61 protein-coding genes and 8 pseudogenes (2 of these 69 cut by a window edge) are annotated in these 56,775 nt (G+C 34.7%); 43 read left to right on the top strand and 26 right to left on the bottom strand.

The features are described from left to right. A protein-coding gene (locus ACYVEC_RS18440) for a DinB family protein (protein ID WP_063222745.1) crosses the window boundary here: on the bottom strand, positions 1-267 show its 5' portion. It extends 195 nt beyond the left edge of the window; the window shows 267 of its 462 coding nt (coding positions 1-267); it begins with the start codon at positions 265-267; its stop codon lies beyond the left edge, outside the window. A gap of 171 nt (positions 268-438) precedes the next feature. Here ACYVEC_RS18440 and alr point away from each other — a divergent pair, with 171 nt between their 5' ends. Further along, positions 439-1,614 carry an alanine racemase gene (alr, locus tag ACYVEC_RS18435; protein WP_063222811.1) on the top strand — a complete coding sequence of 392 codons (1,176 nt, stop codon included), beginning with the start codon at positions 439-441 and terminating at the stop codon, positions 1,612-1,614. A gap of 20 nt (positions 1,615-1,634) precedes the next feature. Here alr and ACYVEC_RS18430 read toward each other — a convergent pair whose 3' ends face one another. From ACYVEC_RS18430 to ACYVEC_RS18420, 3 genes and pseudogenes are all read right to left on the bottom strand, one after another. Next, positions 1,635-2,348, bottom strand: a complete 714-nt coding sequence (locus ACYVEC_RS18430; RefSeq protein ID WP_063222744.1) for a class I SAM-dependent methyltransferase — start codon at positions 2,346-2,348, stop codon at positions 1,635-1,637. Then, positions 2,341-3,228, bottom strand: coding sequence for a GNAT family N-acetyltransferase (locus ACYVEC_RS18425; protein WP_063222810.1), 888 nt, complete (start codon positions 3,226-3,228; stop codon positions 2,341-2,343). The genes ACYVEC_RS18430 and ACYVEC_RS18425 overlap by 8 nt, the downstream gene beginning before the upstream one ends. Positions 3,229-3,251: 23 nt before the next feature. Further along, positions 3,252-4,131, bottom strand: a pseudogene (locus ACYVEC_RS18420) (phosphotransferase). 386 nt (positions 4,132-4,517) lie between these two features. Here ACYVEC_RS18420 and ACYVEC_RS18415 point away from each other — a divergent pair. Next, on the top strand, positions 4,518-5,726 hold the full coding sequence (locus ACYVEC_RS18415; RefSeq protein WP_063222742.1) for a macrolide family glycosyltransferase: 1,209 nt from the start codon (positions 4,518-4,520) through the stop codon (positions 5,724-5,726). A gap of 169 nt (positions 5,727-5,895) precedes the next feature. Next, positions 5,896-6,741: a YitT family protein gene (locus ACYVEC_RS18410; protein ID WP_098555912.1), complete on the top strand. Its 846-nt coding sequence runs from the start codon at positions 5,896-5,898 to the stop codon at positions 6,739-6,741. Between the two features lie 46 nt (positions 6,742-6,787). Here ACYVEC_RS18410 and pdxR read toward each other — a convergent pair whose 3' ends face one another. After that, a complete protein-coding gene (pdxR, locus tag ACYVEC_RS18405; RefSeq protein WP_063222740.1) occupies positions 6,788-8,188 on the bottom strand; it encodes a MocR-like pyridoxine biosynthesis transcription factor PdxR in 1,401 nt (466 codons plus the stop codon). A 130-nt stretch (positions 8,189-8,318) separates the two neighbouring features. Here pdxR and ACYVEC_RS18400 point away from each other — a divergent pair, with 130 nt between their 5' ends. The 11 genes and pseudogenes from ACYVEC_RS18400 to ACYVEC_RS18350 all read left to right on the top strand — a co-directional run bounded on the left by ACYVEC_RS18400 (position 8,319) and on the right by ACYVEC_RS18350 (position 14,083). Then, positions 8,319-8,741, top strand: a complete 423-nt coding sequence (locus ACYVEC_RS18400) for a GNAT family N-acetyltransferase (protein ID WP_063222739.1) — start codon at positions 8,319-8,321, stop codon at positions 8,739-8,741. 147 nt (positions 8,742-8,888) lie between these two features. After that, on the top strand, positions 8,889-10,016 hold the full coding sequence (locus ACYVEC_RS18395; RefSeq protein WP_063222738.1) for a metallophosphoesterase: 1,128 nt from the start codon (positions 8,889-8,891) through the stop codon (positions 10,014-10,016). A 167-nt stretch (positions 10,017-10,183) separates the two neighbouring features. Next, positions 10,184-10,741, top strand: coding sequence for a GNAT family N-acetyltransferase (locus ACYVEC_RS18390; RefSeq protein WP_063222737.1), 558 nt, complete (start codon positions 10,184-10,186; stop codon positions 10,739-10,741). Further along, positions 10,735-10,833 (top strand): annotated as a pseudogene (locus tag ACYVEC_RS18385) (2'-5' RNA ligase family protein); the annotation flags it as partial. The gene ACYVEC_RS18390 and the pseudogene ACYVEC_RS18385, both read left to right, overlap by 7 nt. Next, positions 10,830-11,315, top strand: a complete 486-nt coding sequence (locus ACYVEC_RS18380; RefSeq protein WP_063222736.1) for a GNAT family N-acetyltransferase — start codon at positions 10,830-10,832, stop codon at positions 11,313-11,315. The pseudogene ACYVEC_RS18385 and the gene ACYVEC_RS18380, both read left to right, overlap by 4 nt. Before the next feature lie 12 nt (positions 11,316-11,327). Beyond that, positions 11,328-11,699 (top strand): cupin domain-containing protein, encoded by a 372-nt coding sequence (locus ACYVEC_RS18375; RefSeq protein ID WP_063222735.1) that lies wholly within the window; start codon positions 11,328-11,330, stop codon positions 11,697-11,699. Beyond that, positions 11,696-12,124, top strand: a pseudogene (locus ACYVEC_RS18370) (GNAT family N-acetyltransferase). The gene ACYVEC_RS18375 and the pseudogene ACYVEC_RS18370 overlap by 4 nt, the downstream one beginning before the upstream one ends. 31 nt (positions 12,125-12,155) lie before the next feature. Further along, the gene (locus ACYVEC_RS18365) at positions 12,156-13,037 is read left to right on the top strand and encodes a phosphotransferase family protein (protein ID WP_275718724.1); all 882 of its coding nucleotides are present in this window, start codon (positions 12,156-12,158) and stop codon (positions 13,035-13,037) included. A 306-nt stretch (positions 13,038-13,343) separates the two neighbouring features. Continuing rightward, positions 13,344-13,535: a hypothetical protein gene (locus tag ACYVEC_RS18360; protein ID WP_063222733.1), complete on the top strand. Its 192-nt coding sequence runs from the start codon at positions 13,344-13,346 to the stop codon at positions 13,533-13,535. 150 nt (positions 13,536-13,685) lie between these two features. Next, positions 13,686-13,865 carry a hypothetical protein gene (locus tag ACYVEC_RS18355; protein ID WP_063222732.1) on the top strand — a complete coding sequence of 60 codons (180 nt, stop codon included), beginning with the start codon at positions 13,686-13,688 and terminating at the stop codon, positions 13,863-13,865. Between the two features lie 2 nt (positions 13,866-13,867). After that, a complete protein-coding gene (locus ACYVEC_RS18350; protein WP_275718725.1) occupies positions 13,868-14,083 on the top strand; it encodes a DUF4176 domain-containing protein in 216 nt (71 codons plus the stop codon). Between the two features lie 57 nt (positions 14,084-14,140). Here ACYVEC_RS18350 and ACYVEC_RS18345 read toward each other — a convergent pair whose 3' ends face one another. Together ACYVEC_RS18345 and ACYVEC_RS18340 are read right to left on the bottom strand one after the other, a co-directional pair. Then, on the bottom strand, positions 14,141-14,482 hold the full coding sequence (locus ACYVEC_RS18345) for a hypothetical protein (RefSeq protein ID WP_063222730.1): 342 nt from the start codon (positions 14,480-14,482) through the stop codon (positions 14,141-14,143). A gap of 207 nt (positions 14,483-14,689) precedes the next feature. Next, positions 14,690-14,923: pseudogene (locus ACYVEC_RS18340) on the bottom strand (GNAT family N-acetyltransferase); the annotation flags it as partial. Between the two features lie 494 nt (positions 14,924-15,417). On the opposite strand from ACYVEC_RS18340, the pseudogene ACYVEC_RS18335 reads away from it, so the two are divergent. Together ACYVEC_RS18335 and ACYVEC_RS18330 are read left to right on the top strand one after the other, a co-directional pair. Further along, a pseudogene (locus ACYVEC_RS18335) lies at positions 15,418-15,516 on the top strand (DUF4176 domain-containing protein); the annotation flags it as partial. Positions 15,517-15,537: 21 nt separating this feature from the next. Beyond that, positions 15,538-15,819 carry a hypothetical protein gene (locus tag ACYVEC_RS18330; protein ID WP_000600374.1) on the top strand — a complete coding sequence of 94 codons (282 nt, stop codon included), beginning with the start codon at positions 15,538-15,540 and terminating at the stop codon, positions 15,817-15,819. A gap of 337 nt (positions 15,820-16,156) precedes the next feature. On the opposite strand, the pseudogene ACYVEC_RS18325 reads toward ACYVEC_RS18330, so the two are convergent. Continuing rightward, a pseudogene (locus ACYVEC_RS18325) lies at positions 16,157-16,547 on the bottom strand (GCN5 family acetyltransferase); the annotation flags it as partial. A gap of 205 nt (positions 16,548-16,752) precedes the next feature. On the opposite strand from ACYVEC_RS18325, the gene ytfJ reads away from it, so the two are divergent. The 4 genes from ytfJ (at position 16,753) to ACYVEC_RS18305 (ending at position 18,769) form a co-directional block, all read left to right on the top strand. Further along, positions 16,753-17,178 (top strand): GerW family sporulation protein, encoded by a 426-nt coding sequence (gene ytfJ, locus ACYVEC_RS18320; RefSeq protein WP_000349987.1) that lies wholly within the window; start codon positions 16,753-16,755, stop codon positions 17,176-17,178. 160 nt (positions 17,179-17,338) lie between these two features. Next, positions 17,339-18,115, top strand: a complete 777-nt coding sequence (locus ACYVEC_RS18315; RefSeq protein WP_060630606.1) for a hypothetical protein — start codon at positions 17,339-17,341, stop codon at positions 18,113-18,115. A gap of 51 nt (positions 18,116-18,166) precedes the next feature. Next, entirely contained in the window at positions 18,167-18,487 is a 321-nt protein-coding gene (locus ACYVEC_RS18310) for a hypothetical protein (RefSeq protein ID WP_060630607.1), read from the top strand. Positions 18,488-18,556: 69 nt separating this feature from the next. Further along, the gene (locus tag ACYVEC_RS18305) at positions 18,557-18,769 is read left to right on the top strand and encodes a hypothetical protein (protein ID WP_000711202.1); all 213 of its coding nucleotides are present in this window, start codon (positions 18,557-18,559) and stop codon (positions 18,767-18,769) included. A 29-nt stretch (positions 18,770-18,798) separates the two neighbouring features. Here ACYVEC_RS18305 and ACYVEC_RS18300 read toward each other — a convergent pair whose 3' ends face one another. After that, positions 18,799-19,137 carry a hypothetical protein gene (locus ACYVEC_RS18300; protein WP_063222728.1) on the bottom strand — a complete coding sequence of 113 codons (339 nt, stop codon included), beginning with the start codon at positions 19,135-19,137 and terminating at the stop codon, positions 18,799-18,801. Positions 19,138-19,324: 187 nt separating this feature from the next. Between ACYVEC_RS18300 and ACYVEC_RS18295 the strand changes: the two genes are divergently transcribed. The 6 genes from ACYVEC_RS18295 to ACYVEC_RS18270 all read left to right on the top strand — a co-directional run bounded on the left by ACYVEC_RS18295 (position 19,325) and on the right by ACYVEC_RS18270 (position 25,052). Beyond that, complete coding sequence (locus tag ACYVEC_RS18295) at positions 19,325-20,023, top strand: class I SAM-dependent methyltransferase (RefSeq protein WP_460507642.1); 699 nt, start codon at positions 19,325-19,327, stop codon at positions 20,021-20,023. A gap of 94 nt (positions 20,024-20,117) precedes the next feature. Next, positions 20,118-21,806 carry a formate--tetrahydrofolate ligase gene (locus ACYVEC_RS18290; RefSeq protein WP_033667355.1) on the top strand — a complete coding sequence of 563 codons (1,689 nt, stop codon included), beginning with the start codon at positions 20,118-20,120 and terminating at the stop codon, positions 21,804-21,806. Between the two features lie 90 nt (positions 21,807-21,896). After that, positions 21,897-22,424, top strand: coding sequence for a hypothetical protein (locus tag ACYVEC_RS18285; protein WP_063222726.1), 528 nt, complete (start codon positions 21,897-21,899; stop codon positions 22,422-22,424). A gap of 19 nt (positions 22,425-22,443) precedes the next feature. After that, positions 22,444-23,613: a DEAD/DEAH box helicase gene (locus ACYVEC_RS18280; protein WP_063222725.1), complete on the top strand. Its 1,170-nt coding sequence runs from the start codon at positions 22,444-22,446 to the stop codon at positions 23,611-23,613. A gap of 189 nt (positions 23,614-23,802) precedes the next feature. Beyond that, the gene (locus tag ACYVEC_RS18275) at positions 23,803-24,603 is read left to right on the top strand and encodes a sugar phosphate isomerase/epimerase family protein (RefSeq protein WP_063222724.1); all 801 of its coding nucleotides are present in this window, start codon (positions 23,803-23,805) and stop codon (positions 24,601-24,603) included. A gap of 65 nt (positions 24,604-24,668) precedes the next feature. Then, positions 24,669-25,052 (top strand): VOC family protein, encoded by a 384-nt coding sequence (locus ACYVEC_RS18270; protein WP_063222723.1) that lies wholly within the window; start codon positions 24,669-24,671, stop codon positions 25,050-25,052. A 44-nt stretch (positions 25,053-25,096) separates the two neighbouring features. Here the strand turns inward: ACYVEC_RS18270 and ACYVEC_RS18265 are convergent, their stop codons facing one another. Together ACYVEC_RS18265 and ACYVEC_RS18260 are read right to left on the bottom strand one after the other, a co-directional pair. Next, positions 25,097-25,735 (bottom strand): hydrolase, encoded by a 639-nt coding sequence (locus ACYVEC_RS18265; protein ID WP_063222722.1) that lies wholly within the window; start codon positions 25,733-25,735, stop codon positions 25,097-25,099. Between the two features lie 29 nt (positions 25,736-25,764). After that, entirely contained in the window at positions 25,765-26,751 is a 987-nt protein-coding gene (locus tag ACYVEC_RS18260; RefSeq protein WP_063222721.1) for a quinone oxidoreductase family protein, read from the bottom strand. A 204-nt stretch (positions 26,752-26,955) separates the two neighbouring features. Between ACYVEC_RS18260 and ACYVEC_RS18255 the strand changes: the two genes are divergently transcribed. Then, positions 26,956-27,534 carry a sigma-70 family RNA polymerase sigma factor gene (locus ACYVEC_RS18255; RefSeq protein WP_063222720.1) on the top strand — a complete coding sequence of 193 codons (579 nt, stop codon included), beginning with the start codon at positions 26,956-26,958 and terminating at the stop codon, positions 27,532-27,534. Continuing rightward, positions 27,531-28,211 carry a DUF3600 domain-containing protein gene (locus ACYVEC_RS18250; protein ID WP_098555915.1) on the top strand — a complete coding sequence of 227 codons (681 nt, stop codon included), beginning with the start codon at positions 27,531-27,533 and terminating at the stop codon, positions 28,209-28,211. Before ACYVEC_RS18255 ends, ACYVEC_RS18250 begins: the two co-directional genes overlap by 4 nt. A gap of 54 nt (positions 28,212-28,265) precedes the next feature. On the opposite strand, the gene ACYVEC_RS18245 is transcribed toward ACYVEC_RS18250, so the two are convergent. The 4 genes from ACYVEC_RS18245 to ACYVEC_RS18230 all read right to left on the bottom strand — a co-directional run bounded on the left by ACYVEC_RS18245 (position 28,266) and on the right by ACYVEC_RS18230 (position 30,463). Continuing rightward, complete coding sequence (locus ACYVEC_RS18245; RefSeq protein ID WP_063222718.1) at positions 28,266-28,511, bottom strand: hypothetical protein; 246 nt, start codon at positions 28,509-28,511, stop codon at positions 28,266-28,268. A 153-nt stretch (positions 28,512-28,664) separates the two neighbouring features. Continuing rightward, entirely contained in the window at positions 28,665-29,099 is a 435-nt protein-coding gene (locus ACYVEC_RS18240) for a hypothetical protein (protein WP_098555917.1), read from the bottom strand. A gap of 85 nt (positions 29,100-29,184) precedes the next feature. Then, positions 29,185-30,156 carry an MBL fold metallo-hydrolase gene (locus ACYVEC_RS18235; protein WP_098555918.1) on the bottom strand — a complete coding sequence of 324 codons (972 nt, stop codon included), beginning with the start codon at positions 30,154-30,156 and terminating at the stop codon, positions 29,185-29,187. A 97-nt stretch (positions 30,157-30,253) separates the two neighbouring features. Continuing rightward, a complete protein-coding gene (locus ACYVEC_RS18230; RefSeq protein WP_063222715.1) occupies positions 30,254-30,463 on the bottom strand; it encodes a DUF3925 family protein in 210 nt (69 codons plus the stop codon). A gap of 224 nt (positions 30,464-30,687) precedes the next feature. Between ACYVEC_RS18230 and bsaA the strand changes: the two genes are divergently transcribed. Continuing rightward, positions 30,688-31,170, top strand: a complete 483-nt coding sequence (gene bsaA / locus ACYVEC_RS18225) for a glutathione peroxidase (protein ID WP_063222714.1) — start codon at positions 30,688-30,690, stop codon at positions 31,168-31,170. Positions 31,171-31,254: 84 nt separating this feature from the next. Here the strand turns inward: bsaA and ACYVEC_RS18220 are convergent, their stop codons facing one another. The 5 genes from ACYVEC_RS18220 to ACYVEC_RS18200 form a co-directional block, all read right to left on the bottom strand. Next, on the bottom strand, positions 31,255-33,483 hold the full coding sequence (locus tag ACYVEC_RS18220) for a transglutaminase TgpA family protein (protein WP_063222713.1): 2,229 nt from the start codon (positions 33,481-33,483) through the stop codon (positions 31,255-31,257). Beyond that, positions 33,480-34,694, bottom strand: coding sequence for a DUF58 domain-containing protein (locus tag ACYVEC_RS18215; RefSeq protein ID WP_098555921.1), 1,215 nt, complete (start codon positions 34,692-34,694; stop codon positions 33,480-33,482). Before ACYVEC_RS18215 ends, ACYVEC_RS18220 begins: the two co-directional genes overlap by 4 nt. Continuing rightward, positions 34,694-35,656: an AAA family ATPase gene (locus ACYVEC_RS18210; RefSeq protein WP_098555923.1), complete on the bottom strand. Its 963-nt coding sequence runs from the start codon at positions 35,654-35,656 to the stop codon at positions 34,694-34,696. Before ACYVEC_RS18210 ends, ACYVEC_RS18215 begins: the two co-directional genes overlap by 1 nt. Positions 35,657-36,068: 412 nt before the next feature. Then, on the bottom strand, positions 36,069-36,395 hold the full coding sequence (locus ACYVEC_RS18205; RefSeq protein WP_063222711.1) for a hypothetical protein: 327 nt from the start codon (positions 36,393-36,395) through the stop codon (positions 36,069-36,071). 116 nt (positions 36,396-36,511) lie between these two features. Beyond that, a complete protein-coding gene (locus tag ACYVEC_RS18200) occupies positions 36,512-37,012 on the bottom strand; it encodes a hypothetical protein (protein ID WP_063222710.1) in 501 nt (166 codons plus the stop codon). Between the two features lie 466 nt (positions 37,013-37,478). Here ACYVEC_RS18200 and ACYVEC_RS18195 point away from each other — a divergent pair, with 466 nt between their 5' ends. Genes ACYVEC_RS18195 through narI form a run of 4 tightly spaced genes read left to right on the top strand, consistent with a single transcriptional unit; the run spans position 37,479 to position 43,884 of the window. After that, positions 37,479-41,162, top strand: coding sequence for a nitrate reductase subunit alpha (locus tag ACYVEC_RS18195; protein WP_098555924.1), 3,684 nt, complete (start codon positions 37,479-37,481; stop codon positions 41,160-41,162). After that, the gene (gene narH / locus ACYVEC_RS18190; RefSeq protein ID WP_275718728.1) at positions 41,152-42,627 is read left to right on the top strand and encodes a nitrate reductase subunit beta; all 1,476 of its coding nucleotides are present in this window, start codon (positions 41,152-41,154) and stop codon (positions 42,625-42,627) included. The genes ACYVEC_RS18195 and narH overlap by 11 nt, the downstream gene beginning before the upstream one ends. A 19-nt stretch (positions 42,628-42,646) precedes the next feature. Beyond that, on the top strand, positions 42,647-43,177 hold the full coding sequence (gene narJ, locus ACYVEC_RS18185; RefSeq protein ID WP_098555926.1) for a nitrate reductase molybdenum cofactor assembly chaperone: 531 nt from the start codon (positions 42,647-42,649) through the stop codon (positions 43,175-43,177). A 17-nt stretch (positions 43,178-43,194) separates the two neighbouring features. After that, positions 43,195-43,884, top strand: coding sequence for a respiratory nitrate reductase subunit gamma (gene narI, locus ACYVEC_RS18180; protein ID WP_063222706.1), 690 nt, complete (start codon positions 43,195-43,197; stop codon positions 43,882-43,884). 93 nt (positions 43,885-43,977) lie between these two features. Here narI and ACYVEC_RS18175 read toward each other — a convergent pair whose 3' ends face one another. Then, entirely contained in the window at positions 43,978-44,670 is a 693-nt protein-coding gene (locus tag ACYVEC_RS18175; RefSeq protein WP_000013863.1) for a Crp/Fnr family transcriptional regulator, read from the bottom strand. Positions 44,671-44,950: 280 nt separating this feature from the next. Between ACYVEC_RS18175 and moaA the strand changes: the two genes are divergently transcribed. The 10 genes and pseudogenes from moaA to ACYVEC_RS18125 all read left to right on the top strand — a co-directional run bounded on the left by moaA (position 44,951) and on the right by ACYVEC_RS18125 (position 53,234). Continuing rightward, on the top strand, positions 44,951-45,964 hold the full coding sequence (gene moaA / locus ACYVEC_RS18170) for a GTP 3',8-cyclase MoaA (protein ID WP_460507626.1): 1,014 nt from the start codon (positions 44,951-44,953) through the stop codon (positions 45,962-45,964). Between the two features lie 17 nt (positions 45,965-45,981). After that, positions 45,982-46,995, top strand: a complete 1,014-nt coding sequence (locus ACYVEC_RS18165; RefSeq protein WP_063222704.1) for a molybdopterin-synthase adenylyltransferase MoeB — start codon at positions 45,982-45,984, stop codon at positions 46,993-46,995. Positions 46,996-47,038: 43 nt separating this feature from the next. Further along, positions 47,039-48,328 (top strand): molybdopterin molybdotransferase MoeA, encoded by a 1,290-nt coding sequence (locus tag ACYVEC_RS18160; RefSeq protein WP_275718730.1) that lies wholly within the window; start codon positions 47,039-47,041, stop codon positions 48,326-48,328. Positions 48,329-48,372: 44 nt separating this feature from the next. Further along, entirely contained in the window at positions 48,373-48,843 is a 471-nt protein-coding gene (moaE, locus tag ACYVEC_RS18155) for a molybdopterin synthase catalytic subunit MoaE (protein ID WP_063222702.1), read from the top strand. After that, positions 48,840-49,070: a molybdopterin converting factor subunit 1 gene (moaD, locus tag ACYVEC_RS18150; RefSeq protein WP_063222701.1), complete on the top strand. Its 231-nt coding sequence runs from the start codon at positions 48,840-48,842 to the stop codon at positions 49,068-49,070. The genes moaE and moaD overlap by 4 nt, the downstream gene beginning before the upstream one ends. Before the next feature lie 80 nt (positions 49,071-49,150). Further along, entirely contained in the window at positions 49,151-50,320 is a 1,170-nt protein-coding gene (narK, locus tag ACYVEC_RS18145) for a nitrate transporter NarK (protein ID WP_063222700.1), read from the top strand. A 271-nt stretch (positions 50,321-50,591) separates the two neighbouring features. Further along, entirely contained in the window at positions 50,592-50,789 is a 198-nt protein-coding gene (locus ACYVEC_RS18140; RefSeq protein WP_063222699.1) for a PspC domain-containing protein, read from the top strand. Between the two features lie 503 nt (positions 50,790-51,292). Then, positions 51,293-51,502 (top strand): annotated as a pseudogene (locus ACYVEC_RS18135) (amidohydrolase family protein); the annotation flags it as partial. 90 nt (positions 51,503-51,592) lie between these two features. Further along, positions 51,593-52,510, top strand: a complete 918-nt coding sequence (locus ACYVEC_RS18130) for an AEC family transporter (RefSeq protein WP_063222698.1) — start codon at positions 51,593-51,595, stop codon at positions 52,508-52,510. Positions 52,511-52,749: 239 nt separating this feature from the next. Continuing rightward, a pseudogene (locus ACYVEC_RS18125) lies at positions 52,750-53,234 on the top strand (STAS/SEC14 domain-containing protein). A gap of 193 nt (positions 53,235-53,427) precedes the next feature. On the opposite strand, the gene ACYVEC_RS18120 reads toward ACYVEC_RS18125, so the two are convergent. The 5 genes in view from ACYVEC_RS18120 to nirB are tightly spaced (at most 59 nt apart) and all read right to left on the bottom strand, a layout consistent with a single transcriptional unit that may run on beyond the window. After that, positions 53,428-53,898 carry a precorrin-2 dehydrogenase gene (locus tag ACYVEC_RS18120; protein WP_460507617.1) on the bottom strand — a complete coding sequence of 157 codons (471 nt, stop codon included), beginning with the start codon at positions 53,896-53,898 and terminating at the stop codon, positions 53,428-53,430. Then, positions 53,891-54,601 carry a sirohydrochlorin chelatase gene (locus ACYVEC_RS18115; RefSeq protein ID WP_063222695.1) on the bottom strand — a complete coding sequence of 237 codons (711 nt, stop codon included), beginning with the start codon at positions 54,599-54,601 and terminating at the stop codon, positions 53,891-53,893. Before ACYVEC_RS18115 ends, ACYVEC_RS18120 begins: the two co-directional genes overlap by 8 nt. Continuing rightward, positions 54,598-56,022 (bottom strand): uroporphyrin-III C-methyltransferase, encoded by a 1,425-nt coding sequence (locus ACYVEC_RS18110; RefSeq protein WP_063222694.1) that lies wholly within the window; start codon positions 56,020-56,022, stop codon positions 54,598-54,600. The genes ACYVEC_RS18115 and ACYVEC_RS18110 overlap by 4 nt, the downstream gene beginning before the upstream one ends. A gap of 59 nt (positions 56,023-56,081) precedes the next feature. Continuing rightward, a complete protein-coding gene (gene nirD, locus ACYVEC_RS18105) occupies positions 56,082-56,399 on the bottom strand; it encodes a nitrite reductase small subunit NirD (RefSeq protein ID WP_000616692.1) in 318 nt (105 codons plus the stop codon). 15 nt (positions 56,400-56,414) lie between these two features. Next, a protein-coding gene (gene nirB / locus ACYVEC_RS18100; RefSeq protein WP_098555934.1) for an NADPH-nitrite reductase large subunit crosses the window boundary here: on the bottom strand, positions 56,415-56,775 show its end. The gene runs 2,045 nt beyond the window's last position; only the last 361 of its 2,406 coding nucleotides appear in the window; the start codon falls outside the window, past its right edge — the gene reads right to left on this strand; the stop codon is at positions 56,415-56,417.

Below are 56,775 nucleotides of genomic sequence, written 5' to 3'. Positions count from 1 at the left end.
GTATCCTTCAATCATTATTTGTTGCATATAGGCAATTGTTTCTGGTGTATGTTCTAAATAAAAGATACGTAACTCTTTTTCCGTACTGCCATTTAAAATGAGTAGATCTGCATGGCAAATAAGAGAAAGATGTGCACACATTTCAAATAATGATCGCTTCGAGTGAATTGGTTGAATTTTTAATTCGTCTACTTTATATTGGTTAAGCATTTGAATAGAAGTATCAACAGCAACTTGTAGTTGGTGTAATGCAGATTGAACAAACATTGTAATTCTCCTCATCTCCGTATATAATAGTTTCTTAAGGGTATTATATCATACTCAAAATTCCGAAAATTCTAGTAGTTTGACTAGCATATTGAAAAGTATTATATTGTAAAAGGTCATATGAAACGTGAAATAGAATGGAATGCAATTATTGAGTTAGGAGTTAGACCAATGAGTTTGAAATATGGAAGAGATACAATTGTTGAAGTTGACTTAAATGCAGTAAAACATAATGTAAAAGAATTTAAAAAACGTGTGAATGATGAAAATATTGCAATGATGGCTGCTGTAAAAGCGAATGGGTATGGTCATGGGGCAGTTGAAGTTGCGAAAGCTGCTATTGAAGTAGGAATAAATCAGCTTGCAGTTGCGTTTGTAGATGAAGCGATAGAGTTAAGAGAAGCAGGAATTAACGTGCCGATTTTAATTTTAGGCTATACGTCAGTAGCAGCTGCGGAAGAAGCAATTCAATATGACGTTATGATGACTGTTTATAGAAGTGAAGATTTACAAGGTATAAATGAAATCGCACACCGTCTTCAAAAGAAAGCGCAAATTCAGATGAAAATTGATACAGGAATGAGTCGTATCGGTTTACAAGAAGAAGAGGTTATACCATTTTTAGAAGAATTAAACCGTATGGAGTATATAGAGATAGTGGGAATGTTTACACATTACTCTACGGCAGATGAAATCGATAAATCATATACGAATATGCAAACAAGTTTATTTGAAAAAGCTGTTAATGCAGCAAAAGAATTAGGAATTCATATCCCATATATTCATAGTTCAAATAGTGCAGGCTCAATGGAACTTAGCAATACATTTCAAAATATGGTTCGTGTAGGTATTGGAATTTATGGAATGTATCCTTCAAAAGAGGTAGATCATTCAGTTGTTTCTTTACAGCCTGCGTTGTCGTTAAAATCAAAAGTAGCTCATATTAAACATGCGAAGAAGAATCGCGGTGTAAGTTATGGGAATACGTATGTAACGACTGGTGAAGAATGGATTGCAACTGTACCGATTGGTTATGCTGATGGTTATAATCGTCAGTTATCTAATAAAGGGCATGCATTAATAAATGGAGTTCGAGTACCTGTTATTGGCCGTGTTTGTATGGATCAGCTCATGTTAGACGTTTCAAAAGCAATGCCAGTGCAAGTGGGAGACGAAGTAGTATTCTACGGTAAACAAGGCGAAGAAAACATCGCAGTAGAAGAAATAGCGGATATGTTAGGTACAATTAACTATGAAGTTACATGTATGTTAGACAGAAGAATTCCACGTGTGTATAAAGAAAATAATGAAGCGACTGCTATTGTAAATATACTAAGAAAAAACTGAATCGTTATGATTCAGTTTTTTTATTTTTGACAAATGAAAAATGCTCTATTTGTACCATGTGATTGAATGTTCTTAAAACCTACGGATTCCAATGAAGAAATTATTTCTTCATTGGAATAACAAGCTTCCTCAAAAGAAAAGTCACTTCTTGCCCAATTATTCTCTATGTCATGCTGAAATAGTATAAAGTTCATGTCTGCTTTTTTATTTTCATTATCATATGTAGAATCAATTGTACAAACATATTCGTCTGCTGAAATGTGAAACGAAGCAATCCAATTTTCAAGAAAACCTTTCTCCATATTCATATCAAATACGAATGTACCTTCGCTATGTAATACGGAGTAAACATTACGAAAAACATTTTTTAATTCATCTAATTTTAAAATATGGTTTAAGCTATCGCCAGTAGAGATAACATAGTGAAATTGCTCATTTATATTGAAATAACGAGCATCATCGATGATAAAGTTTGCGTCTGGCGCGTTTTGACGTGCGTATTCAATCATTTGAGCAGAACCATCTATACCAGTTACTACAAAATTATTATCCATTAATTTCTTAGTAAGGTGACCAGTCCCGCAGCAAAGGTCTAAAATATGAGAATGTGGTGGTGCATATTGTAAAACGAGTTTTTCTAAAAGTAGATAGGCGTGTTCAGCATAATGCCCCCAATGCTTATTATAGATGTCTGCAAAAATGTCATAATCAGAATAAATTACTTTTTTAGACATATGTATTCACCTCGAAATTCATTACATTATAATAGTCATGCTTCGTTTTAATTTCAAAACCACATTGTGTATATAATTTTAAAGCATGGTTGTTTTTCGTTTCGACGTCTAATTCAATTGTTGAAATGTCTTCTGTAATAAGGGTATGTACCATATAACTAAGAATATCTTTGCCGTATCCCTTGCCTTGATAAGAAGGATGAACGGCGAATCCTGATAGTGTAGTAGATTGCTCTTGCTCAGAAACTGTAATCGTTCCTATCACTTTTTCATCGATAAGAGCACTATAAACTTGATGGGAAGATGAATTCATCATCTTTTGTAACCATGTAGTGGTATTTTCTACTGAATCTCCAAACGCTTTACTGGAAATTTCGATGAGATCAAGAATTGATTCTGAAGATGCAAGAGTAAGCTGTATAGTATTCTTCGTTGTTTCTTGAACTTCTTTTGCTTTGAACTCCATACTATATTCACTATATAAATAAGGTAACTTCATATGTTTTGCAAAGTCTTTCCCAGAAACAGAATCCCCATTCATAATAAGAAGAGCTTCATCTGCCTCTCTTAATCGTATTTCTTTCATTGCGGTTTGTAAAAGAGTAGTGCCTATATGTTGTTTCCTATAATTCGGATGAACAAACCCTATTAACTCGAGTTTTGTCGGTCTTTCAAAGTCATACATACTTAATGCACTGACTAATTTGGTATCGTCATAAAATAGAAAATCATTTATCTCTTCTTTATTACGAGCAGTTAAAAAGTTTACATGTAAATCTGACGAGTAATCAATTTGATCGTGTTGCCCGCAAATATGGGCTAAGTCTTTCATTTGCTGAATTTCGTTTGCTGTTAAAGATTTCTTTCGTTCAATATTCATTTCATAATCCCTCACATTCGTATTTAAAAATAGGATGGATGGACTTAACCATTTTTCTAATTCCACACTTCCTTGAATAGATAACAGTCGGTACAAATAACGGTAAGGCTGTCTACACTTTTCAAGTTGAGGAATAGGCATAATTGTTTCGTAACCACTTTTAAAGGCATGAGCTTCTTTTTCAGTAAGTACATATTCTAGTCCGATAAAATCAAACTCTCGAGGAGCAACTGCGTAAGCTTCTGTATCTACTAAACCTGTAATAGTTGAACCATCTGATAAAAACTGAGTAGGGTCCATATCGATTAAAACGAGCGTAGATTTCTTCGGTGCTGGTAAGGAAGAGAGTTGTAACTCAAAAATAGGGAATGCGTTACGGAGGCTCACGTTATCTGAATAAAACCTATTTACAAGGTCTTTACTGACATTTAATATGTGAGTCTTAAATTTTTCTAGTGGAATGTGGAAAGTACTTGATGGATTTCCTATAAACTCTGCTTGAAACGAATGAATTTCTGCTAGTCCTTTTCCAAGACTGAATAAAATTGAATCAGGTTGTCCGAGAAAGGATTGCAGCGTACTTCCTGTTAATTTTTCGACAATAACATACTTTCGTCCATTTAAAACGTGTTTTTGCAAAATAGTCGGGATGGGCAAGTTAGTATGCTTTTTCAATAATGTGTGTATTGTTTCTAATTGATGTACGTTCCTTGGATCAATTCCAAAAAGGTTTTTGCATCCCCACCAAAAATCATTATTTGGCTCTTCATTTATTTTAGAAGAACGAACAATAACTTCTTCAACTGCTGTTTTAACAAGAAACACATCGCTTGCATGGTCTTCATAACCTGGGTGTAAAGTTTGAACAGATAAAATAGGTGAAGTAAATAGTTGTTGTAGCATGAAGTTGCTCCTTTTTCTGTAAATTCTATAAATTTATTATATAACAGAATATGTGCCACGTGGATAGTGATAGGGGAAAATGTAGAACCTGCATAAATGTATAGTAAAAATCAGCATGAAAATTATATTTTTCTAGTTTTGTATGAATTATCAAAATAATATTTCTGATGATAAACCTGTAAAAATGACTGGATGTAAATCTCGTATTTTTCAGTAAATGAAGAGTTAAGCGTACTTTTATGAGAGTTATAATGTAGGTTTTGAAAAATATTTCTCAATAATAAAATGAAGAGAAAAATATGAAAAAGTAGAATAGATTCTTTTATAATAGTTTTAAATTAATTAACATAATTAATTATTAATTATGTTAGATAGGAGAGAATGTTATGGCAAATGTACTCGTAATAAATTTCCCTGGAGAAGGTCATATTAATCCGACTATAGCTATTGTTAGTGAGTTAATTCAGCGAGGGGAAACAGTTGTTTCGTATTGTATTGAAGATTATAGAAAGAAGATTGAAGCAACAGGTGCAGAATTCCGAGTGTTTGAGAATTTTCTCTCTCAAATTAATATTATGGAACGAGTAAATGAAGGTGGGAGTCCTTTGGTGATGTTATCTCATATGATTGAAGCATCAGAGCGTATTGTGACTCAAATTGTAGAAGAAACAAAAGGGGAAAAATACGATTACTTGATATACGATAATCATTTTCCAGTAGGACGTATTATAGCGAATGTTTTACAATTACCTAGTGTTTCTTCTTGTACAACGTTTGCTTTTAATCAGTACATTACTTTTAACGATGAACAAGAATCGAGGCAAGTAGATGTAACGAATCCGTTATATCAATCTTGTTTAGCTGGAATGGAAAAATGGAATAGGAAGTATGGAATGAAATGTAATAGTATGTACGATATTATGAATCATCCTGGTGATATTACCATTGTATACACTTCAAAGGAATATCAACCAAGTTCAGATGTATTCGATAAATCGTATAAGTTTGTCGGTCCATCAATTGCTACTCGAAAAGAAGTAGGTAGCTTTCCTATGGAAGATTTAAAAGATGAAAAAGTGATTTTCATTTCTATGGGTACAGTTTTTAATGAACAACCTGAGCTATATGAAAAATGTTTTGAAGCGTTTAAAGATGTAGAAGCGACAGTCGTATTAGTTGTTGGTAAGAAGATAAATATAAGTCAATTTGAAAACATTCCGAATAACTTTAAGTTGTATAATTATGTGCCACAATTAGAAGTATTACAGCATGCTGATGTATTCGTGACACATGGTGGTATGAATAGTTCGAGTGAAGCACTATATTACGGTGTCCCGTTAGTTGTAATTCCGGTAACAGGAGATCAGCCTTTAGTTGCGAAACGAGTGAATGAAGTAGGGGCTGGAATAAGGCTTAATCGCAAAGAATTAACTTCTGAATTGTTACGTGAGTCTGTAAAGAAAGTGATAGATGATGTAACGTTTAAGGAAAATAGTCGTAAAGTTGGAGAGTCACTTCGAAATGCTGGTGGGTATAATAGGGCAGTTGATGAAATATTTAAAATGAAAATGAATTCCTACTTAAAACTTAAATAAATGTTTGGAGCACACTTACTGTAATATGTAAGTGTGTTTCTATAAATAAATTACATAAAAAATCACTGTAAAGGTGAAACTTTTGTGTATATAAACTGATATCTTTGAATTAGTAGTAAAATTACGTTAAAATAATACTAAGAAAATATATAAGTTTTGGGGGTAATGAATGAAGAGAGTATTTGAATACATATTATTAACAATTGGCTCAATTATTGTAGCGGGTTCATTAGAACTTATTTTAGCGCCTAATGGATTAGTAGATGGCGGGGTAACGGCCATTGCTATTATGGCGAATAAAGTTGCCGGATTGCCGCTTTATGGAGTGTTCTTAGGAATTAATATCCCGATTTTATTATTTACTGCAAAAGTAATGGGAAAGAAGTTCTTTATCCGTACATCCTATGCAAATGTTGTTACAACACTCGGATTAATCTATTTAAAACCATTTCCAGCAATTACAACTTCTGAATTGTTAATTGTTCTTTATGGAGGAGTCCTATTTGGTGTTGGTGTAGGGATTGTAGTAAAAATGGGCGGAGCAATTGATGGATCAGAAATGTTAGCTGTTTGGATGAATAAACATTTTAAAGTGCCGATTAGTACATTTTTACTTGCAGTAAATGCGGTTATTTTCATCTTTGTTGCCATTTTGTTTTCAATTGAACAAGCGATGTTCTCATTAGCAATTTTCTACATTGTTACGAAGATGATTGATTTCATATTAGATGGTATTAATCAAGGAAAGAGCGTTATGATTATTTCTGGTAAAAATAAAGAAATAGGCGATCTACTTATGAAAGAATTGCAATTATCCGTTACGTATCTACATGGAGAAGGTGGTTTTTTAGGAGAACATAAGAGAATCATTTATTGTATTACAAACCGTTTCATTTATCCGAAAATGAAAGATCTCGTTCTCTCTGTAGATCCAACTGCTATAATTGAAGCATCCTATTCAACAGAAACAACTGGTGTCAAACGTCCGGGAAGGGCAATGAGATCAGAAAAATAGTGAATGAAAATAGCTCCACGTAAGTATAACTTGCGTGGAGCTATTCTTATTTAGGAAACCAGACTTTTTTCAGTAATTTGACAACAGTTTCGATACAATCCTCTGGAATACTACCAAAACCGAGTAATACATACGACTCCTCCTGTACATTATGAACAGAATCATATGTGGAGAGAGGGTATAACTTAATACGTTGTTTTGCAGCTGTATGAATAAGTTCTTGTTCGTTCATCCCATTATGAACGTGAAGTACAATATGAAGTCCGGATTGTTCACCGAGTATATGAACGTTATTCCCCATTTCGTTTGTAATAGATTTAATTAAAGACATGTGTTTTCTTTTATATAACGTACGACTTCGGTTAATATGACGTTCCCAATCACCATCTTGAATAAAGGTTGCGAAGGTAAGTTGTTGCAGCGTAGAAACGGTTTGTTTAAACATACCACCAAGTTCTTTATAGGCTCTTAAAAGATGAGGTGGTAAAACGATATATCCCATTCGTAAAGAAGGTAAAAAAGATTTCGAGAAAGTTCCCATATAAATAACACGTTCATTTGAATCTAGTCCTTGTAAAGAAGGAATAGGTTTTCCTATATAGCGGAATTCCCCATCGTAATCATCTTCAATAATATACCCCTTACAATCATTCGCCCATTTTAATAACTCGAGTCTTCTAGATAAAGGCATAATGATTCCAAGTGGAAATTGGTGAGATGGAGTGACATATGCCACATTGGAACCCGACTCACGTAAAGCAGAAATATGAATCCCTTTATCATCTAAAGGGATCGGGTGAACAGGAAAGCCAGAACTTTGAATCATAGCAGGTATACGGTGAAATCCAGGATTTTCGATTCCGTATTCTTTTTTTTGACCAAGTAGTTGAAGTAGTAGCCAAAGAAGAGGCTGCGTACCTGCTCCGATAATAATTTGATCAGGTGAAGAATGTACCCCGCGAGCATGATATAAATACTTTGAAATATGTTCTCGTAGAATGAGCTCACCTTGAGGATCTTCTTTAGCAAATAATTCATTTTCATACTGAAATAAAGTTTCATGTAATGCTCTTTTCCAGTTTGTTATCGGAAAAGCTTTTTGATCAATAAGTCCTTGACTACAATCATAATCATATTGTTCGCTTTCTTTATTATTAGCAATGTTTGACGCAATTTGCTGTTTCTTTTGAATTACCTCAATATCAACTTCTGCAACGAAAATCCCACGTTTCGGTTTGCTTTCTACATACCCTTCAGCTAGTAATTGTTGATAAGCAGATTCAACAGTAATACGGCTCACATTAAGTTGCGTAGCTAAATTTCTATGAGAAGGAAGGCGTGTACCAGTACGTAGTGATCCTTGAGAGATTTCTCGTTTTATATATTCGTAAATTTGTAAGTAAATAGGTGTTTTACTTTGTAATTGTAATGGAATAGTAAGATCCATTTGTAGTCGCTCCTTTTTATACTGGTCTTATAAAAAAGAATAAAACTGTCACTTAAGTTAAGGGCAGTTGCTATTTATAATGATGATATAACATTTAGAAAATTTTATAAATAGTAAGGAGAGAATTATAATGAATATTAAAGCAGTAGTAACAGAAGCGGATTTACATGATGTATTTCCTGTATTACAGCAATTACGAACGAAACTTTCAAGAGAAGAAGCAAGTTCTTTATTTCAAAAAATGAAAGAAGAAAATTATAAACTATTTTCGCTACGTAATGAAGATGAAGAAGTTGTTAGTCTAGCTGGTGTAGCGATTTGTACGAATTTTTATAATGAGAAACATGTTTTTGTGTATGACCTTGTAACCGCGGAAGCTCACAGATCAAAAGGGTATGGTAATGTTCTGCTGTCATATGTAGAAAAGTGGGGGAAAGAAAAAGGTTGTAGTTCTATCGTACTTACATCTGCGTTTTCAAGAATTGATGCACATCGTTTTTATGAAAGAGAGGGCTTTGATAAGGTAAGCTATTCTTTTTATAAAGAGTTATGATACTGAGTAGGTTCCGTGTATAAAAATATGTGGAACCTATTTTCTTTTCCAGATTTGAGCTAGGGACAGGTCTAGTAATATAATTTGTCGAATATTAGAAATTAACAAGGGAATATTGAATTTAGAGAATGTTAGGAGCGTTTATATTTGGAAAAAATAAAGAAATTATCCATACCAAATGATGTAAGAGTCATCATTATTTCTGATATTCATGGAGAATTAGATCTTTTTAAGGAATTACTACATAAAGTTAATTTTAAAGATGAAGATTATTTAATTATTAATGGTGATCTTTGTGAGAAGGGAAGAAATAGTATTGGTGTCGTAAACTATGTGATGGATCTAGTAGTTAGCAAGCCGAATGTTTATGTAATTGAAGGGAATTGTGAGGTTGAAGTTGAAGCGCTTGTAAATGAAAATCCTGCATTAATAAATTATTTGTGTACGAGAAAGAATACAATTTGTAATGAATGGCTAGCGAAATCGAATGTTACCGTTAATGAAGAAAGTGATATTCTTGAAGTGAAAACAAAATTAATGAGCCATTTTTCAAAAGAAATAAAGTGGCTAACAGAATTACCGACAGCGATTGAAACGGAAGATTATATTTTTGTACATGCCGGTCTTGAAGATAGAGCGGATTGGAAAGAAACAGAACGAAAAAATGCGATAGCAATGCCGGAGTTTTTTAATCAATCACATAGAGCAAATAAGTATGTAGTTGTCGGGCATTGGCCTGTTGTAAACTACTCTGTTGAAGCTCCATCTAACAATCCAGTTATTGATAAGAAGAAAAAGATTATAGCAATTGACGGCGGAAATGCGATTAAAGAGGCGGGGCAATTAAACGCGTTTATTATTCAGAGGAAACCAACAGGTGATACGTTTTCTTATACATATGTAGACTTTTTTCCAGAGTATGAAGTGATAGCAGATTTTCATGCGAATTCAGAAATGCAGGGCGGGGTTACCTATCCTTATTATTACATAGAGCCGGTGGAGAAGGTGCAAGATTATACAATATGTAAGCAAAAGGAAACGAATACATTACTCTCTGTGAAAGATGAATACATTAGGCAACTTGATTCAGGTGAATATACAGTGAAAACCGATATTTCTTGTGCGCAAATAAGCGTAAGAAAAGGTGACATTATTTCTCTCATTGATGGAAGCTGTTCAGGATATGATTTAATTAAAAAAGATGGAGTAGAGGGTTGGATAGAGAAAGGGATTTTAGTTGAGATAGGAAAGACGAAAAAGAAAATATTTAGCTGAAATAGGAGGGATGTAACCTCCTATTTTTTATTAACTAAGTAATGGTGACGTACCTTAATTGATACCTTATAACAAAATTATACAATATAATAAATGATATTGGTTTTGATTTTTCTGAAAAAATATTATAATTATATATGAAATAAAGAGGATTGTAGGAGGGAATTATGCAAAACGTAATATTAAAAGGGGATAAAGTTACAATTCGTACAATTGAAGAATCAGATATAAAACCATTATGGAATCTCGTATTTAAAGAAGAAAATCCAGAATGGAAAAAATGGGACGCACCTTATTTTCCATTTTCGATGCAAGAATATCTGTCTTATAAAGAGAAGATGCAAACCCGTTTAAAAGAAGAACCTCTATCCAATTTGATCATAGAAAATAACGGTCAAATTATAGGGACGGTCGGATTTTATTGGGAGCATAAACCGACGCGTTGGTTGGAGATGGGAATTGTTATTTATAATCCAACTTACTGGAATGGTGGCTACGGTACAGAAGCGTTAACGTTATATCGAGATTTACTATTTGAAAAGATGGAGATTGGTAGAGTAGGGCTCACGACTTGGTCTGGTAATGAACGAATGATGAAAGTGGCTGAGAAAATAGGAATGACCTTAGAAGGTAGAATGCGCAAATGCCGTTATTATAACGGAACGTACTATGATTCTATTCGAATGGGAATAATTCGTGAAGAATGGGAAGCGCTTAGAAATTAAAATTAATTAAGGTGAATTATGAAAATGATTCTGTCATTTTTTCTAGTATATTAGCAGAATATAATTTAAAGAGAATGGAGACAACGAGATGACATATGTAATTAGAGAAATGAAGCAAGAAGATATTCATGCTGTACAATTAGTAGCGAAAATAGCTTGGCATGATACATACGAAGGCATTATTCCGAGAAAGATTCAAGACAGCTTTTTAGACGAGGCATATTCTGATGAAAAAATGAAATATCGTCTTGAAAATACTCATTTATTCGTTGCGGAAGAAGAGGGAGAAGTAATTGGCTTTGCGAATTTCTCACCTGTTAGACTACAAAACGAAGCGGAATTAGGAGCAATTTATTTGTTGCCAGATCAGCAAGGGAAAGGGATAGGAAGTGCTTTATTACAAAAAGGGCTAACGGTATTAAAAGGAATTCGGAAACTATACATTCATGTAGAAGCAGCGAATGAAAAAGGAAAACGTTTTTATGAAGCGAAAGGTTTTGCACAATTAGAGGAATTTGAAGAAGATTTTGAAGGACATATGATGCAGACAGTAAGGATGGTTTTATACGTATAAGGAGGACCAGTAATGGAAATTTTTGATTGTAGTGAAGAAGTGGGAAGGCAAATCACAACATTTCAATCTAATTTCATAATATCAAAAATATTAAATCATCAAGGGAATATACATATCGGTGCTATGCATTTAAGAGAGAATGGAATAATTGGATATCATGAAGCAGTTGTATCGCAACTGCTTCTTATTGTGGACGGCGAAGGGTATGTATGTGGGGCAAATAAAGAAAAAGTGAAGGTGGAAGCGGGACAAGCTGTGTTTTGGGAGAAGGGGGAGCTTCATGAGACAAGTACAGAATATGGATTAATGGCAATTGTTATGGAAGCGGAGGATCTTGAACGAGCGATATTAATGCCTATTAAAGAGGAGAGTTGTGAAAAATGATAGAAAAGGCAAATCGGGAAGAAACGGACGGAATAATACAATATGCAGCTCAATCGCTTTTTGAAGGTACGAGTGGAAATTGTCAGTTAAGTACAGAGAAAGCAATTGAAATTACAAGGCCGATTGTAGAAAAGGGAGCTTATTATTTAATCGTTAAAGAAGAGAACAGTGTAATGGGATGGATATTAATAGGGGGAAATACGGACTATTTTTCTCATGAAAAACTAGGGTTTATATAAGAATTGTATGTTTTTCCAGAGTACCGCGGGAAAGGATTGTCAAGAAAGTTAATGGAGGCTGGTATTAAGGAATTACAAAAGAATTATTCAGAAATTCGTTTGAATGTATTTGCTGGAAATTTTGCAAAAGAGATGTACGAAGAATTTGGTTTTGTCGAAAGACAGGTAATTATGACTTTGAAGTGAGAATAATAGTTTGAACGGGAGAAGAGAAAGAATGAGAAAAGAAGATGAGTATGTTGCGAATTTACAAAGGTTGTATCCTGAATTACAAATAAATTCCGTTTATATAAATGAAATAGGTCAAAATAATGATGTGTTAATTGTAAATGATAATATAGTATTCCGTTTTCCGAAATATGAAAAGGGTATTCAGAAACTTCGAATAGAAACACAGTTACTAGAGAAAATAAGACCCTTCATTACGCTTCAAATTCCCAATCCAAGTTATCAAGGGTTTCAAGATGAAGTACCAGGGAAAGTATTTGCAGGATATGAGATGATTGAAGGGGACCCGTTTTGGAAAAATATTTTTACGGAAATAAATGATGAAAATCAATTACAGACACTTGCATGCATATTGGCGAGATTTTTAAAAGAGTTGCATGAAATTCCATTATCTACATTTGAAGGTATTTTGCAATATGAAAGTACTGATATGTATTCAGAAATAAATAGTTTGTATAGTCAATTAAAAGAGTATGTTTATCCATTTATGAAAGAAGAAGCAAAAAAAGAAGTTTCAATATCTTTTGAAACGTATTTAAAAGAAGAGAGTCATTTTAATTTTAAATCAAGTCTTGTTCATGGGGATTTTGGCATAACAAACATTTTATATAGTGCAACAAAAAAGAATATTTCAGGGGTCATAGATTTTGGTGGTGCGAGCATTGGAGATCCTGCTTATGATTTTGCTGGGATATTAGCTAGTTATGGAGAGGAGTTTTTACAACTATTTGAAGCCTATTATCCTAATTTAGAAGTAATACAGGAGCGAATGTATTTTTATAAGAGTACATTTGCGCTTCAAGAAGCATTATTTGGTGTACTAAATAATGATAAGAAAGCCTTTGAAGCTGGAATAGCACGGTATGTATAAAAGCCGATTTTAAATCGGCTTTTAATTATCGATACATCGTCTATTCTTATATTTTCTATGTTATTGCCATATAGCCTACCTAAAAAGATTGCTCTTATTACTTTTGTTTTAATTATAGGAGCTATTTCATTGGGGGCGAATAAAGTGGTAGGACGAATACATAACAAATTTAAACAATAATAAAGTTTGAAAAAGGATAGAGATAATCCAATATTAATTAGGGAAAGAAACGGGATTATACGTTAGAGATGGTTATGGGATAGGTGGTACCATTAAAATTGGAGATTAAGAGAGGAGCATATTAATATGCAACCATTTAAGGCTGGAAAATATATTACATATGTTGCAATTGCTATATTTCTTGTAGTCGCTATAATGTCTCCTTATGAATTATCTAAAAAGATTGGCTTTATTATAGGTGTTCTTATTTTAGGAGCATGTGTACTTGGGACTAACAAATTTTATGAACGAATGTATAGTAAATTTAAACATAAATAAGATTAATACAATAGGGGGAAATCATCATGATAATAATATCTATTAAGAGCAATTTCGAGAGGGGTAACCCATAAAGGTTTCGGAGGAGGTTTTTTCTTGAAACCTGAAAAAAAGGAGTAAGCACACATGTTTAAATAAGGACGTATCTTGATGTATATTTTTACCGTGGTGTTATTTTTTTCTTCATTCTTTTTTCCACAGCCAATGGGAAAAAGGTTTTTAACAGCTATTGCAGCATTAATTATTGGTGGAATAGGTATTGGAATTTCCTATCTATTAGAAATTTTGAGTAACAAGTCGAAGAATATATCTAAAAAGAATGGAGAATGACGATGAAGCTTTTCCCGATTGGTTCAGTTGTAAAGCTAAAAGAATTAAACCAACCTGTTATGATTATTGGAAGAATGATCATTTTAGCAGATAAACGTGATTTTGATTATGTAGGGGTTCTTTATCCGGTTGAATATTTAGGTGATGAAAAAGTGTTATGCTTTAATCATGATAAGATTGTAGAGGAAATACATAGAGGGTATGTGAATGTGTGTTAATTTAATGAAAAAAGCCGCCTATTACAGGCGGTCTTTTTATACTATATGTAACATTATTTAATTATTATTTTTTTCGTTTATTAATTTTGTATGCTCATTTAACCAAATATCTATTAGATTTCTTAATGTAATAGTTTCTATTTCAAGAGGGATTTCGATTTCATCTTCATCATACTTATTAAATATAACAGTTTTATCTTTTCGAACATCTGCTCCGAAAATATTCGCACTTATTTTTTCATGATCACTTTTTTCGCTTAAAACTTTATCTACAGTTTCTGCTATCCAATCACCGAATTGGGATACCTCCACATTTAAAAAAGCTTCTAAAATATCGAATTCTTTTTGTAGTCTAATAACTAAGCTACCTGTACTAAGTAATTCGAATTTGTAATCCATATTATTTTCTCCTTCAAAAAACAATTTATCGACCTTGTCTTGGAAATGCAGAAATAATTTTACCATTAATAAGATGTGGGGTGAAATATGGATAACGATAAACATCATTAAAAATGAACGGTATCAACGGACGTATTGAACAAAAACATTTCTCATTATACGTCTCAAACCTCTAAAGTATCGTAATTAAGCGAACAAAGCTTTTTATTATCGATACATCGTCCATATTCTAATATCTTTAAATCCTAATCGTTTATAAATTCGTCCAGCAGCTGGGTTGTTATAAAATAAGTAAAGCGTACGGCTTTCATTCGTAAAGTCTTGAATCATTTTCTATAATATGAGCGAAGCATATCCGCTTCCCCGATAATTTGGGTGTGTACATACGCCAACGACTATGGCGGATAATGAATTTTCAGCAGAAGTGGAGGCGGAGGTTAAGCCTGATGAGGTGTTATCAATGAGTGACCGCTATTTTAGATATTTGTTTAGGGAAATTATAGTGTTTACAAGCTTGTGAGTCAATAACTATCCAGTTAGAACTTGTGAGGTAGAGCTCTTTGGTTTAATGCTATCTAGTGAACTAAGTAGGTTACCTTGGTTAATATTTATACGAGAAGGAGATATCGTTTATTGAGTTATGGCCTGTTATAGTATAATAGTGGGATATTTTGATGAAAGGAGGAATTAAAGATAGATAATAGACTAATAGATGCCGGTTTTAAAGTAGGAGATTTTACGATTCATGAACAAGGACTAAGAGGTGAAGTTAAAGCTTAATTTGATGGAGACATAGATGGAGAGGCTAAATTTCTATTGAAAAATGAATTAAGTGTTGGCCTTGGTATTGGTTTGGGAATAAAGTTTAGTGTAGAGAAAGGTTAAATTGTTGTATACATCAAGGAGGGATAGTTTTTGCTTTCATTACAGGTATAAATGTATTTTTTAATCATAACCAGATTGTTCATTTATTATTTAAAGGTTTTGAGACAGAGGATGAATTAGAATTAAGAAAAAAATTATCTGAACTTTAATGGAAATGGAGAATATATTACATGATTTTAGGGATTTCATATTTTGATATATTTTGTATTGTAGTGATTGTCTCGTTTTTCTTCATTTTTTGGAGATTGAATGTATGGTATAACAAAAAACATAATGTTCCTAAGGTTTTTCAATGGTTTCCTAGAAAATGGGGTAAAAGAAAAGTTTCAGAGCATTTATCACAATTAAATGAAAAGCTAGCGGCTGAAGGTAAAGGTATTTGGGTTACAATCTATGCTATAGATTTATACATTGTAACTATTCCTTGTACAGTTAAAAAATATAAATCTTAATACATATAGTAAAAAAAAAGACCTTAAAAATAATTAAAAAAGTCGATTTTCTGAGATGGAAATTGGCTTTTTTACTAAGTGACATTTCCTTAGTATTGTAAATTTGCATTTTGCTTACGCTTATACATGGCCGGTTAACATAACGTCCTATTATTGATAGCAGGGACAAGGGGAAATCCTACCCTCAAAAGGAATCTGCCTTTTTCTTTTTATATAATTATATGCAACTTTATATGTATTCCTATCCTAGCGTAGGTTTTAGTGTTCTCGTTTGTTACTGAATTAGCCAAAAAACTGACAATCCCCTAATAGTGTGTGCTCCTCATCAGTTTAATCTTGTAGGAAATTTAATGATGTTACTCCGCAATTGCATAATTTGCTCTACATCATCTAGTGAGACAAGTTTAATTGTTTCATGAAATGGTGTGTTAGGTAAGTTGTTGTCATCCAGACATTCACAAAAATACATTTCATTTTTGGCGCCTAGTTGTATACTTGGAGCGGTTTCAAATCTTTCTACAATAGAGTTGAATTGCCAGAGGGTTTAATCGGCTTATATGCGGAAAGAAGTGCCTCATAATCAGAGGTAACAAATTCTTCTTTACTATACGGTATAAATGAATCATGGAAGTGGAGTAAAATTGATTTCAATGTTCCATTCTATTTAAATACGCCCCACAGATCTTGAAGTTTGTTTCATAACCGAAAGATTCTATTTCCCCAATAATAAATCAGTTATGGGCTGCTTCTTCTTTTAGGTAAGTAAATACTTGTTCATGATCTTTCTTAATTTTCGTATCATCATAAATTGGACTCTTTTTTATTTTTCTGAATTTTACAACTTAAGTTTTTTGAAAGCAATATAAAATTTTATGTTTAGTTCACAAACTTTCGGAAAAACTAGGAAAGATATGACAAAGGAGGTTATGAACGGTGGATCATCCAATTCAAGGATTAATGAAAGCGGCAATGGAAAATTTGAAAGAAATGGTCGATGTAAATACGATTGTTGGAGAGCCTGTTCAAACGGCTGACGGTGGTGTAGTGTTAACGGTTTCTAAAGTAGCGTTCGGTTTTGGAGCAGGAGGTTCTGATTTCCAAACGAATGATGGGCAAAGAGCAAACGGTAACCCTGCATTTGGTGGCGGTAGTGCGGGTGGTGTTTCTATTACACCAGTAGCATTTCTTGTGGTGAATAAAGATGGAGTAAATATTCTTCATTTACAAAATGCGACACATTTAGCAGAAAAAATGATTGAATTAGCTCCACAAACAATTGATAAAATTCAATCGATGTTCCAAAAAGATGAAAAGAAAGAGGGAAATCATCATCCTCAAAACCCAGATGAAATCCTTTAAAAACGCCTGCTCACGAGCAGGTGTTTTTTCTTGTAATCACTATGTAATAAAACACATGAAATTGTAAATAGTTTTTGAAGTTTTTTCTATGTTTCTAAAATTTTTCATGTTAAAATATGCTATAGAATTGAAACATATAAAACGAAGGTGGCTAGGTGCTTTGTCTGGAGGATCTGACCAAGTAAAGAATATGATATATATTAATGGTAATCGTCGAGGTCATTGTTTTATTACATCAGGAATTACGTTTAAAGAGTTTGCAAGTAACATCCCTTCACCGCTCCATCAAGTGTTGCTTTTGAAGCATAACTTTGAATGGACAGATTTTCATTATCATACTTTATTTGAATATGTTGAGGAAGAAAATATACATAAGTTAATTCAAGCAGAGATTGATGAATTTGATGAATTTTGTTGGGTAGATTTTGATGATGCAAGCGATTTAGATGAATTAGAGCCAAAAGAAATTGCAGAGCTTTTATATTTGGCTCACAAAAAAGAACCACTTGCAAGAACATTCTTTCCGTTATTGAAAAATAGATTTGTTTATTTTTCACATGATGATGGATGGTACAACAAAGTGTATTATCGTAGAATCGCTGACTTTGTAGGGATGTTAAGTAAAGTCATTCCTTATAAACTCGGTGCTTTCGGGAAGAAACGTTTTACTTTCTTCCAAAAATCGAAAATTTTCCCAGCGATTTCAAAAGAAGTGATTATGGGACTTATTCCACTAATGGAAGATGGTCTTTATATTGATCTAGCAGGGAAAATTGAGTCAAGAAGGGGTCTTGAAATTCCGGTATATGTAGTGGGTTCGTATGAAAGTACGGATGAAGTGCTAGATAATATCGATGAATTAAAAGAAGAAGCAACAGAGACAGGGTGGCTCATTTTTGATAAGAAAGAGCAAGAGTGGCAATGGGTTGTGGACTAAGAAAACTTGGCGCATGTAGTCAAGTTTTCTTGTCTTTTGAAAGGAGTACAAATGAAGAAGTATTATACAATTGTGGGGATTATAAGTATTATTCTTGTGGCGATTTTACTTATAACTTGTCCGAAAGAATCAGATTTTAAATTGTATCTAGAAGATAAGTATGCATTGAAATGTGACGAGAGTAGTTTTGAATGCACACAAAATGTAGATGGTAAAAAAGAAAAACTAAAATTTGAAAGTACAGATGCACGAAATGGTGTATTCTTTATGACTGTAAAGCAAACATTTAAGACAGAAGCTGGTGTTACGAAAGAATATAGTGGAGTAGGAATGTTTGGTACATTTCTTTTTGTTTCAGAGAAGACTTTCTAGTAATAGAAGGTCTTTTTCTTATGCTTATGTTCATATAGATGAAGTAAGACAAGCATAGGAGGGGTAATGATGAAGAAGGAATGTATTGTTTGCGGTGGTGAGGAGTTTTTCTCTTCTACATTATATGCACGTACAAAACAAGATTGGGCGTATGCACCAAATATGTATCGATTTGAAAAGGTGTTTATTGAGCATAGGGATGAAGAAAATTATCCAGTGTTTCAAGAAATTACAGCGAAACATTGTTGTGGATGCGGTCATATTATGTTGTATCACGAATGAACACACCAAGTATAACTTGGTGTGTTTTTTTAAAACGCTGACAAAGCAAGCGGATAAAATAAAGTGAATAAAACAGAAAAACTACCAAAACCAATTGCTGTATATCCAAGTGTTCTTGCTCCGAAATTGACAGCTAATAAGCCGACTAAAATCGCAAGAGAGCCGAGTGTAACCGGATAAAATGCAATTGAGAAAAGCGAAAGAAATAAAGCGACATAGCCTATCATTGCACTGGTATTTGTACCTTCTATTTCATTTGCAATTTCTTTACGCTTATGTCTAATTGGAATGCCAGCTGGTGATATTTCAGCTGCATACTCTTCGTTTTTTTCACCACTTTTAAAATGATGATTTCTCTTTCTTCGCATGTACATCCCTCTCTTTCAATTGGGTGTACCTATAGTATCTTTCATAAAGAGAAGAACATGAGTATGAGTTAAACCCAAGTAAAGCAAAAATTGGAGAATAAAGATTCCATTGTTCGCATGTACATCTCCTAATGAAGATAAACAGGAATTTTGGAAAATGATGTAGAATGATAATGAGTGATAAAACGTGAAGGTAGGGGAATGTATGACGAAATTTAATTGGCATGAATCAGCAGAGAAAAAATGGGATAGTAGTGCAGAATTTTGGAATCAAAATAGTCAGGAGATGTGGGACAGCGGGAGTAGGAGTACAATTATTCCATTTTTTGAACAGTACGTGAAGAAAGAAGCTCAAGTACTCGATGTTGGTTGTGGTGATGGATACGGTACATATAAATTAAGTCGCGCGGACTATAAAGCAGTTGGAGTAGATTTATCAGAAGTGATGATTCAAAAAGGGAAGGAGCGCGGAGAAGGACCGGATTTACCTTTTATAAAAGGAGATCTCTCTTCCTTACCATTTGAAAATGAACAATTCGAAGCAATTATGGCAATTAATTCTTTAGAATGGACAGAGGAGCCATTACGAGCATTAAATGAGATAAAGCGTGTTTTAAAAAGAGATGGATATGCATGTATTGCAATTTTAGGACCGACCGCGAAACCACGAGAGAACAGTTATCCTCGTTTATACGGCAAAGACATTGTTTGTAATACGATGATGCCTTGGGAATTTGAACAGTTAGCGAAAGAACAAGGTTTTGAAGTTGTAGATGGCATCGGTGTATATAAGCGCGGAGTAAATGAGAAGATGTTAGGTCAACTACCTACAGAGTTACAACAATCGTTAACATTCTTATGGGTATTTATGTTAAAAAGCGTATAAAGAAATGAAAGAATTTTTAGGAGGTAAATAAGTGCAGAAAATACAAAAAACTGATACAATATCATCAGAACCAATTAAAGGGGGACTAGGGTATATGACAACTACTACAACAGTTAAATCCGATATTGAAATCGCACAAGAAGCGAGTATGAAGAAGATTCAAGAAATTGCAGCTGATTTAAATATTTTAGAAGATGAATTAGAGCCATACGGGCATTATAAAGGTAAGTTATCTCTTGATATTTTTAAGCGCTTACAAGATGAAAAAGACGGTAAAGTTGTTTTAGTAACAGCGATTAACCCAACTCCAGCTGGAGAAGGTAAATCAACAGTAACAGTTGGTTTAGGTCAAGCTTTTAACAAAATTGGTAAGAAAACAGTAATTGCACTTCGCGAACCATCTCTTGGACCAACGATGGGATTAAAAGGCGGAGCAGCAGGTGGTGGTTTTTCACAGGTTGTACCAATGGAAGACATTAACCTTCACTTTACTGGAGATATCCATGCGATCACAACTGCCAATAACGCGTTAGCGGCGTTTATTGATAATCATATCCAACAAGGAAACACACTGGGGATTGATACACGTAAAATCGTTTGGAAACGCTGTGTTGACTTAAATGATCGTGCCCTTCGTAATGTAGTAATTGGTCTTGGTGGACCGGTTCAAGGTGTACCACGTGAAGATGGTTTTGATATTACAGTAGCATCTGAAATTATGGCCGTATTCTGCCTTGCAACAGATATTCAAGATTTAAAAGCGCGTCTATCTCGCATCGTAGTTGCTTATAACTTTGCAAATCAACCTGTAACGGTAAAAGATTTAGGTGTAGAAGGTGCGTTAACATTATTATTAAAAGATGCATTAAAACCAAACTTAGTACAAACGTTAGAAAATACACCAGCTATTATTCACGGCGGACCATTTGCGAATATCGCTCACGGTTGTAACAGTGTTATCGCTACAACAATGGCAGCAAAATTAGGTGATTATGTTATTACAGAAGCTGGATTCGGTGCTGATTTAGGCGCTGAGAAGTTTTTAGATATTAAAGCTCGTGCAGCTGGTATTAAACCAGAAGCAGTTGTTATTGTTGCTACTATTCGTGCGCTTAAAATGCATGGCGGCGTAGCGAAAGATCAATTAAAAGAAGAAAATGTAGACGCATTAGCAAAAGGTATGGAAAACTTACAGAAGCATGTTGAAACAATTCAAAGCTTCGGTGTGCCTTTCGTAATTGCAATTAATAAATTCATTACAGATACAGATGCAGAAGTTGCATACTTACAAGAGTGGTGTAATGAGCGTGGCTATGCGGTATCCTTAACAGAGGTTTGGGAGAAAGGTGGCCAAGGCGGAGTTGACCTTGCTGAAAAAGTGTTAAAAGAAATCGAAAAAGGTGAGAACAACTACGCACCACTTTATGAATTAGAATTACCATTAGAAGAAAAAATTCGTACGATTGCTCAAAAAGTTTACGGTGCAAAAGATATTGAATTTGCTCCGAAAGCACGTAAGCAATTAGCTCAATATGAAGGAGAAGGCTGGAGTAACCTACCAATTTGTATGGCGAAAACACAATATTCTCTTTCTGATGATGCAACGAAATTAGGACGTCCATCTGACTTTATTGTTACAATTCGTGAGCTGAAACCATCTATTGGTGCAGGATTTATCGTTGCGTTAACAGGAACAATGTTAACAATGCCAGGCCTTCCAAAACAGCCAGCAGCACTACAAATGGATGTAAATGAAGATGGAAAAGCAGTAGGTTTATTCTAAAAGGTTGTAATTCATCTCGTTTATCTGTAAACTATATATACATCAAGTGGCGCCTTTCCATCGAAAGGCGCCTGTTTTTTGGAGGAAATTATGTTTGATCCAACTGCTTTTGATAATTTAAAAGTAATCGTAGAAGGTGCTGTTTATGATTTTGATTTACATGGAGATATTCTTGTAACAAATCGAAAAGATATGATGGATCTTGCTTCATTAAGTCGTATATATCATATTTCATTTCAGTTAACCGAACTATTCGAACCGTTAGTAGAAGCAACATTTTCACTATCTGTAGATGCAAAGAACTTGTCTGGTGAAATATTAGAAGTACCACAATTTACACCAGGATGTGAAATGAAGTTAGCATTTTCATTCCCGATTGAAAAACCAGGAGTAGTGTGTAGTGAAATTGAAACTTTCATGCATTCTATATGGGGAAAAGAAAGAATGATTACGCAAAAACTTTCATACGAATATAATAAGCAAGCGATTTCATATCATAATAAGGTAGAGGTTCTATTTCAAAAAGCGATTACAGAAGACCATGTTGATGATTTAATAGCTGTTATTTCACACATGATAGAAACGGTGCGAACAATACAACATTTTCTTCAAAAATAGAGATAAAGGAGAAAAACAAATGATAAAAGATATGCAACCATTTTTACAACAAGCTTGGGAGAAGGCTGGTTTTAAAGAATTAACTGAAATTCAAAAACAAGCGATTCCAACTATTTTAGAAGGACAAGACGTTATAGCTGAATCTCCAACTGGAACAGGAAAAACATTAGCGTACTTATTACCCCTTTTACATAAAATTAATCCTGAAATAAAACAACCACAAGTTGTTGTTTTAGCGCCAACACGTGAGCTTGTAATGCAAATTCACGAAGAGGTTCAAAAGTTTACAGCAGGAACTGAAATTTCAGGTGCATCTTTAATTGGTGGTGCAGATATTAAGCGCCAAGTTGAAAAATTAAAGAAACACCCGAGAGTAATTGTCGGTTCACCAGGCCGTATTTTAGAATTAATTCGTATGAAAAAGCTAAAAATGCATGAAGTGAAAACAATTGTATTTGATGAGTTTGATCAAATTGTAAAACAAAAAATGATGGGTGCTGTGCAAGATGTAATTAAATCAACGATGCGCGATCGTCAATTAGTATTCTTCTCGGCGACAATGACAAAAGCTGCAGAAGACGCAGCACGTGATTTAGCAGTTGAACCACAATTAACACGTGTAACACGTGCAGAGTCAAAAAGCTTAGTTGAGCACACATATATCATTTGTGAGCGACGCGAAAAGAATGATTATGTAAGAAGAATTATGCATATGGGTGATGTAAAAGCAGTTGCTTTCTTAAACGACCCATTCCGTTTAGATGAAATTACGCAGAAATTGAAATTCCGTAAAATGAAAGCAGCAGCTCTTCATGCAGAGGCAAGTAAGCAAGAACGTGAAGCAACGATGCGTGCATTCCGCGGCGGGAAATTAGAAATTCTACTTGCTACTGATATTGCAGCACGCGGTATCGATATCGATGATTTAACACATGTAATTCATTTAGAGTTACCAGACACTGTAGACCAATATATTCACCGCTCAGGACGTACTGGACGTATGGGGAAAGAAGGAACAGTCGTTTCTCTTGTAACACAACAAGAAGAGCGTAAATTACTTCAATTTGCAAAAAAACTAGGTATCGTGTTTACGAAGCAAGAAATGTTTAACGGATCATTTGTAGAAACGAAACCGAAAGCACCAAAGAAAAAGAAACCAGCATTTACTGGGAAGAAAAAGCCTAGATAAAGAATTGGGGAAGGCGTAACTATTTGTAGTTACGTCTTTTTTATTTGCAATTGAATAATACAAGGAGGTTTATTAATGGTTATTAAAATGTATCTATCATCATTTTTTAAATCAACATATGTACAAGGAAGTAATATAAAAAAAGTCGAATATTAAATTGATGCGAAATAATAAAAAGAAGGTACATATATGGATAGGAAATTAGGAATGTTTTTGAATACGAAATATATTGAAGTAAACGAAGGAATACAAAAAGCAAGGGAATGGGATTTAGAATATATTCAATTATATGCTATGAATAAAAACTTCAACTTAGCTAATATTTCAATGGTAGAATGGACTGCTTTAAAGAAAAGCTTATCTTTTAATGGAATAAAGATTCCATCATTAGCAATTAGTTTTGGAGAAAATGGAATTATAGGAACAGAAGCTGGCAGTGCAATAGATCAGATTAAATATATTACTGACAGAGGCTTGGAGCTGGGAGCAAAGATAATAACAGCTCATATTGGGAAAGTTCCAGATGATGAAAAAAGTGAGTACTATGATAAAATGGTACGGGTTTGTTATGAGATAGGGGAATTAGCATTCAAATTTGGGGGAGTCTTTGCTATTGAGACGGGATCTGAAAAAACAATAGTATTAAAACAATTTTTAGAAACTGCAAACTCGAAAGGACTAGCTGTTAACTTTGACCCAGCAAATTTAATAAGTGATGTAAATGAAAATCCGGAAGAAAGTTTATTACTATTAAAAGATTATATAGTACAAACTCATATTAAAGATTGTAAAGAAGTGAAAAGCGATCGTTCAAGTAAGTATATAGAAGTAGCAGTAGGAAATGGTGAAGTGGATTTCGATATATTCTTCAAAGTATTAGATGAAATTGGATTCGACGGATATAACATGATTGAAAGAAATGATTATTTTGACGAACTGGATGGGATGAGTCAGTCGATAAATTTTGCAAAGAAGTACATACCAACTTAAAAGGAATAACGAAAGCAGCTGTAGAAAGCTACATAGAATGTAAAATAACAATAGGAGGAATACAAATGATCCATAAAGTTGGACAAATTATGCTGTATGTAAATAATCAAGATGAGGCAGTAAATTTTTGGACTGAAAAGGTAGGGTTTCATGTAGTTGCAAAGGAAGATAACAAACAAGGAATGAGATGGATTGAAATTGCTCCAACTAAAGATGCAGAAACGAGTATCATACTACATAATAAAGAAGTGATTTCGAAAATGAGCCCAGAATTGAATCTTGGTACACCGTCTTTAATGTTTTTCACAGAAAGTCTTGATCAATTATATATAGATTTAACAAATAAAAATGTTACTGTTGGCGAAATGGTAACTATGCCCTCTGGTAAAGTATTTAATTTTGCTGATAGTGAAGGGAATTATTTCGCGGTTATGGAAAAGAACCAATAATAATATTGCTTTGTGAAAATCCCCCTCAAACATATTGAAAGGGATTACATGTTTGAGGGGGATTTTTCATTAGAGAGTTGATTAATAAAAAATACGCCTTTTTCAATAGCTGTCTCAATATAACCGGCAATTTGATTAAACGTAAACACCTGTAATTCTTCATGCAGATGTTGCTCGGGATACAACATATCTTCAAAAAGATACTTTCGAAAAGCTAAAACGTTTTCTTTAGAAACCTCTTCAATATCTACAATGTGAGCTTCTTGATTAAAAAGAGAGAAAAGATGTTGTTCTTTATCGTAATGATGAAGTAACTTTGCATTTAACAATTTAAAATCGTTATAGTACATAGGTGCGATTGTTTCGTCGGTCTCTATCCTATTTTTTAGCCAAGGTAGAAAAAAGCCGCTTAGCCAATTATCATCGGCAATGAGATGGGTGTAATAACCTAAGAGAAAAGGGGAATCCATATGAATTTTATATTTTTGAAAAAAAGAATTGAAATCTATCCTTCTCGTATAGTTTTTCGTCGTACCAGCGTAAAAGTGTGAAGTTCCTTTTTCTTCTGCTGAATGAACCGCATCAGGGGCTACCCCTCCAAGTATGAAAGATGTTTTATCTTGAATACATAGTTTTTCGGCAATACCATTAGCGATAATAACATGCATAATTCGTGATCCCATGAATGACACCTCGGTTTCAAGTATTCATTTCAGGAAGAGGACTGAGCAGTTAGTATTACTTTCCCTGTACTTTTTCTACTTTCGACCCATTCATGTGCTTTCCCTGCATCTTGGAGTGGAAAAGATTTTGTAGCCTTGATTTGCAAACGTCCGTCACGCAAATAACGGAATACTTCATTTGCAGTTTCTTGGAGTAGTTCAGGACGTTTTTTTCGTGTAGTTCCAAAGCTAAAACCGAGTATAGAGCGGCAACTTGCGTGTAAATCTTTCGTTTGGAAATTGCCAATTTCACCACTAGCATTACCGAAATGAACGAGGCGACCGTAATAAGCAAGACATTTTAAACTTCTTTCCGAAACAGTTCCAGAAATAGAGTCTAAAATGATATTTACGCCTTCTCCATTTGTCAGCTCATTGACTTTCTCTACAAAATCTTCATCTTGATGATAAATAACATAATCAGCTCCAGCATCTAAAGCAATTTCTTTTTTTGCTTCACTTCCGACAGTACCTATAACTGTTCCAGCCCCTAATAGTTTTGCAAGTTGAATAGCTGTAGTACCAATTCCGCCAGCAGCCGCATGAATGAGTACAGATTCACCTTGTTGAAGCCTTGCTACATTTGCGAGTAAATTATAGCTTGTGAAAGATACGATAGGGCATGATGCTGCAGTTTGAAAATCGACTTCATCAGGTAAAGCAAAAGTAAGGTTTTCGTTTGCGACAACGTATTCTGCGTAAGAGCCATTTTGAGGAAATGCAATGACACGCTGTCCAGGATAAATCTTTTTCACATGAGAACCGACACGTTCTACAATACCAGCGGCATCTATCCCTGGAATAAAGGGAAATGCTTTATTTCCTTTTTTGCCATATCGTGATTTAACATCGGCGAAATTAACACTCGTAGCAACAACACGAATTAAAACTTGATTTTCTGAAATAACCGGCATATCCACATCTGTATATTGCATCACTTCAGGACTACCGAACGACGTTACAACGATAGCTTTCATCATGTATCCTCCTAAATTTAACTATATAAATCATTTTAAAGCGTCATTAGAAATTGGAAAATTATATAATAGTTATGCAAGGTTATAAGTGAAGCTTATGAACTTATTGAATCATCATATTAATTTATATAAAAATTTTAAAAAAATCGAACGAATTATGAATTACTTGCCAATATAAAGTGTAAGACAAAGGAGGGATGGTATATGAAGGGTGAAACAACGTATACAGATTTAATCCAATTAACTTTATCAGGAAATAAAGAAGCGTATAGTGAGTTGTATGATGTGACGATTCAAGAAGTTTATAAAACAGCACATTTTTTGATTGAAGATAAAACGGATGTAGATGATGTCGTTCAAGAAATATACATACAGCTATATGAATCGCTTCGTAAGTATGATAGCGAGAAGCCATTTCGTCCTTGGCTAATTGGACTTGCGATTAAACAAATTCACTCTTATAGAAGAAAGAGGTGGATGCGACTACGAATTGTAAAAAAAGCAGAAGAGCAAAGAAAACCAGTACAAATTGATTTTTCTAATGATCTTATAAGTAAAATATCAAACCAAAAACTAATCGAACTTATTCATAAATTACCGTATAAATTGAAACAAGTTATTATTTTAAGATACTTACACGATTACTCTCAAGAAGAAGTAGCACAAATATTACATATTCCAATTGGTACTGTGAAATCTAGAATTCACGCAGCATTAAAAAAACTACGTCAAAAAGAGCAAATAGAGGAAATCTTTTTAGGAGAGGTAGGGAATGTGAAATGAGTTTAGATTGTAGAGTTCGAGAATCTATACAAGAAGAAGCCAAGAGGATTGTTGCCCCGCCGGAGTTGAAAGAAAAAGTAATCGTTCAAATAAAAATGAATCGTGGTGGAAGTAAGAGGAAGAAACGCCTTATCGCAGGAGTACTTGCAGCAGCTCTTTTAATCCCGACGACTGGTTTTGCGTATCAATCTATTATGGCGGATGGTATATACGGATCTTTTGAGAATTTAAAAAAACATGCCGGAGCGATGACATTAGAAGCGTATATGCGTTTTAGTGCAAAATTATCAGAAGCGAAAGATGAAATGGGAGCGAAAGAATATGAAGAGTTTACAAAAGAATTAAAAAAATTAACAAATGCAAAGCTTGAGTACGGAGATTCGAACGGTAATATTGATTATGATCAATTATCATCAGAAAAAAGAGAAGAAATGAAAAAGGTAAGTATGGGCCTTCAACCATACTTTGATAAATTAAATGGTCATAAATCTAGTAAAGAAATATTAACACAAGAAGAGTTTGATCGCTATATGGAAGCTTTAATGACACATGAAATAGTACGAGTGCAGACAAAATCAACTGGTGGAATGAAAATAGAAGAAGTACCTGAGGCGTACAAAGAAAGATTTATTAAAGCGGAGCAGTTTATGGAGTATGTAGATGAAAAGGTGAGATAAGTAAAAAAGCTCATAGCTATAGCTGTGAGCTTTCTGTATTGAAACGGAAACATATTAACCACCTATTCCTTTTGCTAGCAATAGGAAATATGCAACTACTAGTATTATTCCATTTAATACTGTACCAACTATTGCGAATAACCAATTCTTTGACGCTATCGCAAAAATAATTCCGAGTAATGAGAGAATACCTAGTATCGAAATAACTAAAGTTAAATTTGCATTAGGCCCTCTTAGAATAAAGAAAGAACATATGCTTGCGAGAAACATTAGACACGAGAATCCAAAAAATCTATACATAATAATTCTCCCTTGATTGAAATGTCTTTTGACTTAGTGCAAGATTTACTTTAGTTTAACATAAATTTCCTTTTATCGTGTATAGCGACTTTTACAAGTAATATTGCATTTATAAATAAACCGCTGAAACCAATGACATTTAAGTATTGGTCATCAATTATATTTTTTAATAGTTGCATTGTCCTTTTGTATAAAACAATCTAATAGTGAGTAACCAGCTATTAAACTAATAATCGTAACAAAAGTTGTATTTATAAGAATAATATTAGCTAAATAAGGTAAGTACGAACCAACTGGTGAAAAGAGTAGAGCTGGAGAAAAGGAAATGAATAGCGTAGGCAACGTAATAGCGATAAACTTATCCGGTTGAAAGTTCCAGATTTGTTTACTCGTTTCGCGATTAATGGATTGAAGGAATCGTAATAAAATGCCAACGATAAGAGGGAAGAGTGTAAAGTAGAATAATCTTGGATATACGTTAAAGTTCACCTGCGCATCTGTATCTAAATAAAATTGAATTTTCACTCCGACAAATAATAATAAGACGATAAATAATGTGAAGCAGAGGTATAGCATCACTTTTTGCACTATATTCCACCATCCTTTACTAAAAATATATTCAAAGAAAAAAGAGATATACAATAACGACTGTTGTATATCTCTTTTTTTACTGCTAATTAATAGTGGAATTTGTTTTTTCTAGCTTAGTGAAATAATCAATAATGCCCATCGCGCTAATTTCTATATCTAGATGTAAAATGTTATAAACGGAATGATCTGATGGGACGTTTAATTTTGTAAGATGAGAAGAGATTTTATCCATCAATAATGTTTGTAATGCTTTAGTAGCCTCATCGAAATCATTATATTTTTCAAAGACCTCTTTACCAGTATGAACGAAAATAGGTAACCAATGTTCTAGTTGGTTATATACTTCTGTAACATTGGACGATGCGCCGTAATGGCCGAAATAAATAGTATCTACATTCATACTTTGAATATGATTTTTAGAAGCAATCATCGCATCTGGTTGGAATTGTGAAGGGGACGTTGATGGTAGATACAGTTCTACACCAAGGTCTGCAAGTTCTCTATAATAAATTCCAATTGTATCGCCAGTAAAAATGCCGTTTGTTAATGAATCGTGAATGCTAATATGGTGCTTCGCATGTCCCGGTGTATCATAAAATGTAAGGATGCGGTCTTCTGCAATTTTTAACGTATCACCATGTTGTACAATATGAACACGTTCTTCTTCAATTGGAAGAATTGGGTCAAAAAGTTTATCGAAATCTTCTTTGTACACAGCTTTTGCACCTAAAATAAGTTTTGTTGGATCAATCATATGACGAGCCCCGCGCGAATGTACATATAAAGTAGCGTTTGGACACTTTTCCATCATTAGCCCAGCTGCGCCGGCGTGATCTAAATGAACATGTGTAACGATAATGTTTTTAACATCATTTAAATCAATATGTAATTGTTGTAAGCCGTCTAAAATATAGGGAAGAGAAGGGGCTGCACAAGTTTCAATTAAAGTAATATCGTCACCTAATAAAACGTACGTACCTGTTCGTTCATTATGTTGTAAATCAAAATCATCAATAAGATATAGGTGAGAAGATAATTGCTCTACTTTTTTCATCTTTACCACTCCTTATATACGATATATAACTATTATACGCTAAAAATACAAAAAGGCAGAAAACGAAAGCTTCGTCTTCTGCCTTTTTGTAATGTTGTTAATTCGTTTGTTCTTTATTGATAGACATAACGAACAGTCCAACAATGCCGCCAACTAATGGAAGCATAATCTCTCCTGCTAAATTAAAGTAGGAGCTTAAGAATAAACCATTTACATCGATTACCCAGCCAATAACATACAATAACATCATATATAGTACGAAATAAAACTCGCGATTTGAAATCGTTTCATGTTGTGCAGTTTTCATAATGAACACCATCCTTTTCTATAATAATAGAATATAAACTGTCACATTTTGTTCACATTTCAATTGTAAAACTTTCCATCATAAAAGTCTAGTAGTTTGTGTCGAATTTTCGAACAGAAATAAAGCGCTGTCATTTTAGCGTGTAAGTACGTAATAAGAGCTGTATATTTACGAATGTAGTATAGTATAAACATAGAATGATAGTGTAGAGAGGGGTAGGAGCAATGACAGTTTATGATTTTTCTGCTAATACGATAACAGGAGAAGATAAATCGTTAAAAGATTACGAGGGAAAAGCGCTTCTTATTGTAAATGTGGCTAGTAAATGCGGGTTTACACCGCAATATAAAGGATTACAAGAAGTATATGATAAATATAAAGACCGAGGATTAGAAATACTCGGTTTCCCTTGTAACCAATTCGGAGGACAAGAACCAGGAACAGAAGCAGACATTACAAGCTTTTGTGAATTAAACTACGGTGTAAACTTCCCTATGTTTGCAAAGATTGATGTAAAAGGTGATAAGGCTCATCCTTTGTATACATACATGACAGAACAAGCACCAGGTTTACTCGGTATGAAATCAGTAAAATGGAACTTTACAAAATTTCTAATTGGAAAAGACGGAAAAGTAATAGGACGTTTTGCACCGCAAACGAAGCCTGTGGATTTAGAGGGTGAGATTGAGAAGGTACTTGGGGAATAACTAGGATTTTCACTTTATTTAAAAAACGCCTCAAAGAACAATGTAGTTCTTTGAGGCGTTTTCTTTAAACTCACATTATAAAGATTAAATCACTGTATTGAATTCAGTTGATTTAGGCGGAGAAGCTGCTTTTTTCATAAGCACTTCCCATAAGTGTACGGATTTCTTCCATTCGGATGCGGCCTGTCCTTTTTGATACATAGCATTCTCATAACTGAAAGTAAGTTGTTGCATATCAGTCGAGTTGTAAAGTGTATCGATATGGAGAGCATATTCTCGGAATGTTTGACTTTCTCCTCGTCGTATACCAATTCTCGCAAATTGTTTTAAAAGTGCATCGTAAGCTTTTGTATAAACGGCATCGTCTTTTCGATATTTATAGAAAAGAATAATAAAAAATGTAATCCACTTCATTCTAGTGGTGAAGAGAGTGTATCCTATAATACAAATCGGTATCGTAGAGATGAATACGTACCACCAAGAAAATCCATTTTTAGAATTTGGAATCTTTTTAGTAGAAGATTCTTCTGTATCTTCTATTAAACTTTTGAGCTTTGCTTCATTGTTTCGTTGTTGTATTGGTTCGTTATTAGAATTATATGCTTCGTTATTTTGTAAAGTAGGAGCAGGAGTATTATTTGTAAAATTATAGGGATTGGTAAATCCTTTTGTTGGTTCGAATGGAATCCATCCGTATCCTGGGAAATATACTTCGACCCAAGAGTGTGCGTTATCGTTCGCGATTTTATAAACATCTTCACCTTCTGCACCAACAAGTGTATTATCCAGAGTTCCTTCTGTATAACCTTTTACCCAGCGAGCAGGAATCCCGGCAGAACGAAGTAACACAATCATAGATGTCGAAAAATTATTACAGTAGCCGCTTTTTGTATCGAAAAGGAATTGATCAACATAATCTTGGTTTTTGGCAGGGAATGAGACATTCGCTGTTTCATATACAAAAGAATGGTCGGTGAAATAGTTTTCAATAGCTAATACTTTATCATATCGATTGACTTTATCATTTGTTAGATTAACAGCTAAGTCCCTTACTCGCTCTGGTAATGATTCGGGAAGTTGGGTGTACTTTGTCATAAAATAAGGACTTGTTTCATGACCTTCATTTGTTTTTACAGCTTTCAAGTTTTCTATGGAAAACTCCGGGATTTCATATGTTACTTTATATGAATTCAAAGTAGTAGAAGAGTCTCCGTCCATCGTATAGATTTTTTCTGAAAATGGGTCAACATTGTATGATACATCAGAAGAAGCTTCAACTGATACTAATCCTGCTGGATAGGTAAGGTGAGGGTAACTTTTTTGCATGGTGATTGTTGCCTTAGTTGTCTCCTTTTTTGTATTTTGTTCGTACCAGCTCACGACGTCGTTTTTATTTTTAAAAGAAACCTTCTTTTGATTTTCAGAAACTTCCCAGCCTTTTCCGGTATAAAAATCTTTCGTTTCTACTCTCCAATATTGTTTGTTTTGCGCTTGTGCTGTGAAAACAATTGTAGGATCCGCCTTAAAAGGACCACCTAATTTTGAGTCATCTAAACCATATCCGATTTTAGAAAATTCTTGCTTTTTACTTGCTTCAGATGTGTTGAATTTTAAAAAATCTATTGGGTTTGGCCATTGAGGGCCAAATTTTGGAGCAAAGTATGCGATGGTTGCTGACAATACAATAAATATTGTAAGAGGTCTAAGTAATTTTGAGATTTCTCTAGCATAATTTTGTAAGTGTTCACTCTCTTTTATTCGTTCTATGTGAAGAAGACTAAGCATAAAAAAGCCGCTGACAATAGTACGAATAATGGCGTAGTTTGCATTGTATAAATGTAAGTTATGAAAAATTATGATATAAGTAATAGTCAATATAAGAAATAACAATCCACGCTTTTTATGAATTATCCAAAAAGAGATGAAAGCACCCAAAAACCAAAATGATAGAAAAAATAAAACTGTTGGAAAAACAGGAGAAATATCTAGCAAATTCCCTTGGAAAAACAGGGAGGAATTTCGAGAAATATCAGTGAAAAAATTCGTTAGCCAAGATGGATTTATAAAAGAATTTTTATAATACAGGAAATGAGTGATGAATAACATCGTAACGATTTTTATTGGAATCTGCCATCTTGCTTGAAAAAAAGAGAGAGTGAAGCAAATTCCTATAAATATTACAAAAATATCTAATCTACCTACGTTTGTAATACCTATAAGGGGTCTTAGCCATTCTAGTAAAAGTAGAAATGCACATACATGCATGAAGAATCTACTCATATCCCATTTGTATTTTGTTTGTAATGTTGTCATTTGCTCACCTCAAAAACCACATTTGTATATCGGTTTTCATAAACCACATTTACAAATATTTTTCGTTTTTGTAGAGTTTCTAAAATACTTAGTTCTCGATGTGAGAGTTGATTCGGTTTTTCTTTCACGACAAAAACTAGTAATTTTCTATTTTGTATAGCGGCATAGTCAGCCGTTTTTTGAATATCAGGAGAAAGATCGCTTGTCACAAGTAGTATCGTTACGGGCTCATAAACTTTTTTTAATTCCATCTCTACACTCCGAGAGAGCGGGAATACACTGTCTGCTTGTACTTTCGCTAAATGACAAAAGATTTGTTGCAACTGGCTATCTCCATTGTCTAAAGGGAAAAAAGTACGTTCTTTTCCGACAGACACGAATGACGCTGGTGAATTTTGCTTCAAGACAGCCCTCACAATAGAGGCAGTAAACGTTACGACTGATTCAAAAAGAGGAGACTCGGTTCTGTCCATGAATATCATAATATTATGGCTGCGCTGTTGCTCAAATTCTTTCGTCATAATGTTGTTCGTTCGTGCAGTTGCTTTCCAATCAATCCATGAAAAGCGGTCACCAGGTTTATATTCTCTGACACCGACAGAGACTGTAGAGTTTTTTGCTAAATTGAGATTTGCAGAAAGCGCTCCTTGTTCGAAATGATTTTCCAATTGTCGATATGTTATATCTACATACTGCGGATAGACTAAATATGTATCTGGAACTGACAAAGTTACTTCTTTCTCCATCATGCCGAATAAATCGCCAGTTTTGATACGTACGCTTGAAAAAGTGTGTTCTCCTCTAGGGATTGTGTCAATAACATATTGAAAAGAAATATTTCGTTTTAATCCCGGAAAAAGTATTGCCTTATTCAACTTTGTTTGTCTACAACTTGTAAAGTGTGGTGGCAGTTCATCTTCTATAACTAAATAAAGTAAAGGGAAAGGAAATTTTCTTTTTATTGTAATGGTGCTTACAAATGGTTCTCCAGCTACATAATCGTTTTGATTTGTTATTCTTTTTACTTCAGCGCCCCGTAAAGCGTAGAAGGGAAGTAATAGTAAATAAAGGCCGATAGGAATCATACTGTAAAACAGAAACCAACTTACAAATCCTCCTTGAAGCATAGCGTATATAAATGTTAAGACTAGGCATAAAGGGATTAGTAATAACTTCGTAACGTGATATAGTGCTCGTAGCATGCGTTTCATCAAAGGTTCATCGTCCTTTGAGTCGGCACGGCAGTTCGTGCAACGATTTTTGAAATAACTTGTTCTCCTGTAATTCCTTCAAATTTTGCTTCCATTTTTAGAATAAGTCTGTGAGCTAACACGTAAGGAGCTAAAAATTTAACATCGTCTGGAATAACATAATTTCTACCATGGATGAATGCATAAGCCTGTGAAGCTTTCATTAAAGCAATTGAGCCACGTGGACTTGCGCCTAGTTGTATAGAACTATAAGAACGAGTCTGACTAACAAGCTTTACAATGTAATGCTTGATTGCTTTGTCCATACTTACTTCCCGTACGCTTTGTTGTAAATAAAGTAATTCTTCTATTGTAGTAATGGCCTGTAATTGAGAGAGTGGATTTGTTTTTTCCATCCGGTTTAAAATTTCAAATTCTTCTTCTGGTGTAGGATATCCCATTTTTAGTTTCAATAAGAATCGATCGAGCTGAGCTTCTGGTAGAGAGTATGTTCCTTCATATTCGACCGGATTTTGTGTAGCCATTACAAAGAACGGCTTTGGTAACGCTCTAGTAATACCATCGATTGTGATATTGCCTTCTTCCATACATTCAAGTAAAGCAGATTGTGTCTTAGGAGATGTACGATTAATTTCATCAGCAAGTACAAAGTTCCCCATAATTGGTCCAGGCTTAAATTCAAATTGGAGCTCTTTTGGATTATAAATAGAAACACCTGTGACATCTGACGGCAGTAAATCAGGTGTGAATTGAATTCGCTTGTAATCAGCATCAATGGATTTAGAAAGAGTACGTGCTAGCATTGTTTTCCCGACACCGGGAACATCTTCTAATAGTACATGACCTTCAGCTAAGAGAGCTGTCAAAGCTAAGATCGTTTCTTTTCGTTTTCCGACCATTAACTTTTCAATATTGTTAATTATTTTTTCTATAATGGGATGTAATGAATCAAGCTGTGGCATAGAAATCCTCCTAATTGTATTATCGTTTTTAATTTATTTAGTGGAAAATAGAACGTGTCCCTCTATTTGCGAGTAGTAAACTTTTACCTTTAATTCTGAGAATATTCAGATTATTTATTTCGATTACATCTAGTATAATTGTTTCCGTAACTAAGGGCAATATGGTAAATAATGATTTGTAGTTTTATGTAAAATATGTATTGATATAAACTAGTATTGTCAGTAAAACATAGAGGAGGGGAAGGAAAGAGTGACCTCAATGTGGAAAATAAATTGCGTAGGAAACCCTACGCGTAAAGTTTTGAAAATCTATTAATACGCCTTGTGATTAAAATGTATATGAATAAAAAATATAGTTGACTTCATGTGGAGGCTAGCCACTTAAATTATTACAATACTTTATTTTCCTCTTTTATAATACTTTTCGTTTATCTAACCAAATATGAATTAATTCTACTAATTCTATTGTTTCAATCTCACAATATTCTCCTTTACCGTCTTCGGCTAAATTGTCTAACACAGTAGTTGTATCGTTCCGAATTTCTAAACCGCAAATGTTGCCATTTACTACTACATAATTTTTTTCTCCGTTCAAAACACTATGTATTTCTTCTAAAATCCAATCTCCAAAAGCTGAAACTTCAATTCCTAAAAAAGTTTCAACAAGTTTAATTTCTTGAGGAAGTCTCATAACTAAATCTCTACTGTTAAGTACTTCAAAACTATATGGATATTTCATGACTATTTTACTCCTTTATTTCTGGCTTGAGTGACTCTATTTACTTCTCCATTAATCTCATAAGCTCTATTAAGGTAATAAGTTCTTATACTATCATCACTCTTTTCCTACTTAAATTATAGTAAAAGTAGATTGTTATTAAACTTATCTATCCAATATTTCTCTGCTGTAGGAATGAATTTAGTGAAATCTTCATATGTACCAATCCAATCTTTTGGTACATAGTTTTCGTATGATGCCGGTTCTGGAAACATTGAATATAGTATTTTATTATCAAAGTTAATTAATAAGACTGGACTAAAATCTAATAGATCTTCTCCTGCATGTTTACTTTTAATATTTTCAAGTAATAAATAAGTTAATTCCTCTTTAGTTACATTATATTTATTGATTCTTAGTAAAAATACTTCTACATTTTCATTATTTAATACTTGTATTCCATTTCTTTCTCCCGGTTCCTCATTATCTTCAATACTTACACCTAAATTTTTATATGCATTACCTAATTTAATATAATCTAAAAACCATAGTTCTTTATCTGTTACATACCATTTAAACTCATTTTTATATATAACGGCTACTATAATGTTTTCTGCATAAAGCGGTTCTAATAGCATAATATCCTCCTTTTATTATTATCTTAAAATTCCGTTATTTTTGGTGCATTCTTCTATTCATTCAATCCAAGTTGCTAACAATTCATATGGATTTCCTGGCGTTTTTTGTTCAACTATTTTCAGGATAGTTGCCCTTGGTATGGTGAATTTAAAGTATTGTATTTTCATTTGTTAATTCATCTAACGATTTAGGCATATCAAATTTAACAACTCCCAAATTACTTCCTCTATTATATGAAAAAATTTTGCATATCTGTACTTCATCTTAAACTTTGCTAGAAGCAAGGAAGTAATTTAACAGTCAGTGAAGGATGTGAACCCTCCACAATGATTAGATTTTCACTTTTATATATTTTTTCCGGAATTTTTGACAATCTCTTGAACTGTGCGAAATGTCACATCTGTATTTTACAACCTCTCTTATAGTAAGGGTATGTAAGAGAGACGTATTAAAGGAGTGGACAGTATGAAGAAGAAACCTTCAGCACTAATGAGACGTTTAAAATATTTTTCGCCAATAGATCGTTATAACGATAATCATACACAAGAAACATATGAAGATCGCGAATGGGAAAATGTGTACAGAAAGCGTTGGCAACATGATAAAGTAATCCGTTCTACACATGGCGTGAACTGTACTGGTTCATGTAGTTGGAACATTTATGTGAAAGATGGAATTGTAACTTGGGAAGGGCAGGAGCTTAACTATCCAACAACAGGTCCAGATATGCCTGATTTTGAACCACGAGGATGTCCACGTGGAGCAAGTTTTTCTTGGTACATTTATAGTCCACTTCGTGTGAAATATCCGTATGTACGTGGTGTTCTTTGGAGTATGTGGCAAGAAGAACTACAAAATAACGAATCACCACTAGACGCTTGGAAAAGTATTGTAGAAAACCCTGAAAAAGCACGCAAATATAAGCAGGCACGTGGTAAAGGGGGATTCGTTCGTGCGAATTGGGATGAAGTATTACAACTCGTTTCAGCTTCTTTACTTTACACAGTAATTAAATACGGTCCAGACCGAAATGTTGGTTTTTCACCAATTCCAGCTATGTCAATGTTAAGTCATGCTGCTGGTAGCCGCTTTATGCAACTTATGGGTGGACCGATGCTTAGCTTCTATGATTGGTACGCAGATTTACCGCCAGCTTCTCCGCAAATTTGGGGTGATCAAACAGATGTACCAGAAAGTAGTGATTGGTATAACTCCGGATACATTATGACATGGGGTTCAAATGTACCGATGACGAGAACACCAGATGCACACTTTTTAGCGGAGGTTCGATATAAAGGAACGAAAGTCGTTTCAGTAAGTCCTGATTTCGCTGAGTCAACAAAGTTTGCGGATGATTGGATTAGTGTGAAACAAGGTACAGACGGTGCACTTGCGATGGCAATGGGGCACGTGATCTTACAAGAATTTTACGTAGATAATCAAGTGGAATACTTCACAAAGTATGCGAAGCAATATACTGATTTTCCTTTCTTCGTTACATTGAAACAAAAAGGAGACCAATTCGTTGCGGATCGATTCTTAAATGCTTCTGATATTGGACGCGAAACAAAGTTAGGAGAATGGAAACCTGTACTATGGAACGAAAACACGAATGATTTTGCAACACCTCACGGCACAATGGGGTCACGTTGGGATAACGAAAAGAAATGGAACTTACGTTTAGAGGATGAAGAAACAGGCGAAAAGATTGATCCACGTCTTTCTTTACTTGGAATGGAAGATAATGTTGGAACTGTGCAAATTCCGTACTTCTCTGATGATGGAAACAAAGTATTAGAACGTACGATTCCAGTGAAAAAAGTTATGACAGAAGAAGGCGAAGTGTTCGTTACAACTGTATACGACTTAACGTTAGCAAATTACGGCGTGAACCGAGGACTTGGCGGACAAGAGCCAAAAGACTTCAATGATGATATGCCGTTTACACCTGCATGGCAAGAGAAAATGACAGGAGTGAAACGGGAGCTTATTATTCAAATCGCTCGTGAGTTCGCACAAAATGCTGTTGATACAAATGGTCGCTCGATGATTATTGTGGGAGCTGGCATTAACCACTGGTTTAACTCTGATACGATTTATCGTGCCGTTTTAAATCTTGTTCTTCTCGTGGGAGCACAAGGTGTAAACGGCGGCGGTTGGGCACATTATGTTGGCCAAGAAAAGTTACGACCATCAGAAGGATGGCAAACGATTGCGATGGCAAAAGATTGGCAAGGGCCACCAAAATTACAAAATGGTACATCTTTCTTCTATTTCGTAACAGACCAATGGCGTTATGAAGATACACCTGTTGGCCATTTAGCATCACCAATTGAAGGTAACTCACGTTATCAACATCACGGTGATTATAACGTATTAGCAGCACGACTCGGCTGGTTACCTTCTTATCCGACATTCGAGAAAAATGGGATTGAATTATATAAAGAAGCTGTTGCCGCTGGTGCAAAAACGCAAGAAGAAATCGGGAAATATGTTGCACAAAAATTAAAAGAAAAAGAACTGAAATTTGCGATTGAAGATCCAGATAACAAAAATAACTTCCCTCGCAACTTATTCGTATGGCGTGCAAACTTAATTTCAAGTTCCGGTAAAGGACACGAATATTTCTTAAAACATTTATTAGGTACAACAAACGGATTAATGAATGATGATAGTGATTCAATACGACCAGAAGAAATTAAGTGGCATGAGGACGCACCAGAAGGGAAGCTTGATCTACTTATTAATTTAGATTTCCGCATGGCTGGAACAGCACTTTATTCTGATATCGTTTTACCAGCTTCAACTTGGTATGAAAAACACGATTTAAGCAGTACAGATATGCATCCATTTGTACATCCGTTTAATCCGGCAATCGGTTCACCATGGGAAGCACGTTCTGACTGGGATATTTTCACTTCTCTTTCTAAAGCTGTGTCAGATTTAGCGGAGAAAATCAATCTTGAACCAATGAAAGAAGTTGTTGCAACACCACTTCTTCACGATACACCGCAAGAATTAGCGCAACCACTTGGGAAGATTAAAGATTGGAGCAAAGGTGAGTGTGAACCAATACCAGGTAAAACAATGCCACAAATTCATGTTGTCGAAAGGGATTATAAAACGATTTATGACAAAATGACAGCACTTGGACCGAATGCTGGGAAACAACCGATTGGTACAAAAGGGATCTCTTGGTCAGCAGAAAAAGAGTATGAGCAATTAAAGAGCAAATTAGGAGTTGTTCGAACAGATTCTATTGCGAAAGGTTGCCCAGACATAAAAGAAGCAATCAATGCTGCTGAGGCGGTATTAACACTTTCTTCTACAACAAACGGTCATATGGCTGTAAAAGCATGGGAAGCCCTTGAAAAACAAACGGATTTAAAACTACGTGATTTAGCAGAAGAACGTGAAGAAGAATGCTTCACTTTTGAACAAATTACAGCACAACCGAAAACAGTAATCACTTCTCCAGCCTTCACAGGTTCTGAAAAAGGTGGACGACGTTATTCACCATTTACAACAAATGTGGAACGCCTTATCCCTTGGAGAACGATAACGGGTCGACAATCTTTCTACTTAGATCATGACATGATGAAAGAATTCGGTGAAACGATGGCAACATTTAAACCAATTCTGCAACATAAACCGTTCCGTAAATCACGTCCCGAAGTAGAAGGAAAAGAAATTACACTAAACTATTTAACGCCGCATAATAAGTGGTCGATTCATAGTATGTATTTCGATTCATTACCGATGTTAACGCTGTTTAGAGGTGGTCCAACTGTTTGGATGAATAAAGATGATGCGAATGAAGCTGGCGTTGCAGATAATGATTGGATCGAGTGCTTTAACCGTAACGGTGTTGTTGTAGCACGTGCTGTCGTAACGCACCGTATACCGAGAGGAATGGCATTTATGCACCACGCACAAGATCGCCACATTAACGTGCCTGGTACGAAATTAACAAGCACCCGCGGGGGAACGCATAATAGTCCAACCCGTATTCATGTTAAACCAACACATATGATTGGTGGATATGGCCAATTAAGCTATGGATTTAACTACTATGGTCCGACTGGGAACCAGCGTGACTTAAATGTCGTAATCCGTAAACTGAAGGAGGTAGATTGGCTTGAAGATTAAAGCACAAGTCGGAATGGTAATGAACCTAGATAAATGCATCGGCTGCCATACTTGTAGCGTAACATGCAAAAACACCTGGACAAATCGTCCAGGTGCTGAATATATGTACTTCAATAACGTAGAAACGAAACCTGGTATTGGTTATCCGAAGCAATGGGAAGATCAAGAGAAATATAAAGGCGGCTGGGAATTAAAAAATGGTGAAATTCAGCTGAAATCCGGTTCGAAAATGAAACGCCTTATGAATATTTTCCATAATCCAGATCAACCAACAATCGATGATTACTTTGAACCTTGGAACTATGATTATGAAACGTTAACAAATAGTCCGCAGCGTAAGCATCAGCCAGTTGCTCGTCCGAAATCAGCAATTACAGGAGAATTTATCGACAAAATTGAATGGGGTCCAAACTGGGAAGATGATTTAGCTGGTGGACATATAACAGGATTGCAAGATCCGAACGTAAAGAAAATGGAAGAAGAAATTAAAACAGATTTTGAGAATGTCTTTATGATGTATTTACCACGCATATGCGAACATTGTATGAATCCATCTTGCGTATCATCTTGTCCATCTGGTGCGATGTATAAACGTGAAGAAGATGGGATTGTTCTTGTGGATCAAAACGCATGTCGGGCATGGAGATTCTGCGTATCATCTTGTCCATATAAAAAAGTGTACTTTAACTGGCAAACGAATAAAGCTGAGAAATGTACAATGTGTTTCCCGCGTATTGAAGCTGGTATGCCAACAATTTGTTCGGAAACATGTGTAGGACGTATTCGATATATGGGGGTAATGCTATATGATGCTGATAAAGTAAAAGAAGCAGCTTCTGTTGAAGATGAAAAAGATTTATATGAATCTCAGCTTACTGTTTTCCTAGATCCAAATGATTCTGAAGTAGCAGCTGAAGCGAAAAAACAAGGCATTCCTGAAGAATGGATTAAAGCGGCACAACAGTCGCCAATCTATAAAATGATTATCGATTGGAAAATTGCCCTACCTCTTCATCCAGAGTATCGTACAATGCCAATGGTTTGGTATATACCGCCACTTAGTCCAATTATGAACATGGTGGAAGGGAAAGGAAGCAACTGGCAAGCAGAAGAGATTTTCCCTGCTATTGATAATATGCGTATTCCAATTCAATATTTAGCGAATTTACTCACTGCAGGAGATGAATCACATATTCGACTTACATTGAAAAAAATGGCTGTTATGCGAACACATATGAGAGCATTGCAGATTAATAAAGAACCAAATGAAGCTGTATTAAAAGAACTTGGCTTAACAAAACAGGATGTAGAAGATATGTATCGTCTTCTTGCCATCGCAAAATATAAAGATCGCTTCGTCATCCCAACGTCTCACCGTGAACAAGTTGCAGATTTATATAGTGAACAAGGAAGCTGTGGTTTATCATTCGCAGGTGGTCCAGGTTCTTGTATGACAATTTCTTAAATAAAGGGGGCAGAAAAATATGAAACAAAGTTTACAAACTGCTTTTTCATGTTCTTCATTCCTTCTCTCTTACCCGGAACTCGGGTGGAGAGAAGCTGTAAATGAATTGCAAGAAGAGATTGCAGTAATCGAACAGGTAGATGTTAAATCTTCACTTACAGCATTTGTAAAACAAGCACTGGATAAAACGAATGATCAACTCATTGATAGTTACGTATATACATTCGATTTTGGTAAAAAGACAAATATGTATCTTACTTATATGAACACTGGTGAACAAAGAGAAAGAGGTATTGAATTACTCGAGTTAAAACAACATTATAAAAAATCAGGTTTTAGCGTAACAGATAAAGAACTACCTGACTATTTACCACTTTTGCTTGAGTTTTTTGCAAATGCAAATGAGCAAGATAGTGAACCAATTATGAGTAAATACAAGGAGAACATACAAGCATTACACGTTCAGTTAAAAGAAGCAGGTAGTATGTATGAACCAATCCTTGCGGCTGTTCTACTCGCTATTGATACATGGGGTGTACAGACAAATTAGAAAGGAGAGTTGTCAAAATGATGGATCAATTTCTATGGGTATTGTTTCCCTATATCATTTTTGCAATCTTTATCGGTGGACATATTTTTAGATACAACTATGATCAATTTGGATGGACATCAAAATCTAGTGAACTATTAGAAAAGAAAATGCTCCGAATCGGAAGTCTATTATTCCACTTTGGGATCATGTTCGTAATTGGCGGTCATGTTATGGGGATTTTAATTCCAGAGGCTGTATACCGCTCAATAGGTATTTCAGAGCATATGTACCATGTAGTAGCAATTAGTTTCGGGCTTCCAGCAGGTGTTGCTTCTATCATCGGTTTAATTATACTAACGTACCGCCGTGTAACAGTAAAACGTATCATTGCAACGAGTACAAAAGGAGATTATATTGCGCTTATTTTATTACTTATCGTAATGTTAGCAGGACTTTCTTCAACGTTTTTAAATATCGACTCAAAAGGATTTGATTATCGTACAACGATCGGTCCTTGGTTCCGAAGTCTCTTTCTTTTTCAACCGAAAGTTGAATATATGATGGAAGTACCGGTGTGGTTTAAAATTCATATTATTGCAGGAATGGGGCTTTTCGCAGTATGGCCATTTACAAGATTGGTACATGTATTTAGTGCCCCAATTAAATACTTAAGCCGTAGTTATGTAATTTACAGAAGACGTATTCCAAATGAATTGAAAAAATAATTTAGTTTTATATGTTTAGTAATTTATAAGGAAAGCCGAGATCTAATTGGAGACCTCGGCTTTCCTTATAGGTATAAGTATCTAAATAAGATGCTAATCAATACTACAAACAGAGGCAGAGCAATCTTCACATGCAATTTCACATTTTAAAAATTGTAAATCGTGGATTGTTATCTTTCCTTTATGAATAGAAATTGTACCTTGCTTTTTTAATTCATTTAACATCCGATTTACACTTTCACGTGAAGTTGCACAGAAATTAGCAAGTTCTTGATTCGTTAATGGTAAATCGATGAGAATACCATTTTCCTTTAACACACCATAACTATTTGTCATTCGTATGAGAGTAGAATACAGGGCACCTTTTTTGCCGTGTAATACTAAATCTCGGAACTTCGTTTGCATTCTTCTTAGATGTTCACTAATCCATTTCATAAATTCAAATACAAGTGCGGGTTTTTGGAGTAATGCTTTTTCTAAGGTTTCACGCTTTATTACTCCTACTTCAACATCTTCAAGGCATTTTGAATTTAATAAATACTTCGCATTGTCCGTGAATAATGTTAATTCTCCAATAATGTCGTATGCCGAACAAATACGGAGTGTTAATTCTTGCCCGTCAGCACTTAGTTTACTAATTTGTACTTTTCCTGAGTGGATGATATAGAGTTCTGTTGCTTCCATACCTTCTTGAAAAATAAAACTCCCCTTTTTAATCTGCATTTTATATTCAACAGATGCAAGTAATTCCTTTAAATCTTGAGATAATGTCATACTGTTTGCCACAGCAATCACCTTTCTTCTTATAAGCAATACATTTCCTATTTTGAGTGTAAATATGCTGAAAATGCAAGAGCTATTTTAAAAATAAAGTAAAATTTCAATGACCGTAAGGAGGAGAGACTGAAGATGTGAACAAAATTCGAACGGATTTGTGAAGATTTTTTGAATGGGGAAAGTGATGTGAGAAATGTCACATTGAATATGTAGCTTCTTTTTTATAATAAAGGCAAATAAAAAAAATTGAAAGCTTACTAAGGATCGCGGTAGAAAAGAAGGGATATAGATGCACGAGAAAATGAAAGATTCATTAAAGCGGCCACTTCAAGATTTACGTATTTCAGTTATTGATCGTTGTAATTTTAGGTGCACATATTGTATGCCTGCTGAAGTGTTTGGACCTGATTACGCTTTTTTACAGGAAGAGTTTTTATTAACGTTCGATGAAATAGAAAGACTAGCACGATTATTTATAAGTATGGGAGTCGATAAAATTAGGCTTACTGGCGGTGAACCGTTATTGCGTAAAGATTTACCGCAGTTAATTGCAAGACTTGCAAAGATAGAAGGCTTAAAAGATATTGGGCTCACAACAAACGGAATTCATTTAGCAAAACAAGCTAAGGCGCTAAAAGTTGCGGGATTAAAACGCGTAAATATTAGTTTAGATGCAATAGAGGATCATGTTTTCAAAAAAATAAATGGCCGAAATGTAAGCACAAAACCTATATTAAAAGGAATTGAAGCAGCGAAGGCAGCTGGATTAGAAGTGAAAGTAAATATGGTCGTAAAAAAAGGAATGAATGATAGTCAAATTCTTCCTATGGCTCAGTATTTTAAAGAACAAGAAATACAGTTACGTTTCATTGAGTTTATGGATGTTGGCAGTACGAACGGATGGAACTTTGAACAAGTCATTACGAAGGAACAATTAATAGAGAAAATTAATCGTGTATATCCGATTGAGCCCGCCCAGCCTCGTTACTTTGGAGAAGTAGCGAAAGTGTATCGATATGTAGGAAGCAATGCCGAAGTTGGATTTATTACTTCAGTATCTGAGTCATTTTGTTCTTCTTGTACGAGAGCTCGTATTTCGGCAGACGGTAAGTTTTATATGTGCTTATTTGGAGAAAAAGGAACGGATTTGCGAACTCTTCTTCGAAAAAATATTTCGGATGCCTCACTACTAAAAATTCTCCAACATACATGGGAGTTTAGAACAAATCGATATTCAGATGAAAGAACTGCTGAAAGTACAAATAAACGTCCAAAAGTTGAAATGTCCTACATTGGTGGATAATGAAAGGAGGATTCCTTATGAAGGAGCGTTATTCAAGGCAAGTTTTATTTTCTGGAATTGGTGAAATGGGACAAATAAAAATAAGAAAAAAACATGTGCTCCTAATTGGTGCGGGGGCATTAGGGGCTGCAAATGCAGAAGCGCTCGTTAGGATGGGAATTGGGAAATTGACAATTGCTGACCGTGACTACGTAGAATGGAGTAATTTACAGCGGCAACAGTTATATACAGAAGAAGATGCAAAGCAGTGTAAACCAAAAGCAATTGCAGCGGCAGAACATTTAAGAAAGATTAATTCTGAAGTGGAAATTGAACCAATTGTAACGGATGTCACAATGCAAGAAATAGAAGAGTTAACAAAAGAAGTGGATCTCATATTAGATGCGACTGACAATTTTGATACGCGTCTACTTATAAATGACATTTCACATAAAGAAAGTATACCTTGGATATACGGTGGGTGCATTGGAAGTTACGGTGTAACGTATACAATTCTTCCAGGGAAAACACCTTGTTTTCGCTGCTTAATGGATCATCCAATGGGTGGTGCAACATGCGATACAGCAGGGATCATTCAGCCAGCTGTACAAATGGTTGTTGCTCACCAAGTAACAGAGGCGATGAAAATATTGGTGGACGATTATAAGGCGCTACGAGGAACAATGTTATCATTTGATATTTGGAGTAATCAATATCTCTCATTAAAAGTAAATAGACAGAAGAAAAGCACATGTCCATCTTGCGGAAATACACGTACGTACCCAAGTTTAACATTTGAATCACAGATGAAAACGGAAGTGCTATGCGGACGGAATACAGTTCAAATCCGTCCAGGAATAAAGGGAGTTCTAAATTTAAACGAAATTCAAAAACGATTACAAAAAAGTGTACATGTCCAAAAAACGCCGTACTTATTAACGTTTCTAATTGATGAATATCGTTTCGTTTTATTTGCAGACGGTAGGGCATTTATTCATGGAACAAATGATGTAAAAATAGCAAAACGATTATATGCAAAATATATAGGATGAATATAGAGAAAGAGTCCCCTTATTAAAACGAGGTGAAAAAGGAATGTTACAAACACGTATACCAGTTTCAGTGGCAGAAGCAGTTGCACGAGTAATGAAATACGCTCATCAAGGTGAAATAGAAGAGGTTTCTCTTATAGAAAGTTACGGAAGAATTCTTGGAGAAGATGTTATTGCAGATCATGATGTCCCTCATTTTAATCGCTCTCCATACGACGGGTTTGCGATTCGAGCAGAAGATACAAAAGAAGCAAGTAGCAGTAATCCCATTCTGTTTGAAGTGATTGGTGAAATTGGAGCAGGTTTTGTTTTTACAGAAGAAGTGAAAGCATTTCAAGCTGTCCGTATTATGACAGGAGCCGCAATTCCGAAAGGGTGTAATGCGGTTGTTATGTTAGAGCTAACGGAAGGATTTGAAGAAAAAGAAAAGACGTATATGAAATTAAAATGCTCCTTCGCCGCCGGTGATAACATTTCTTTTAAAGGTGAAGATGTAAAACAAAATAGCATCCTTGTGAAAAAAGGGACTGTTATTAACCCGGGAGTTGCAGCACTTCTTGCTACGTTTGGTTATAGTACCGTACACGTTGTAAAACAGCCGGTTATTGGAATTGTAACGACAGGAAGCGAACTGCTTGAAGTACATGAACAATTAAAGCCAGGGAAGATTCGAAATAGTAACTCCTATATGATAGCTGCACAAATTGAACGAGCGGGCGGAGTTGTACGGTATTATGGACAATTCGCTGACGATTTTGAGACGTGTTATAACACTGTGAAAAAAGCGATAAAAGAAGTCGATATTTTAATTACAACTGGTGGCGTTTCGGTAGGAGACTATGACTATTTACCTGCTATTTATGAGAGATTACAAGCTAATGTACTTTTCAATAAAATAGCAATGCGACCAGGAAGTGTGACAACTGTAGCTGAGTTAGAAGGAAAACTATTATTTGGTCTATCTGGTAATCCTTCAGCTTGTTATGTCGGATGTGAATTATATGTTCGACCAGTCATTGGAACATACTTGCATAGGAAAAATCCGCACGTATATCGTGCAGAGGCAATTTTACAGAAAGACTTTCCGAAAGCAAATCCGTTTACTCGTTTTGTAAGAGGGAGAGTAGAGATTGTAGATGGTCAATTACAAGTTACACCAGTTGGTTTAGATAAATCTAGCGCAATTTCTTCACTTGCAGAAGCGAATACATTTATCGTTCTACCGGGAGGGACGAGAGGATTTGAAGCAGGGATAACTGTTTCGGTATTATTATTGGAATCGAACATGGAAAGTGAGTGGCCATGGAAAGAACCACTTCGATCATACAAGTAATAGAAAAATAGATTGCTAACTTATACGAAGATAAGAGGTGCAAAATGACACATACGTATTATGAAGTAATTGATACACCTATTTCAATTGAAGTAGTTACAAACAAAGTAATTCGGCGTGAGTGTGGTGCGGTTACTACTTTTATTGGCACTGTTAGAGAATTTACGAAAGGCCGTCGTACGCTTTATTTAGAGTATGTAGCTTATAAAACAATGGCGGAGAAACAGCTTGAGAGAATTGGTACCGAAGTAGGGGAGAAATGGCCTGGAACATATGTGGCAATTACACATCGCATTGGTACATTACAAATTTCTGATTTGGCTGTTGTCGTTGCTGTTGCTACACCACATCGGAAAGCGGCCTATGAAGCAAATGAATATATTATGGAGCGTATAAAACAAATTGTTCCGATTTGGAAAAAAGAGTTTTGGGAAGATGGTGAGTCATGGATAGGCGATCAGTTAGAGAAAACAGCATATGGTAATGGCGAGCCTGGAAAGGAGATGAGAATATGATTGAAGTACTATTATTTGCACATTTGCAAGAAGCAAGTAAGCCGTCCTTGCACATAGATTGTGAAAACATTACGGTTGCTGAACTAAAGGAAGTTCTCATAAAGAAATACAACGTAGTGATTTCAAGTGAGATAATGGTCGCTATAAATGAAGAGTATGCAAATGAGGGTGACATCATTCAAACTGGCGATGTCGTAGCAATGATTCCGCCAGTAAGTGGTGGTTGATTCTTTTCAGCCTAATCATGTAAGTACGTGATTAGGCTGGAGGGAATGAATATAACTATGCATACATAGGAGGGAACAGGATGAAAAGTCCTAATTTTCAATTAAGTTTACAAACTTCCAATCTAGTTATCGGTTTTATGGTGTGGGTTATTTTATCATCATTAATGCCCTATATTAAAGCGGATATCCCATTAACTGCGGGACAAATTTCTATGGTAACAGCAGTACCGGTTATTTTAGGTTCTGTTCTTCGCATTCCAATTGGTTATTGGACAAATCGTTTCGGAGCAAGAAAATTATTCTTTATTAGTTTTATTCTATTATTATTTCCTGTCTTTTATATTAGTGTTGCCAATTCTATGATGGATTTAATTATTGGTGGATTATTTGTAGGAATCGGTGGTGCTGTATTCTCTGTAGGAGTAACTTCTTTACCAAAATACTTTCCGAAAGAGAGTCACGGTTTTGTAAATGGTATTTACGGTGTCGGTAACGCCGGAACAGCAATTACTTCATTTTTAGCACCAGTTATCGCAACTTCAGTTGGCTGGAGAACGACAGTACAATGTTATTTAGTTTTACTTGCAGCGTTTGCACTTATGAACTTTTTATTAGGTGATCGTAAGGAGAAAAAGGTGAATACACCATTAATGGAACAAATAAAAGGTGTATATAAAAATGAAAAACTTTGGTTTTTATGTATCTTTTACTTTTTAACATTCGGATCATTTGTCGCATTTACAGTATACTTACCAAACTTCTTAGTATCTCACTTCGGCTTAGATAAAGTAGATGCAGGTATGCGGACAGCAGGATTCATCGTATTAGCAACAATTATGCGTCCGATTGGTGGTTGGCTCGGTGATAAGTTTAATCCATTTAAAATATTAATCTTCGTATTTATCGGTTTAACACTTTCAGGTATTATTTTATCATTTATGCCTAGTATGAACGTGTATACATTTGGTTGCCTACTAGTCGCATTTTGTGCAGGTATCGGTAATGGTACAATCTTCAAACTCGTTCCAATGTATTTCTCAGAACAAGCTGGTATTGTAAATGGCCTCGTTTCAGCTTTAGGCGGACTAGGAGGGTTCTTCCCGCCTCTAATTTTAACTTTACTATTCCAACTAACAGGTCATTATGCAATTGGATTTATGGCATTATCAGAAGTCGCACTTGCTTGTTTAATCATTACAGTATGGATGTATAGCCAAGAGAAACTGTTAGTGATGTTAAAGAATCATTAATAAAGAAAAAGAGCCATCCCAAAGTATTTTGGGATGGTTCTTTTAGTAATAGGTTTCAACATGTTTTTATTGCTATCTCAACAAACGCTTGTTTTCTAAAAGAATGTGGTTTTAAAATGAAAAACAGAAGGCTTATGGGATTTTATGTTAAAATATAGATGTCAGAAGTTCTTCAATTAAAGGGCTGGTTAGTTAAAGGAATCTTAAAATTCTTCCAAAGTTCGAACTAATTTTTAGAATATAAACATTTAATTGGATCGGGGGTGTTTAGATGAAAAAACTATATAAGTCCACTAAAGATAAACAAGTATCAGGTGTATTAGGTGGCTTAAGCGACAAGTATGGAATTGATGTAAGTATCCTTCGTATAGTAACTGCATTATCAGCCTTTTTTACTAGTGGATTAACAGTGTTAATTTGTATAATAGCTGCATTTGTTTTGCCTACAGATAAAGAAATTAAGAGATAAATGTATGAACTTAAATCTAATTCTACAATCGAGAACTCAGTTTTTTGCTTATTGAAAGTTTCCAAAGTAAAAGCAACAGTACGATTGTTATAAGACTGAAATGAACAAACGAAAAATCCTCATAAAACATTCGGAATATATCGAGAACGAAAATATTAACTTTTGAATTAAACGATGACTATTGATCACTAACGAATCGATAAATAGTCGCTCCTTTCTAAAGATTATCTATTAATCTATATAAAGATATAATATATATTAATATTACAAAGTTTTAACAACATATGCCTGTATTTATAACAAGAAAAACATCATATTTTTTAGGGCCAGATTTTTTGGTAAGGCTAATGGATATTGTGAAAAAGTACACTTAAAATAAAGAATACAGTTTAGGTCGATAAGATAAAATTATGAATTTGTATAAATAATCCATAATTTTCTTTATGAGTCATATTTGATATGTTAAAGAAAAGAGAGGGGAGGGAAATTGTGAAAGCTATTGATTTGGTCGTGGCGAATTAGATGTTGAGAATGCCTTAAAGTCGATTTATGAAGTTAACCCAGATGCACTTATGTTTGGGACAGATTTACCATCTACAAGAGCAAAAATACCTTTTGAGTATGGAGATGTCAAATTAATTCAACAGCTATTTGATGAACAAGCTACTGAAAACATTCTGTGTACGAATGCTTTCAAATGGTATTTTAGGTAGCGTCAGGAGCTACATTTGAATTAAATTTGTCCATTCCATATTTAGTAAAGAGTTTAATCCAACTATAATATATTTGGAATGAGGTTTTACATGTTTGTTTTTATTATATTAGACGTGATATTACCAATATTAATATTGATGCTAATTGGTGCAATCTTACAAAGAAAGTTTCAATTTAACTTAAAGCAGCTATCTACACTTATTACTTATTGCTTGATGCCAGCGGCTGTATTTGTGAATATATATGATATTCGTATAGAAATAGATCTGTTGCTCCAAATAATATACTATTTAATGCTTTATAGTCTGAGTCTGATCATAGTAAGTCATTTCATTTCAAAAATATTAAAGTTAGAAAAAGGAGAAAGTGCAGCTCTAAAAAATAGCATTTCGTTAATGAATTCCGGTAATTATGGATTACCAGTAAGTCAATTGATTTTCAGTCACAATCCAGTGGGGGTTTCCATTCAGATTTTCATTGTGATCTTCCAGAATCTTCTAACTTATTCATATGGGATATATAACTTACTATCAGCAACAAAAACAATCGGAAGTATTATTCAATCATTTCTAAGACTGCCTGTATTTCATGCGCTCGTATTAGGGGTTCTCTTTCAATCTTTTACAATTCAAATACCTAATTCTATCTTTCTACCTCTTAATCAGCTTGCGAATAGTTTTGTTGCAATAGCACTCATATTGCTAGGAGCGCAATTATCCAACATTAAGCTTAATTTTTTCCATCGAGTCATAACATGGGCTTTAATTGGAAGATTATTGATGGGGCCATTATTAGCACTTGCCATGATCTACCTACTAAACATTGATGGTATTGTTGCACAATCATTATTTATTGCAAGTTCTTTTCCTACTTCAAGAAATACATCAACCATTGCTATGGAGTATCAAATAGAGCCTGAATTACATGCACAAATCGTTTTATTTTCAACACTTTTCAGCATTATTACAGTAACTGTCGTTATTTATTTGTCATATATCTTGTTTTGAATATACGTGCAAAAACGAATAGATTTGAGGCGGTAAATGATAGACGGAAATCCCATCGATATGAGAAGAAAACAGTCTTTAATATATTGGGTTTCGTTTCCAATTGTACGATGTCTGATAATTAAGCGACTTAATTCAAAAAAGGAAACTCATTAGGGGTTATTTCGTATGCAAATCTTTAAAGCATCTACATATAGACTTGCGAAAAAAGACACAATCTCGCTTATAATTGACGTTACATGAGCTTAGTTGATAGCGATGGGGTGGGAGTGTCAAGTAAGAATTTTATCTTTATTGATTTTATGCGGTTTTTCCGCATAATTGTAACTAAGGGGATGATTCTAAGTTGAGTAAACAGAATATTAGAACAACGATTTCAGGAGATTTGATTGTTACCCATCTAATTGGCCAGATTAAAACAGACGATGTGTATGAATGGTTTAATAGCTTTGAGCAGGTTTGTCACCAATTTATTTCTGAGGGGCGGAAATACAAATTATTGGTAGATAGAAAAGGATACAAGCCAAATCATTTTTCTGTTCAAAAAGTATGGAAAGATAAGTTCTTCAATGAAACTATTTTGAATCATAGTAAGGCAATTGCATTTCTTCTTGAAGAAGGGGAGATACTGAATTATTTGCAACAATCCAATACAAAAGAATCTGTGAAATTTTTTGATGATTATGAACAAGCGCTAATTTGGTTGAATGAATACCCAATATAAAAACTGAATTGAACGAGTTGCGCGTAATGTTGCACTTGTCATAAAATTTAATTGTTTACAAGTTGCCAACACCATTCATTTTCTGCACAGATTACCTGTGGAATTTCAAAAAAGGAACCAAAACAAAAAGGACAAACGTTTCTAAAAAACGTTTGTCCAAAGGTAATTACTATTTTAGCTAAGAAATAGATTATTATTTGTGAGTACGAGAAAGCTTTTTTATAAGTTTAGGAAAAATAGATGTTAGTTCTTGCTTCAAACGCTTTGTAAACGCTGGATCTTTACCTGAAGTTGAAATAGTGACAACATATTCATCATGTCGGATGACACCAGGTGTGTGAAACGATGATTCTGTACCATCACTTACAACGTTAACCCACTGGAAATCATGGGCGGCCTGTTTAACCATCATATTTATAGCATGTTGATTTGTAGCTGCATAAATAAGATGAGCATCTTTAATATCATCATTAGAAAAAGTTTTTTGCTTCCAATTAATATAAGGAAGTTCTTTCATTTCCTTGCAAATTTCTGGGCTGACAACGGTGACAAAAGCGCCTGTATCTTTTAATCCAGACGCTTTTCGATATGCAATTTTACCTCCACCAATGATAACAACCACTTTTTTATTTAGATTAAGCATAAGAGGGTACATGTTATACATACACACATTCCTCCATTCGTTCTAATAATGTTAACTTCATATATGTATCAAACTGAAGACAGTTGCAAGTTGTAACGTGATCGTATTTTTTTGTATGCAACTTAATTTTTTGAAGCAATAATCCAGTAAAGAGAAGGTACGGCATGACATATACATGAGATGCAGTCGATGTTATAGTCTTGAGCTCAGCAGTAAAAGAGGGCGTTCCTTTCGTTAAAAAGGAACAACATACTCGCATACCGAGTTTTTGTTCGACAGCTGCTCCGATTTGTTGTAACTCATGTATCGGCTGGGGGTCACTACTACCTCTCCCTACGAGTAAAACACTACTACCTTGCATTGGCATAGTTTCACGTATTCTTTTTACTACAAGTTCAACCATATGCGGATGCGTACTAAAAGGTTGTACAACTGAAAATGAGATATGTGGATATTGCTTTTTCATTTTCGCTATCTCCAAAGGAATATCACGTTTATAGTGAGCTGCTGCAAATAATAATACTGGTACAATCATTATTTCAGTCGCTCCTTCTAGTATTGCTTCTGTAACTGCATCCGAAATGGTAGGTGTTGTTAGTTCTAGAAAAGCTATTTTTTGAATTCTTTCGTTACGTTCTGTCATAACAGAATGAATAAAGTGAATGAATTGTTCATTGCCTTCTTGCAAGCGACTACCGTGTCCAACATATACAATTCCTTTCATCGTACCACCAAATCTTTCTTCATAATAAAGTCTTGTAATTGATGATCTACATTATGGAATCCGACTTTATTCGCATAGTGTAAAGTTGGAATATCAGTATACGAGAATGGGAGAGTAAGAATATCGATAAAGCCAAGACGTTTTATTTCTGATAAAAATGTATCAATTGAGGCACGCCCTTCAAACACAATGCTATCCCATGAGAATTCAGAAAGCATACGAGAATGAATTTCATCGAAGCGATGGTCAATTGTATATTCATGAGTCATCATATAAGAACCAGCACCAATTTTTTCTTGAATAAAAGCAATTCGGTTAATATTTCTGCCTAAATAAACAGTAGTATCGGAAGAGAACTCTGCTTGTTTACTTAGTAGCCCATATTGCATAAGTTTTTCTTGAGTGGCAACGTTTATATACTGCAGTTTCGCCTGTAAGGAACGAATATCTTTCTGGTGTTTACTGAATGATCGCATCAAGATTTCTACACTTTCAGCTGAACAAAATACTAGGCGATCAACGCTAAAAATCTCATTGGTTTGTTTAGGTGTTAATGTGTATTCTTTCTTTTTGAAAGTTGGAATTTGATATATTTCTGCACCGGACTCTTGTAACATTTGCTTGATTGCGCTTTTTTTATTTGTTGCAGATGCAACTAAAACCTTCTTGCCATGCAATGGTTTACGTTCTTTCCAAGCGATTTGATTACGTAAAGAAACAACATCACCAACAATTGTCATAGAAGGGTTAGAAATATTTTCGTTTTTGACGATAAGAACAATGGTTGAAAGTGTACCTGTGACAACGCGCTGTTTACCAGTTGTACCCCATTCGATAACTGCTACTGGTGTATCTTCTTTTTTTCCTGCTTGTAGTAAGTTTTCGCAAATTGTAGGTAAGTTTTTTATACCCATGTAGTAAGCGATTGTGTCGCTATTGTGGGATGAATTATATTTTCCATGATCGGTTAAAGGGCCTTTTGCATGTCCAGTTAGTAATGTGACGCTATTACTGTGGTTGCGGTGGGTGAGGGGGATACCTGCATAGCTACTAGCGGCGATGCTAGATGTAATGCCTGGTACAATTTCATATGGAATATTCGCAGATGCTAGAGTTTCTGCTTCTTCACCAACACGGCCAAAAATAGATGGATCTCCGCCTTTTAAGCGGACTACGATTTTTCCTTCCTTCGCAAATTGAAGGAGGTGTGCGTTAATCATTTCTTGTCGCATAGTATGATTCTTTGGCATTTTTCCGCAATAAATAAGTTCACATGTTTCTTTTGTATAGTTAAGAAAGGTAGGATTTAATAAGCGGTCATATAAAACAATATCTGCACGCTTTAAACAATCTATCGCTTTTTTTGTAATAAGTCCTTCATCACCTGGTCCTGCACCAACTAAATATACATATCCGTTCATATTCGCACCTCATCTATTTTTATGTGAAAGGAAGCCAGGGGAAGGCTTCCTTTTATAAATTACATGTATATATAAATATCACCATCAATAACTTCTACTTCGTATGTTTGAATACAACCGTCATCAGGTTTTTGAACTTCACCTGTTAGTAATGAAATTTTCCAATCATGTAGTGGACAAAATACGAATTCACCAGATACAATTCCTTCGGCTAATGGTCCGTTTTTATGAGGACAACGATTTTCTACAGCTCGAATATCGCCATTTGAAAGGCGGAATAGTGCGATAGACATACCTTTCATTTGTACCTCTTTACCGATTTGAATAGGAAGATCTTCTGCACGCATAACTTTTATTTTTTCTTTCGTTTGTATCATATAGATCACAGCTCCTTATTTCACAGTTTCTACTTCATACATCGCTTTTAATGATTTCGTTTCTAGTGCTTGTCCCCAAGCTTCTTTATATGTGCCACGAGCTGTTTGGAAACGTTCATTTAACTTAGTGACCATATTTACATCTTGCAGTATTTCTTTTATGTGATCGAAGCCTAATCGTTCAGTCCAGTAGGCAGTACGCTCTCCGTAAATACCAGTTTCACGATAATATTGCATGTAAGCTGTAGCGATGCGAAGGACATCATCTTCAGTAGGGACAATCATTACAAAATCAGCCTCGCGTACTTCCGTACCACCATTTCCGCCAATATAAAGTTGGTATCCATTTTCGACACAAACAACGCCAAAATCTTTC

The organism is Bacillus sp. MN7755 (assembly GCF_054771475.1).
The sequence above is the reverse complement of the archived record's forward strand: the minus strand, read 5'-3'. Positions and strand labels throughout refer to the sequence as shown.

Excerpts from the sequence above, each read along its gene's own strand:
- alr (WP_063222811.1), top strand. The coding sequence starts at position 439 with ATGAGTTTGAAATATGGAAGAGATACAATTGTTGAAGTTGACTTAAAT.
- ACYVEC_RS18430 (WP_063222744.1), bottom strand. The coding sequence starts at position 2,348 with ATGTCTAAAAAAGTAATTTATTCTGATTATGACATTTTTGCAGACATC.
- ACYVEC_RS18425 (WP_063222810.1), bottom strand. The coding sequence starts at position 3,228 with ATGAATATTGAACGAAAGAAATCTTTAACAGCAAACGAAATTCAGCAA.
- ACYVEC_RS18415 (WP_063222742.1), top strand. The coding sequence starts at position 4,518 with ATGGCAAATGTACTCGTAATAAATTTCCCTGGAGAAGGTCATATTAAT.
- ACYVEC_RS18410 (WP_098555912.1), top strand. The coding sequence starts at position 5,896 with ATGAAGAGAGTATTTGAATACATATTATTAACAATTGGCTCAATTATT.
- pdxR (WP_063222740.1), bottom strand. The coding sequence starts at position 8,188 with ATGGATCTTACTATTCCATTACAATTACAAAGTAAAACACCTATTTAC.
- ACYVEC_RS18400 (WP_063222739.1), top strand. The coding sequence starts at position 8,319 with ATGAATATTAAAGCAGTAGTAACAGAAGCGGATTTACATGATGTATTT.
- ACYVEC_RS18390 (WP_063222737.1), top strand. The coding sequence starts at position 10,184 with ATGCAAAACGTAATATTAAAAGGGGATAAAGTTACAATTCGTACAATT.
- ACYVEC_RS18380 (WP_063222736.1), top strand. The coding sequence starts at position 10,830 with ATGACATATGTAATTAGAGAAATGAAGCAAGAAGATATTCATGCTGTA.
- ACYVEC_RS18375 (WP_063222735.1), top strand. The coding sequence starts at position 11,328 with ATGGAAATTTTTGATTGTAGTGAAGAAGTGGGAAGGCAAATCACAACA.
- ACYVEC_RS18365 (WP_275718724.1), top strand. The coding sequence starts at position 12,156 with ATGAGAAAAGAAGATGAGTATGTTGCGAATTTACAAAGGTTGTATCCT.
- ACYVEC_RS18360 (WP_063222733.1), top strand. The coding sequence starts at position 13,344 with ATGCAACCATTTAAGGCTGGAAAATATATTACATATGTTGCAATTGCT.
- ACYVEC_RS18355 (WP_063222732.1), top strand. The coding sequence starts at position 13,686 with ATGTATATTTTTACCGTGGTGTTATTTTTTTCTTCATTCTTTTTTCCA.
- ACYVEC_RS18350 (WP_275718725.1), top strand. The coding sequence starts at position 13,868 with ATGAAGCTTTTCCCGATTGGTTCAGTTGTAAAGCTAAAAGAATTAAAC.
- ACYVEC_RS18345 (WP_063222730.1), bottom strand. The coding sequence starts at position 14,482 with ATGGATTACAAATTCGAATTACTTAGTACAGGTAGCTTAGTTATTAGA.
- ACYVEC_RS18330 (WP_000600374.1), top strand. The coding sequence starts at position 15,538 with ATGATTTTAGGGATTTCATATTTTGATATATTTTGTATTGTAGTGATT.
- ACYVEC_RS18310 (WP_060630607.1), top strand. The coding sequence starts at position 18,167 with ATGAAGAAGTATTATACAATTGTGGGGATTATAAGTATTATTCTTGTG.
- ACYVEC_RS18305 (WP_000711202.1), top strand. The coding sequence starts at position 18,557 with ATGAAGAAGGAATGTATTGTTTGCGGTGGTGAGGAGTTTTTCTCTTCT.
- ACYVEC_RS18300 (WP_063222728.1), bottom strand. The coding sequence starts at position 19,137 with ATGCGAAGAAAGAGAAATCATCATTTTAAAAGTGGTGAAAAAAACGAA.
- ACYVEC_RS18290 (WP_033667355.1), top strand. The coding sequence starts at position 20,118 with ATGACAACTACTACAACAGTTAAATCCGATATTGAAATCGCACAAGAA.
- ACYVEC_RS18285 (WP_063222726.1), top strand. The coding sequence starts at position 21,897 with ATGTTTGATCCAACTGCTTTTGATAATTTAAAAGTAATCGTAGAAGGT.
- ACYVEC_RS18280 (WP_063222725.1), top strand. The coding sequence starts at position 22,444 with ATGATAAAAGATATGCAACCATTTTTACAACAAGCTTGGGAGAAGGCT.
- ACYVEC_RS18275 (WP_063222724.1), top strand. The coding sequence starts at position 23,803 with ATGGATAGGAAATTAGGAATGTTTTTGAATACGAAATATATTGAAGTA.
- ACYVEC_RS18270 (WP_063222723.1), top strand. The coding sequence starts at position 24,669 with ATGATCCATAAAGTTGGACAAATTATGCTGTATGTAAATAATCAAGAT.
- ACYVEC_RS18265 (WP_063222722.1), bottom strand. The coding sequence starts at position 25,735 with ATGGGATCACGAATTATGCATGTTATTATCGCTAATGGTATTGCCGAA.
- ACYVEC_RS18260 (WP_063222721.1), bottom strand. The coding sequence starts at position 26,751 with ATGAAAGCTATCGTTGTAACGTCGTTCGGTAGTCCTGAAGTGATGCAA.
- ACYVEC_RS18255 (WP_063222720.1), top strand. The coding sequence starts at position 26,956 with ATGAAGGGTGAAACAACGTATACAGATTTAATCCAATTAACTTTATCA.
- ACYVEC_RS18250 (WP_098555915.1), top strand. The coding sequence starts at position 27,531 with ATGAGTTTAGATTGTAGAGTTCGAGAATCTATACAAGAAGAAGCCAAG.
- ACYVEC_RS18245 (WP_063222718.1), bottom strand. The coding sequence starts at position 28,511 with ATGTATAGATTTTTTGGATTCTCGTGTCTAATGTTTCTCGCAAGCATA.
- ACYVEC_RS18235 (WP_098555918.1), bottom strand. The coding sequence starts at position 30,156 with ATGAAAAAAGTAGAGCAATTATCTTCTCACCTATATCTTATTGATGAT.
- ACYVEC_RS18230 (WP_063222715.1), bottom strand. The coding sequence starts at position 30,463 with ATGAAAACTGCACAACATGAAACGATTTCAAATCGCGAGTTTTATTTC.
- bsaA (WP_063222714.1), top strand. The coding sequence starts at position 30,688 with ATGACAGTTTATGATTTTTCTGCTAATACGATAACAGGAGAAGATAAA.
- ACYVEC_RS18220 (WP_063222713.1), bottom strand. The coding sequence starts at position 33,483 with ATGACAACATTACAAACAAAATACAAATGGGATATGAGTAGATTCTTC.
- ACYVEC_RS18215 (WP_098555921.1), bottom strand. The coding sequence starts at position 34,694 with ATGAAACGCATGCTACGAGCACTATATCACGTTACGAAGTTATTACTA.
- ACYVEC_RS18210 (WP_098555923.1), bottom strand. The coding sequence starts at position 35,656 with ATGCCACAGCTTGATTCATTACATCCCATTATAGAAAAAATAATTAAC.
- ACYVEC_RS18205 (WP_063222711.1), bottom strand. The coding sequence starts at position 36,395 with ATGAAATATCCATATAGTTTTGAAGTACTTAACAGTAGAGATTTAGTT.
- ACYVEC_RS18200 (WP_063222710.1), bottom strand. The coding sequence starts at position 37,012 with ATGCTATTAGAACCGCTTTATGCAGAAAACATTATAGTAGCCGTTATA.
- ACYVEC_RS18195 (WP_098555924.1), top strand. The coding sequence starts at position 37,479 with ATGAAGAAGAAACCTTCAGCACTAATGAGACGTTTAAAATATTTTTCG.
- narJ (WP_098555926.1), top strand. The coding sequence starts at position 42,647 with ATGAAACAAAGTTTACAAACTGCTTTTTCATGTTCTTCATTCCTTCTC.
- narI (WP_063222706.1), top strand. The coding sequence starts at position 43,195 with ATGATGGATCAATTTCTATGGGTATTGTTTCCCTATATCATTTTTGCA.
- moaA (WP_460507626.1), top strand. The coding sequence starts at position 44,951 with ATGCACGAGAAAATGAAAGATTCATTAAAGCGGCCACTTCAAGATTTA.
- ACYVEC_RS18165 (WP_063222704.1), top strand. The coding sequence starts at position 45,982 with ATGAAGGAGCGTTATTCAAGGCAAGTTTTATTTTCTGGAATTGGTGAA.
- ACYVEC_RS18160 (WP_275718730.1), top strand. The coding sequence starts at position 47,039 with ATGTTACAAACACGTATACCAGTTTCAGTGGCAGAAGCAGTTGCACGA.
- moaE (WP_063222702.1), top strand. The coding sequence starts at position 48,373 with ATGACACATACGTATTATGAAGTAATTGATACACCTATTTCAATTGAA.
- moaD (WP_063222701.1), top strand. The coding sequence starts at position 48,840 with ATGATTGAAGTACTATTATTTGCACATTTGCAAGAAGCAAGTAAGCCG.
- narK (WP_063222700.1), top strand. The coding sequence starts at position 49,151 with ATGAAAAGTCCTAATTTTCAATTAAGTTTACAAACTTCCAATCTAGTT.
- ACYVEC_RS18140 (WP_063222699.1), top strand. The coding sequence starts at position 50,592 with ATGAAAAAACTATATAAGTCCACTAAAGATAAACAAGTATCAGGTGTA.
- ACYVEC_RS18130 (WP_063222698.1), top strand. The coding sequence starts at position 51,593 with ATGTTTGTTTTTATTATATTAGACGTGATATTACCAATATTAATATTG.
- ACYVEC_RS18120 (WP_460507617.1), bottom strand. The coding sequence starts at position 53,898 with ATGTATAACATGTACCCTCTTATGCTTAATCTAAATAAAAAAGTGGTT.
- ACYVEC_RS18115 (WP_063222695.1), bottom strand. The coding sequence starts at position 54,601 with ATGAAAGGAATTGTATATGTTGGACACGGTAGTCGCTTGCAAGAAGGC.
- ACYVEC_RS18110 (WP_063222694.1), bottom strand. The coding sequence starts at position 56,022 with ATGAACGGATATGTATATTTAGTTGGTGCAGGACCAGGTGATGAAGGA.
- nirD (WP_000616692.1), bottom strand. The coding sequence starts at position 56,399 with ATGATACAAACGAAAGAAAAAATAAAAGTTATGCGTGCAGAAGATCTT.